Genomic DNA, 57,671 nt, shown 5'->3' on the forward strand with positions numbered 1-57,671 from the left:
GGCCCCTCACCGGGCCGGGTGATGAACAAAAAGCCGCCTCCGGGCGGCTTTTTGCTGCCATTTTTGTTGTAATCGCCGGGTAGCCACGACCGCCGGTGTCAGACCTGTCGCCGCAGGACCTTCCACCTTCTTGACCACTGGGGAGTAGATCGAGATGAAGCGTTACCTGACCACCCTGCCGTTGCTGGCCGTACTGGCCATCTCCAGCGCCCACGCCGACACCCTGCTGATCGACCGCAGCCGTGAAAAGCCCGCCATCGCCCTGCCCGTCCGCGGCCAGAGCATGCAGCAGGTCCAGGCCCGGTTCGGCGACCCGGGCGAGCGCCTGGAACCGCGCGGCGGGCAGAAGCGCCAGTGGCCGACGATCAACCGCTGGGTCTACCCGCAGTTCACCGTCTATTTCGAGAAGCAGAAGGTGATCGACGTGGTCGCCAACCGCGCCGACGCCAACGAGATCGGGCCGAAACCGCCGATCCGCTGACCCTTTTCCCTTTGCCCGCCAGCCGGCGGGCCATCGCATCGAGATCATGAACGACACGCTCCGCTTTCCGGCCGAATGGGAATCCCAGTCCGCCATCCTGATCGCCTGGCCCCACGCCGACACCGACTGGGCCGACCGCCTGGGTGACGTCGAGGACACCTACATCGCGCTCGTCGCGGCCATCACCCGCTTCCAGCCGGTGGTGATCATCGTCGCCGACGACGACCTGGAGGCGTACGCCGATGCGCGCCTGCGCTCGAACCGGATCGATACGGACCGCGTGCGGTTCATGACCGCCCAGTACGACGACACCTGGCTGCGCGATTCCGGCCCGATCACGCTCAAGCGCGCCGATGGTGGCTTCCGCCTGCTGGACTTCCGCTTCACCGGCTGGGGCGGCAAGTTCGACGCCAGCCTGGATGACCAGCTGGTCGGCGTGCTGCATGCCGCAGGCCTGTTCAACAATGCCGAGCTGCAGAGCATTCCGTTCGCCCTGGAAGGCGGCGGCATCGAGACCGACGGCGCCGGCACCCTGCTGACCACCTGGCAGTGCCTGCACGAGCGTCATCCGGACCGCAGCCGCGAATCGCTCAGCGCCGACCTGGCCACCTGGCTGGCCCAGGAGCGTGTACTGTGGCTGGACCATGGCTATCTGGAAGGCGACGACACCGACGCCCACATCGATACCCTGGCGCGCTTCGCTTCGACCGACAGCATCGTCTACCAGGCCTGCGATGACGCCAGCGATTCGCATTACGCCGAACTGCAGGCGATGGGCGCCGAACTGGCGGCGCTGCGTACCGCCGACGGCCAGCCGTACCGCCTGTTCCCGCTGCCGTGGGCGCAGCCGGTGATCGACGAAGGTCGCCGCCTGGCGGCGTCCTACGCGAATTACCTGATCCTCAACGGTGCGGTGCTGATGCCGGCCTACGGGGATGTTGCCGACGAGGCCGCGCGTGCGGTGCTGGCCGAGGCCTATCCGGACCGCGAGATCGTGCCGGTGCCGTGCCGCTCGCTGATCTGGCAGAACGGCAGCCTGCACTGCATCACGATGCAGCTGCCGGCGGGGTTGCTGGCTTAAGCGCCACGACCAACGGTCGTGGGCTACCGCTGTTTGCCAGACCACCGACGCACTGTCGAAGGGATGGCGGGTGTGGAGGTGCGGGACCGTCAGGGCGCCATGGATGGCGCCCACGAGCCCCCAGGGAAGGGTTTACGGCGCGTCCCGCACCTCCGCACCCGCCAGCCCAGCCGCCGCAGCCACGCGCTTGGGCTTGTCTCGATGCTGCTGCGGAGCCGGCCAGCGGCCGGCACTACCCGACGCGTGGGTGTCAGCCATTTAGCAGCCAGCACGCTGCGTGCACCCATCCGCGATAAACTGCGTTTTTCCCCTTGCAGGACCGTCTCCGGATGAGCTCACGCCACACCCTTTCCGTCGCCCTGATCCAGGAGCGCAACCACGGCGATGCCGAGGCCAATCTGGCCGTCATCGAAGCGCGCGTGGCTGAAGCGGCCGCGCAGGGTGCCAAGCTGATCCTGCTGCAGGAACTGCACAACGGTGCGTACTTCTGCCAGCACGAGTCGGTCGATGAGTTCGATCTGGCCGAGCCGATCCCCGGCCCGAGCACCGAGCGCCTGGGCGCATTGGCCAGGAAGCACAGCGTGGTGATCGTCGGCTCGCTGTTCGAGCGGCGCGCGGCCGGGCTGTATCACAACACCGCCGTGGTCTTTGAAAAAGACGGCACGCTGCTGGGCAAGTACCGCAAGATGCACATCCCGGATGATCCGGGCTTCTACGAGAAGTTCTACTTCACCCCGGGCGATCTGGGCTTCACCCCGATCGATACCTCGGTGGGTCGCCTGGGCGTGCTCGTGTGCTGGGACCAGTGGTATCCGGAAGCGGCCCGCCTGATGGCGCTGGCCGGCGCCGAGCTGCTGCTCTACCCCACCGCGATCGGTTGGGACCCGGATGACCAGCGCGACGAACAGGGCCGCCAGCGCGATGCGTGGGTGCTCAGTCACCGCGGTCATGCCGTGGCCAACGGCGTGCCGGTGCTGAGCTGCAACCGCGTCGGCCATGAAGCGTCGCCGCTGGGCGCGTCGGGCATCCAGTTCTGGGGCAACAGCCATGTGCTCGGCCCGCAGGGTGAGTTCATCGCCGAAGCCGGTGGCGAGCCGACCGTCCTGGTCTGCGATGTGGACCTGCAGCGCAGCGAACACGTCCGCCGCATCTGGCCGTTCCTGCGTGATCGCCGCATCGATGCCTACGGCGATCTGCTCAAGCGCTACATCGACTGACCGACCAGGACACCCCACCGTGACCGTGCAGCTGCGCGACGCCACCCATGCCGATATCGCGGCCATCACCGCGATCTATGCGGTGGAAGTGACCGACTTCGTCAACACCTACGAGTACGAGATTCCGGAGGCGGCGGAAATGCGCCGCCGCATGCAGGACATCGTCGGCCGCGGTTTTCCGTACATCGTGGCCGAGGTCGATGGCCAGGTGGCCGGTTATGCCTACGCCAATACCTACCGCGGCCGGATCGCCTACCAGTGGACCGTGGAGAACTCGGTCTACGTGGATGCCGCCTTCCAGGGCCGCGGCGTCGGCACCGCGCTGATGCAGGGCCTGATCGATGCCTGCGTCGCACGCGGTTACCGGCAGATGGTGGCCGTGATCGGCGAGCCGACCAACACCGCCTCCATCAAACTGCACGAGCGTTTCGGTTTCCATACCGTCGGCGTTTTCCGCGGCCTCGGCCGCAAGCATGGCCGCTGGCTGGATACCGTCCAGATGCAGCGCGCGCTCGGCGATGGTGCCGACAGCGCCCCTTCGAATGAATGATGCAATGACAGATACCCTGATCGAGGCCGGCGACACCCTGTTCGCCGGTCAACCCGTGCGCGTGGTCGAGCGCGATGGCGTGCGCTACACCCTGCTGGGCACCGCGCACGTCTCGCAGGCCAGCGTGGAAGCGGTGGAACGTGCAATTGAAAGTGGCCGCTTCGATGCGGTCGCGGTCGAACTGGACGCGCAGCGCCTGCAGGCACTGACCAACCCGGACGCCCTGGCCAAGCTGGACCTGGTCGAGGTGATCCGCAAGGGGCGCGTCGCCCTGTTCGCGGCCAACCTCGCCCTGGCCGCCTACCAGCGCCGCCTGGCCGAGCAGCTGGAGATCGAGCCCGGTGCCGAACTCAAGCGCGCGGTGGTGATGGCCAACGAACGCAACCTGCCGGTGCACCTGATCGACCGCGAGGTCGGCCTGACCTTCAAGCGCGCCTCGCAGCGGCTGGGCTTCTTCGGCAAGATCAAGCTGGTGATGGGCCTGGGCGCCGGCCTGTTCGCCTCCGAGGAAGTCGGCGAAGACGAGATCGAGAAGCTCAAGCAGGGCGACATGCTCGAAGCCAGCTTCGGCGAGTTCGCCAGCGAGAGCCCGGCCCTGTACGAAACCATCATCGGCGAGCGCGACCGCTACATGGCCACGCGCCTGCGCGAAGTGCATGACCCGGCCCAGCGCGAAGTGCTGGCGGTGGTCGGCGCCGGTCATCTGGCCGGTCTGGCCAGATACCTGGAAACCGACACCGATGCGCCGGGTCCGCTGCGCGAGTCGCTGGAAGGCGTGCCGAAGAAGCGCAACATTCCGTGGATCACGCTGGCGATCCTGGCCATCGTGCTGACCGGCATCGGCGTGGGCTTCTACCGCGGTGGCCTGGGGGTCGGCAGTGAACTGCTGGCGGTCTGGGCGATGTATACCGGCGGCCTGGCCGGCCTGGGCTGCCTGTTGGCCGGCAGCCACCCGTTGAGCATCCTGACCGCGATCGTGGTGGCACCGTTCAAGCCGTTCCGCTTGAGCATCCCGACCGGCGCGTTCTCGGCCCTGGTGGAAGCGCGCCTGCGCAAGCCGGCCTACGAGGATTTCCTGAAGCTGCGCGACGACGCGCAGAGCGTCAAGGGCTGGTACCGCAACCGGGTGACCCGCGTGGTGCTGACCTTCATGCTGACCAACCTGGGCAGCATGCTCGGGTTGTGGCTGACCGGGTTCCAGGTGTGGGGCAAAGTCGCGGGGTGATTCCCGCGCTGGCTGTGAATCGAAAGGCCACGCAATGCGTGGCCTTTTTTGTGCACGAATGGGGAACCGCAGGTAGTGCCGGGCTCCGTACCAGGGTGATGGCCGCCGTTTCCATTCGTAGATGGACGCCATACGTGGGTGCGTTCCGAAAAAAAAGGAGGCCCGCCCAACGGGCCTCCATGCACCCTCAAACCGATTCTGCGCCGGGCTCGACCACCGGGGCCTCGACGCCGCGGCCACGCGCGCGCCGGATGATCCGCGACACCGCCGTGCTCATGTCATCAAGCATCGCGTAGATGGTCGGCAGGAACAGCAGGCTGACCACCGTGGAGAACGCCAGGCCGCCGGCGATGGCGCGGGCCATCGGGTAGTACGGCGGGCCGTTGCCGAGCAGCTGGGTGTCGGTCATGGAGATCGGAATCATCGCCAGGATCGCGGTCCCCATCGTCATCATGATCGGGCGCAGGCGTTCGCGCGAGCCTTCCACCAGCGCCTGGGTCCGGCCCATCCCGCGGCGGCGCAGGTTGTTGATGTGCTCGATCATCACGATCCCGTTGTTCACCACCACGCCCATCAACACCAGGATGCCGATGAAGGACATGATCCCGAACGAGGTGCCGGTGATCCAGAACAGCCAGAACACCCCGAAGATCGAGAACAGCACGCCGCTCATGATCGCCGCCGGGAACAGCAACGACTCGAACACGGCTGCCATCACCACGTAGATCATCACCAGCGCGATCACCAGATTGAACATCATCTGCGCCATCGCTTCGTTGTCATCGCCGTAGTCGCCGCCGTCGAAGCTGAAGGTGTAGCCGGCCGGGAAGCTCATCGGCTTGAGCGTTTCCTCCATCGCCTTGCGCCCATCCGGCACGGTGACCTTCTCAGCCAGGTTGGCCTTGATGGTCAACGTGGTCTGCCGGTTGGTGCGGCCGATCTGCGTGGCCGACGGCTTGATCGCCACATCCACCAGGCTCAGCAGCGGCACGGAGCGACCGTCGCCGGTACGCACCGTATAGCTGGCCAGGTCTTCCGGGCTGCTCTGCTCGGCACCGGCAAAGCGCACCCAGACCGGCACTTCACTGTCACCGCGGCGGAACTCGCGCAGCGGCGCGCCCCGCAGGGCCAGGCCGACGAAGCTGGCCACCTGCTCGGCATTGAAGCCGAACGCGGCCGCGCGCTCGCGGTCAACGTGGATGGACAACTCGCTGCCCTTCTCGCCGTTGTCGATGCGCACGTCACGCAGCTCCTTGCGCTGGGCCAGCAGCGGCACCACTTCCTCGCCGATCTCCTGCAGCATCTTGGTCGAGTCACCCACCAGCTGCACCTGCACCTGGTTGTTGCCGCCGCCACCGCCGTCGCCGGAGTTGCCGACCACGTAATCGGCACGCGCCGAACGCGGCAGGCCCTTGCGCAGGGCTTCCTGCACGGCGGGCATGTTCTTGGCGTGCTCGGTATCGAAGGTCACGATCGTGCTGCTGCCTTCCTGCTCGCTGTACCAGGAGTACACCTGGGTGATGTGCAGCTCCTCGCGGTGATCGTCCAGGTAGCGCTCCACGCGGGCGACTTCCTCGGACATCTGGCCGAAGGTATAGGCGCCCTTCCAGTTGTAGCCGATGAACACCTCGTGGCCACCCTCGCCACCGAACATGTCGATCTTGGTCAGCTTCATCGGCACCAGGCTGATCAGGATCACCATCACGATGCCGAACACACTCCAGCCACGGTGTTCCAGCGTCCACTGCAGCAAGGTGGCGTAGCGGCGCTGCAGGCGGGCGATCACGCCACTGTCCGAATGCACCAGCTTGGGGGTCTGCATGCGCGCGGACAGCATCGGGATCAGGCTCACCGCGACCAGCCAGGAGGCCAGCAGCGAGACCGAGATCGTGATCGCGATCTGCGACATGAAGATGCTGATGTTGTTGGTCTCACCAAACAGGTTCGGCACGAACACGATGCAGTGGCACAGGGTGCCGGCGCTCAGCGCGATGGCCACGTTGCGGGTACCGATGATCGAGGCCAGCCGCGGCTGGTCCGGCATTCGCTCGCGTTCCTGGTAGATGCTCTCCACCACCACCACGGCGTTGTCCACCAGCATGCCGACCGCCAGCAGCAGGCCCATCATGGTCAGGATGTTGAGGGTCACGCCGGCGAAGTACATGAAGCCCAGGGTGATCACGAAACAGATCGGGATCGCCAGGGTCACCATCAGCGTGGAGGGCCAGTGGCGCAGGAAGAAGAACAGCACCGTGATCGACAGCAGCAGCCCCACCGCGCCGGCCTCGGCCAGCTCCAGCAGCGAGGAGGTCACCATCTTGCCCTGGTTGTCGATGACCTTGATCTGCACATCGCGCATGGAGGGCTGCTTGCGGATCGCCTCGACCTCGGCCAGGGCCGCGCGCGAAACCTCCACCAGGTTGGCGCTGCGCTCCTTGAAGATGTCCAGCCCCACCGCCGGGTTGCCATCCAGGCGACGGCCATAGTTCATGCGGGTGGGCTTGAGCCGGATCTCGGCGATGTCACCCAGGCGCAGGCCCTTGTTGTCGATGACCAGGTCGCGCAGTTCCTGCAGGTCGGTGATTTCACCCACCGGCTGGATGCGCACGCGCTGGCCGTTGTCGTCGATCTGTCCGGCCGAGATCGAGAAGTTCAGCGTACGCAGGCGGTCGCTGAGTTCGTTGATGCTCAGGTTATGCGCGGTCAACCGGTCCGGGCTGATCGCGATCTCGACCTCGTTCGGCGGGGCGCCGGAGATGTTGACCCGCGCCACGCCGGGGATGCGTTCGATCCGCCGCTTGAACTCGCGGTCGAGCATGTCGTACGCGCCGGTCAGGTCGGTGGCACTGGCCAGGCGCACCTTCAGCACCGGATCATCGCTGCTGGACCACTTGAACACGTTGTAGCGCTGCAGGTCGTCAGGCAGGTCGCTGCGGATCGCATCGATGCGCTCACGGGCATCAGAGGCCGCGATGGCGATGTCGCGGTCCCAGTCGGTGAACTCGATGAAGATGCTGGCGCCTTCGGAGGTGGCCGAGGAACGCATGCGCTTGATCCCGGTCATCGTAGCCAGTGCTTCTTCGGTCGGCCGGATGATGTTGCGCTCGACCTCCTCCGGGGTGGAGCCGGTGTAGGGCACCTGCACGAACAGGAACGGCGCGGAGATGTCCGGCAGCGCTTCCAGCGGCAGCCGGAACGAGGCGATCAGGCCCACCACCGCCAACGACACGAAACACATGATCGTGGTGATGGGCCGGCGGATGGAGAACTCGGCAATACTCATGCCGGCTCCTGTGCAGTGCCATGGCCGGCGTCGGCCAGCGGCGTCTTGAGGTGGCGGCCGCGCTCGCGGTAGTAGGCATCGCCGCGACGGTCGAGCAGGTCGTACACCACCGGGATCACCACCAGCGTCAGCAGGGTGGAGACCAGCAACCCGCCGATCACGGTGATCGCCATCGGCGCGCGCACTTCGGCGCCCTCGCCCATCGCCACCGCCAGCGGCAGGAAGCCGAACAGCGTGCACAGCGTGGTCATGATGATCGGCCGCAGGCGCGAACGCGCCCCTTCCACCAGTGCCTCACGCTTGGGCACGCCCGCCTCGCGCAGCTGGTTGACCTTGTCGATCAGGATGATCGCGTTCTTGGTCACCAGGCCCACCAGCAGGATCAAGCCGATGAACACCACCACCGAGATCGGCTTGCCGGTCAGCATCAGGGCCAGGATCGCGCCGACCAGCGCCAGCGGAATGGTGAACAGGATGACGAACGGATGCAGCAGCGATTCGAACTGCGAGGCCATCACCAGGTACACCAGGAAGATGGCCAGGCCGAAGGCGAAGATCAGCGAGCGCGCCGAATCGGCCAGCTCCTCACCCTGCCCGCCGATGTGCATGCCGACACCGGCCCCCAACGGCTGCTTGGCGACCATGTCCTGCACTTCGCGCACGGCGCCGCCCAGGTCGATGTCGCGCAGGTTGGCCGACACCACCGCCACGCGGGTCTGGTCGGCGCGATGGATCTCGCTCGGGCCGTTGGTGGCGATCACCTCGGCCACCGAATCCAGCGTCACCGGCCGGTTGCTGCCCGGATTGACGATCAGGCGGCGGATACTGTCCACGCTGGCCCGGTCACCTTCCTGGGCCCGCACCAGGACGTCGATCTTGCGGTCGCGGAAGCTGTAGCGCGTAGCCACGTCACCGCGCACCTTCTTGACCACCACATCGGCGATCTGCCGCGTGGTCAGGCCCAGGGCACCGGCGCGCTCCTGGTCGAAGCGGATCTGGATCTCCGGGAAGCCCTCTTCCACCGTGGATTTGACGTCGGCGTAGTGCGGGTTGTTACGCAGCATCGCGGCCAGTGCCTTGCCGGCCGTTTCCAGCGTGGCCATGTCCTGACCACGCAGTTCCACTTCCAGCGGTGTGGAGAAGCTGAACAGCGCCGGGCGGGCGAAATCGACCTGCACGCCAGGGTGCTGCTGCATCGATTCGCGCAGCCGCTCGGTGATCGCCGCTTCGGTGCGCGCGTTGCCGCCCCCGGCCATCACGACGGTCAACTTGCCGATGTTCTCGCCGCTTTCGGTCGGGCTGGCATCCAGACGGGTGCCGCTGCCACTGACGCCGTACAACGAGGCGATGCTGGCGTCCTTGGCGTGGGCCAGCTGCATCTCACGGACCAGCGCATCGGTCTGCTTCAGCGGCGTGCCCGCGGGGAGCTTGGCGGTCATTTCGAAACGGTCCTGCGCCAGCTGCGGGATCAGGTCGGCCCCGAGCATCGGTACCAGCGCCATCGTGCCTACGAAGGCCAGCGCGGCCAGGCCCAGCACCTTGCCCGGGTGATGCAGCGCGCCCGGCAGCAGCTTGAGGTAACCGCGCTCGGCACCGGCGTAGGGCTTCATCGCCACATCGCTGGCCTTGCGCATCACCGGCCCGACCACGGCCACCAGGCCGCGCCAGACGCGGATCACCGACCAGGCAATCCCGAAGCAGATCCAGCGCACCAGGGTGCCCACGCCGCGACGGCTGCCGGCGACCGGCTTCAGCCAGCGGCTGTCCGGCTGCCAGGGCTGGTGCGCCGGTTCTTCGGGGAAGGCCAGCGGCGGGCGGCCCTTGAGCGAGCTCAGCATCGGGATCAGGGTCATCGACACCAGCAGCGAGATCGCAATCGCGATCGCCACGGTCAGCGCCTGGTCGCGGAACAGCTGGCCGGCGATGCCATCGACGAACACCAGCGGCAGGAACACCGCGATGGTGGTCAGGGTCGAGGCGACCACGGCCATGCTCACTTCACGGGTGCCGGCGATGGCCGCCTGCAGGATGCTCAGGCCACGTTCGCGCGCCTTGGCGATGCTCTCCAGCACCACGATGGAGTCATCCACCACCAGGCCGGTGGCCAGGGCCAGACCGCCCAGCGACATCACGTTCAAGCTCAGGCCGAGCTGGCCCATGAAGAAGAACGTGGTGATGATCGAGACCGGCAGCGACAGGCTGATCACGAACGTGCTCCAGCCGTCGCGCAGGAACAGGAAGATGATCAGGATGGCGAGGATGCCGCCGATCACCGCGTCCTTCTTGACGTCGCTGATGGCGTGTTCGATGAAGCGTGACTGGTCTTCAATCGTGGTCAGTTCGGCATCGCCGGGCACCTGGCCCTTGATCTGCTCCAGGCGCGCGCGCAGCGCTTCGGCGGTCGAGACCGTGTTGGCATCGCCCTCTTTGTAGATCGCCAGCTCGACCGCTTCCTTGCCGCCCAGGCGGATGATCGCTTCGCGTTCCTTGTAGCCCTGGCGCACGGTGGCGACATCCTTCAGCCGCACCGGCACGCCGTTGGCGATGTTGGTGGAACTGCTGCTGGAGGCACTCTGCGCGGCAGAGGCAGCGGCCACGGCGGCATCCGAGCCGGTCGAGGCGGCGATCGCGAACATCTGCTGCATCGCTGCATCGGCAGCGCTGCCGTTGCTGCTCTGCGTGGTCACCAGCAGGTTGCGGATGTCCTCCAGATCGGCGAACTGGTTGACCGTGCGCACCAGGTAGCGCTGCGAGCCTTCCTCCAGGCGGCCACCGGAGATGTTGATGTTCTCTTCCTTGAGCCGCTTGATGACGTTGTCGATCGGCAGATTGAGCTGGGCCAGCTTCTGCTGGTCGATGTCGACCTGGATTTCATCCTCCAGACCGCCGCCCACCTTCACCGCGGCCACGCCGGTGACCGGCTCCAGCTTCTTCTTCAGGTCTTCATCGGCATAGCGGCGCAGCTCGGTGAGCTGGCGCACGGCCTCGGCATCGCTGGAAGGATCGGTTCTGGCCGAGATCACCAGGCGCATGATCGGCTCGGTGGACGGATTGAAGCGCAGCAGCACCGGAGATTTCGCCTCCAGCGGCAGGTTCAGCGCTTCCATCTTGTCGCGCACCTCCAGGCTGGCCTGGTCCATGTTGGTGCCCCAGGCGAACTCGAGCACGACATCGCTCTGCCCGGTACGCGAGATCGATTTGAGCTTGCGCAGGTTCTTGACCACGCCCACGGCCTCTTCGACCGGCTCGGTGATCAGCGTTTCGATTTCCGCCGGGGCCGCACCGGTGTACTCGGTGCGCACGGTCAGGGTCGGATAGCTCAGGTCGGGCAGCAAGTTGACCTTGAGATTTCCCAGCGCGATGAAGCCGAACAACATCAGGGTGACAGTGAACATCGCGATGGTGACGCGGCGGCGGGTGGCGAATTCCACCAGGCCGCCGCCGTGGGCACCGGGGCGATCGCCCTGGTGCGGATCATTGCCGTGGTCGTTGCCGGCCGCTGTCATTGACGGCTCTCCGCCTTGGCCGGTGCCGGCTTGGCAGCAGCGGTGGCGGCCGGCTTGGCGCCGATCACCTGCACCGCGGTGCCGTCGCGCAGGGCAACCTTGCCTGCAGTAACCACCTGATCGCCTGCGGCCAGACCCTCGCGGATCTCCACCCACGGGCCTTCGGCATAGCCGAGCTTGACCGGCACGCGCGCGGCCTTGCCATCGCGAACGCGGAACACCGCCGGCTCACCATCGTCGAGCAGCGCCAGGCGCGGCACCACCAAGGCGTCGGCGCGCTGGTCATAGTCGATCCGGATGCGACCGAACATGCCCGGCTGCAGGCCTTCAGCATCTTCGCCAAAGCCGCTGACCACGCGGAACGTGCCGCTGCCGGCATCGACCACCGGCGAGATGCGGTCCACCGTGCCCGGGAAGGTCTTGCCCGGCAGCGCATCGGCGAGCAGCGTCACCGGCTGGCCCGGACGCAGCGTGGCCAGCTCGCGCTCGGGCACGTTGAGCGTGGCTTCCAGGCGCGAGTTGTCGACGATGCGGAAGATCGGCGTGTTGATCTGCACGAAGTTGCCGGTCTTGATCGAGCGCGAGGCGATCACGCCCGAGATCGGCGCGATCACCGTGGTGTAGGACAGTTCCAGCGTGGCCAGCCGGTACTGCGCGCGGACGTTCTCCAGGTCGTACTTGATCTGGTCGACATCGGCGGCGCTGACCATCTGCTGGCCCACCAGTTTCTGGGCGCGCTGGTAGTTGTTCTCCAGCTTGCGCATCTGCGCTTCGCTCTGCGCCACGGCCAGGCGCGCACGGTCCGGATCCAGCCGCACCAGCGGCTGCCCGGCACGCACCTGCTGCCCCTCTTCGACCAGCACCGCCAGCGCGACGCCGGAGGTCTTGGCGACCACCTGCGACTCACCACGCGGCTCCAGTGCGGCCGTACCGGTGTAGCTGGCAGCGACGGCGCGACGGCTGGCCGCGACGGCTTCGACGGGGACCGCATCGACTTTCTTCTCGGCCTTGCCGTCCTTCTCGGCCGCGTTGGCTTCGGCCGGGCCGGCGCCACCGCAGCCGCTCAGCAGCAGGGTGGAGGTGATCAGCAGTGCAGCGGCACAGCGTCCGGTGCGGCCGAGCAGGAATGATTGTCGCGACATCGTCGTGTCCCTAAGGATGCGTGGGCAGGTGTGGTAGCAAAGTAATGCACCACGTCACGACCACACCATATCCCAAAGGTCATGGTGACCTGCGGGGCATGGCCTCCCCCGGCCCGGTTTCAGCTAGATGAAATGGCAGGCTATACTCGGCCCAGTTCCGTACCCCACGCCGGAACGACCAGACCCGTTTATCGGAAAAGGACATCATGCGCCCGCAGCCGCTCGCCGCTTGTCTCGTTCTGGCCGTCCTCCTGCCCCTCGGGGCCGCCGCACAGGCCGCAACACCCGCTCCTGCAGTCCCTGCCCCCGCCGCTCCGGCCGCCACCGCGCCGGCGCCTGCCGCCGTCACCGGCCGGTTCGACAATGGCCGGGTCCTGGCCTATACGTGCCAGGGGTGCCACGGCATCACCGGGTACAAGAACGCCTATCCCAGCTACAAAGTGCCCAAGATCGGCGGGCAGACCCGTGAGTACCTCAGCCAGGCGCTGACCGAGTACCGCCACGGCAAGCGCAAGCATCCGACGATGCAGGCGCAGTCGATGAGTTTCAGCGAACAGGAGATCGCCGATCTCGCTGTTTACCTGTCCACCGTCAAATAAGCGCGCTCATGTCGAAAGCCACGCCACTCCAGCGTTACGCCATCGCCCTGTCCGTTGCCCTGCTGATGACTGCGTGTTCGCAGTCTCAGGTGGAGAACAGCGCAGATTCCGCCGCCGATCCGGGCCACGCCAGTGGTGAACACGGGTCCGGCTCCTCCGCCGGCCTGCCGGCCGGCCGCATCGCCGCCGGTGAGGCGCGTGCCCAGGTCAAGGGCAAAGCCACCGGCCAGAGCTGCATCGATTGCCACGGCGCCGACGGCAACAAGCCGATCGACCCGACCTACCCGAAGCTGGGTGGGCAGTACGGGGATTACCTGGCGCACAGCCTGCAGGCCTACCGCGCGGGGGATCGCCAGCACGCGCTGATGACCCCGCAGGCGACCGACCTGAGCGACCAGGACATCGCCGACCTGGCCGCGTATTTCGGCTCACGCCCAACCCAGTTGCGGGATCTGCACGGCCTGAAATGACGACGGTAGCGCCGACCGTTGGTCGGCTGCCTTCCATCCGGCCCCACGAAGCCCTGACAGGTAGAGCCGACCGTTGGTCGGCTGCGCTTCGTTCGGGCGCCATGAACCTCTGACGCCAGCCGACCAACGGTCGGCTCTACAGGTGAGGCGACCAACGCTCGGCGTTACGCGTGCGGCGGACCAGCGGTCGGTGCCATACGTCCCGTACCGTCAAGCCGACCAACGGTCGGCTCTACATCGATCACCGGGTCAGGCGTCCAGTTCTTCCCAGCGCGCGTACGCGGCGTCCAGCTCAGCCTGGACCTTGGCAAGCTTCGCGCTGTGCGCGGCCATGTCGGCGGCGCTGCGCTGATAGAACGCCGGGTCGTTCATCGCGGCGGTGAGGCCTTCGACGTCCTTCTCCAGCGTTTCGATCTTCAGCGGCAGCTGTTCCAGCTCGCGCGCGTCCTTGTAGCTCAGCTTGCGCTTGGCCTCGGCCGGCGCGGCAGCGGCAGCCGCCGCAGCAACCGGCTTGGCCGCCACCACGGGCGCAGCGGCGGCCGCGGCGGCCACGCGTGCAGCGTGGCGCTGCCAATCGGTATAGCCGCCCACGTACTCGCCGACCACGCCGTCCCCTTCCATCACCATCGTGGAAGTGACCACGTTGTCCAGGAAGTCACGGTCATGGCTGACCAGCAGCAACGTGCCGGTGTAATCGCTCAGCAGCTCTTCCAGCAGCTCAAGCGTTTCCACGTCCAGGTCGTTGGTCGGTTCATCCATCACCAGCAGGTTGGACGGCTGCGCGAACAGCTTGGCCAGCAGCAGGCGGTTGCGCTCGCCACCGGACAGGCGGGTGATCGGTGCGCGGGCGCGCTCGGGCGAGAACAGGAAGTCCTGCAGGTAGGCGTGCACATGCTTACGCTTGCCGTTGAACTCGATGAAATCGCGGCCTTCGGCCACGTTCTCGATCGCGGTCCAGTCTTCGCGCAGCACGGCACGGTACTGGTCGAAATACGCGATCTGCAGGTTGGTGCCGGCACGCACTTCGCCGCTCTGCGCCTGCAGATCCCCCAGCAGCAGCTTGAGCAGCGTGGTCTTGCCGCTGCCGTTCGGCCCGATCAGGCCGATACGGTCGCCGCGCAGGATCACGGTGCTGAAGTCCTTGACCATCACACGCTCGCCGAAGGCGAACGAGATGTCCTTGACGTCGATGACCTTCTTGCCGGAGTTCTCCGCCTGCGCCGCTTCCATGCGCACGTTGCCGCCCAGTTCGCGGCGCTGCGAGCGATCGTTGCGCATCGCCTTGAGGCGGCGCACACGGCCTTCGTCGCGGGTGCGGCGGGCCTTGATGCCCTGGCGGATCCAGATTTCTTCCTGGGCCAGCAGTTTGTCGAAGCCCGCGTTTTCCTGCGCCTGCGCGTTCATGCGCTCTTCGCGGCGGCGCTCGTAGTTGGCCCAGTCGCCCGGCCAGCTGGTGACCTGGCCGCGGTCGATCTCGACGATGCGGGTGGCCAGTGCACGCAGGAAGCGACGGTCATGGGTGACAAACACCACGCTGCCGTTCCAGTTCTTGAGGAACATTTCGAGCCAGTCGATGGCTTCGATGTCCAAGTGGTTGGTCGGTTCGTCGAGCAGCAGCAGGTCCGGCGAGGACACCAGCGCGCGGCCCAGCAGCACGCGGCGCTTCATGCCGCCGGACAGGCGCGCGAATTCGGCATCGCCGTCCAGGTCGAGCTTGGTCAGGGTTTCGCTGACGCGCTGGTCCAGGCCCCAGCCGTTGGCGGCATCGATCTTGGCCTGCACGGCCGAGAGCGCATCGCCGTCGAAATCCTCGGCCATGCTCAGGTGATGGAACTCGGCCAGCCACTGGCCCAGCTCGCCCAGGCCATCGGCAACCACATCGAACACGCTGCCGGCGGCACCGTGCGGGACCTCCTGTTCCAGGCGGGTGATGCGCACCCCCTGCTGCACGCGGACTTCGCCGTCATCGGGCTTGTGATCGCCGGACAGCAGTTTGAGCAGGGTCGATTTGCCGGCGCCGTTGCGGCCGATCAGGGCGATACGCTCGCCCGGCTCGATCGACAGTTCGGCTTTTTCCAGCAACAGGGGGCCGCCGACACTGAAGTCGACGTTTTGCAGAGTAATCAGAGGCATCCGACCATTGTACGGGCTGGCGGTGCGTAGCGTCGCTTACTCCTGACCGAACACGCCCGCAGGCAGCCCCAGCAGCGCCCACAGCGCCGGGGGCACCCGCTTGCCCGGATGGCGGACCACCCACAACTGGCGCGACATCGGCGGCAGCGGGGTATCGACGATGACCAGCGTGCCCAGCGCGATCAGATCGGCTACGGCGTGCCGCGACAGGCATGCCAGGCCGAGCCCGGCGGCCGCCGCCTGTTTGATTGCTTCGGTGCTGCCCAGCTGCATCGCGCGGGCAAAGTGGTGCAGGTGTGGCAGCAGCGCCTGCTCGACCGCCTCGCGGGTGCCCGAGCCCGGCTCGCGCAGGAGCCAGCGGGTCTGCGCCAACGCTGCGATTTCCATGTGCGCCGGCGTGGTCCCCCGCGCCGCCACGATGACCAGGTCGTCGCGTTGCCACGGCAGCACCTGCAGGCCACTTTCGTGGCAGGGCCCTTCGATCAGGCCCAGATCCACCTCCAGGCGCTGGACCGCCGCGACGACGTCGGCGCTGTTGCCGATCCGCAGGTCCACCTGGGCCTGGGGGTTGTCGGCCAGCAGCGTGGCGACGCGGGACGGCAGCAGGTAGTTGCCGATCGTGGTGCTGGCCGCGAGCCGCAGCAGCAGGCGCTGCGCACCGGACGCGACCTGCCCGACCCCGGCCAGCCGCTCCAGATCGGCCGCGGCTACCAGCAGCGCGCGGGCGGGATCCAGCAGCGCCCGACCCTGCGGGCTGAGGATCAGCCGGCGCCCGATGCGGTCGAACAGCGGGCTGGCCAGCTGGCTTTCCAGTTCATTGAGCGCTGCGCTCGTGGCCGATTGCGACAAGGCCAGCTGCGCCCCTGCCGCGGCCGTGGTGCCGGCGTCGGCAATCGCCACGAAAACCTGCCATTGGCGGAGGGTGAGGTGCATGACATCCATTAACTCACCAAACAGGTCGATATGACAATAACAATGCGTTTTACAGGTTTATGCGCGGGGCGCAGGCTATCGCTGTGATCTGACTGGAGCTACCCGTGAACACCTCTGCTGCCGCCCTGCCCTCACCCACTACCGCCCAGCGCTGGCGCGGCCGCCTTCCCGGGCTGCTGCTGACGGGCGCCGTGGCTGCAGCGGCCATGGGACTGGCGCCGCTGCCGTGGCTGCAGAGGCACGGCATCAGCGCGCTGACCCTGGCCATCGTGCTCGGCATCGCGTTGGGCAACACGCTTTACCCACGGCTGGCGGCTTCGGCCGGTGCCGGCGTTGGCTTCTCCAAGCACTGGCTGCTGCGTGCGGGCATCGTGCTGTACGGCCTGCGCCTGACCTTCCAGGATATCGGCCAGGTCGGTGTCGGCGGGGTGCTGACCGATGCGCTGGTGCTGACCAGTACCTTCGCGCTGGCGTGGTGGGCCGGCACGCGCTGGTTCGGGCTCGACAGGGAGAGCGCCCTGCTGATCGGTGCCGGCAGCTCGATCTGCGGTGCGGCCGCGGTGATGGCGGCCGAGCCGGTGGTGCGCGGGCGCGCGGACCAGGTGACCGTGGCGGTCTCCACCGTGGTGGTGTTCGGCACGCTGGCGATGTTCCTGTACCCGGCGCTGTACCAGCTCAACCTTGCCCACGGGTGGATCCCGATGGACACCCAGGCCTACGGCGTGTTCATCGGCTCGACCGTGCACGAAGTCGCCCAGGTGGTCGCCGCCGGCCGCGCGGTCAGCGAGGGGGCTGCCAACACGGCCGTGATCGCCAAGATGGTGCGGGTGATGATGCTGGCCCCGTTCCTGATCGGGCTGTCGATGCTGCTCGCACGCGGTGGCGTGCCGGGTGCGTGCGGCCAGCGCGCGAAGATCGTGGTGCCGTGGTTCGCGTTCGGCTTCGTCGCGGTGGCCGGGCTCAACTCGCTGCAGATGCTGCCGGCCGCCATCGTCAGCGCGGCGATCGATCTGGACACCGTGCTGCTGGCCATGGCCATGGCCGCGCTTGGCCTGACCACGCATGTGTCGGCCCTGCGCAAGGCCGGGATGAGGCCGCTGCTGCTGGCGCTGTTGTTGTTTGGTTGGCTGCTGGCGGGCGGGCTGGGGATCAACCTGGGCGTCCACGCGCTGCTGGGCTGAGGCACGCCGGGCGGACTTCTGCGACACTATCGCATGTCTGAATTCTCCTCCCTGCCGCTGAAACCAGCGCTGCTGCCCGGCATCGATGCCATGGGCTATACCTCGCTCACCCCCGTGCAGGCCCAGAGCCTGCCGGCCATCCTCGAGCGCCGCGATGTCATCGCACAGGCCCCGACCGGCAGCGGCAAGACCGCGGCCTTCGGGCTGGGCCTGCTGCAGGCGCTGGACCCGTCGGTGACCCGCGCCCAGGCGCTGGTGCTGTGCCCGACCCGCGAACTGGCCGACCAGGTCGGCAAGCAGATCCGCAAGCTGGCGACCGGCATTCCGAACCTCAAACTGCTGGTGCTGACCGGCGGCATGCCGCTGGGCCCGCAGCTGGCCTCGCTGGAAGCGCACGATCCGCAGGTCGTGGTCGGCACCCCCGGGCGCATCCAGGAACTGGGCCGCAAGCGCGTGCTGCACCTGGGCGGCGTCACCACCCTGGTGCTGGATGAAGCCGACCGCATGCTCGACATGGGCTTTGAGGAGCCGATCCGCGAGATCGCCGGGCGCACCAGCAAGGATCGCCAGACGCTGTTGTTCTCGGCAACGTTCCCGGATGAGATCCGCGAGATCGCTCGCGTGCTGCTGCGCGACCCGGTGGAAGTGACCGTGGAAGGCGCCGACCATGCGCCGGCCATCCGCCACCTGTTCTGCGAGACCGAGCTGGCACTGAAGCAGAAGGCGCTGGCCGGCCTGCTGCTCAAGTACACGCCCGAATCGGCCGTGGTGTTCTGCAACACCCGCCGCGATGTCGACGATGTCGCCATTTCGCTGCAGCAGTTCGGCTTCTCCGCGCTGCCGCTGCACGGCGAGATGGAACAGCGCGACCGCGACGAAGTGCTGGTGCGCTTCGCCAACCGCAGCTGCAACGTGCTGGTCGCCAGCGACGTGGCCGCGCGCGGGCTGGATGTGCAGGACTTGGCGGCGGTGATCAATTACGAGCTGCCGACCGACATCGAAACGTATGAGCATCGCGTGGGCCGTACCGGCCGCGCCGGTGCGACCGGCCTGGCGATCAGCCTGGTGACGCATCGCGAGCGCAACCGCGCCGATGCGCTCGAAGCCGCACAGGGCAAGCCGCTGGACTGGCAGAAGACGCCGCTGGCCACCGCACGCCCGCCGGTGCTGCCGCAGGCGGCAATGACCACGCTGCGCATCGATGGTGGCAAGACCGACAAGCTGCGCCCGGGCGACATCCTGGGTGCGCTGACCGGCGATGCCGGGCTGGCCGCCAAGTACATCGGCAAGATCGATATCTATGCCACGCGCTCGTATGTCGCCATTGCGCGCGAGCAGGCCGGCCGGGCGATCGCCCAGCTGGAGGCCGGCAAGATCAAGGGCCGCCGGTTCCGCGTACGCAAGATGGATGTCTGAGCGCTGCGGCCGATCGCGGGTCGGCTGACCGCGTTAGGGTAGAGCCGACCGTTGGTCGGCTGATCGCTTCACGCATTGGGTAGAGCCGACCGTTGGTCGGCTGCACTTGCGTCGGGGCGTTTGAGGTGCCGGCCAGCGGCCGGCACTACCAGTGCCGGCGCGCCCGCGCGGATTTCCGGCTCAATAGACCAGGTTGGCCAGCAGCGGGACGTCACTCGTCCAGCGCTCGCGGCCGCCAAGCCCGGCCAGTTCCACGAGCACGGCCGCACCGACCACCTCGACCTGCAGCTGGCGGGCCAGCGACAACGCCGCCAGCAGCGTGCCGCCCGTGGCCAGCACATCATCGACCACCAGCACGCGGGCGCCGGCCGGCAAGGCATCGGCGTGTACTTCAATGCTGTCGGTCCGGTATTCCAGGGTGTAATCCTGGCGCAGCACCTTGCCCGGCAGCTTGCCCGGCTTGCGCACCGGCACGAAGCCCACGCCCAGCACCCGCGCCATGGCCGCGCCGAGGATGAAGCCGCGCGACTCGATCCCCATCACCGCCTGCAGGTTGGCATCGCGCCAGGGCGCGACCATCGCATCGATGGCGGCCGCGAAATCCGGGCCGTCGGCGAGCAGCGGCATGATGTCCCTGAACAGGATGCCCGGCTTGGGGAAATCGGCGATGTCGCGCAGGCGGCCGGCCCAGGCGGGCGTGGCGGAAGACTCGGTCATGGGGTTGGAAACGAACAGGGTGGCATAGGGTAAACGCTTCGGCGCGGGGCTGCCGGTCGCCGGCGCCTGGGCATTGCTGCGTTCCAGCAATGACATCGTCCGCTCACCTCGAATTCGCACACACGTGCGATAATCGCCCTAACTGGTTGTTCACCTCGCTTCCGCGATAAGCGGCGAAGCGACCCATGGTCCCCGCCACGCACGGCGCGCGCGGGCCTGACCGGTGCCGGTCGGCACCGGATTTCCTGTAGAGGTTCATGCAACGTGGACGAGAACACGAAACCGTCGGCCCTGGGCCGCACTCTGGTGGTCATTCTTGGCATCGTGGTGATGCTGTTCGGGCTCGCCCTGCTGGTGGGCGGCATCCGCCTGGTCCAGCTCGGCGGCAGCTGGTACTTCCTGCTGATGGGTGGCGGTTCGCTGCTGGCCGGCCTGCTGCTGGTCCTGCGACGTCCGCTCGGCGCGGCACTGTATGCGGTGGCCTTCATCGCCACCTTGGCGTGGGCCCTGGCCGATGCCGGGCTGGCGTTCTGGCCGCTGGTCTCGCGGCTGGTGATGCCTGCCGTACTGGCGATGCTGGTGGCGCTGGCCTGGCCGGCGCTCAAGCGCAGCCGCGGGCAGCCCGCCGGGCGCGGGGCCTATGCTGTCGCTGCCCTGCTGCTGGTCGGCCTGCTGGGCACCGCGGTCTCCGCCTTCCAGCCGCGTCCGGTCGTTACCGCGCAGGGCGCGCGCCCGGCCGTGGTGCCGGTCGCCAAGGGCAGCGAGCAGCGCGACTGGATGCACTGGGGCAACACCACGGCCGGCACCCGCTTCGCCGCGCTGGACCAGATCACACCGGCCAACGTGGCCCAGCTGCAGGTCGCCTGGACCGCACACACCGGCGATGTGCCGCAGAGCGATGGCTTCGGCGCCGAAGACCAGCTCACGCCACTGCAGATCGGGCAGACCCTGTACCTGTGCACGCCGCACAACCGGGTGATCGCGATGGATGTGGACAGCGGCCAGCAACGCTGGGCGTTCGATCCCAAGGCCACCGCACCGAACTGGCAGCGCTGCCGCGGACTGGGCTACTTCGATGCCAGCCTGCCCTTGAGTGGCGTACCCACCGTGGCGGCGGCTGCCCCGGCGGTGCCTGCGCCCGAAGCCCCGCAATCACCGGCGGCCGCCGTCGCCGGTAGCGCGCCGGCGATCTGCGAAAAGCGGATCCTGATGACCTCCATCGATGCGCGCCTGTTCGCGCTGGATGCGGCCACCGGCGCGCCGTGCACCGATTTCGGCGACAACGGCGTGGTCGACCTCAAGCAGGGCATGGGCGAGATCAAGCCCGGCTTCTACACCCTCACCGCCGCACCGCTGGTGGCCGGTGAGCTGGTGATCGTGGGCGGCCGCGTGGCCGACAACATCGAGGTCGGCGAGCCGTCCGGCGTGGTGCGCGCCTACAACGTGCGTACCGGTGCGCTGGCATGGGTCTGGGACCTTTCCAGGGAAACCCCGGAAGTGCCGCTGGATCCCTCGATCCATTACACCCGGGCCACCCCGAATGTGTGGACCTCGATGGCCTATGACCCGCAGCTGGGCCTGGTCTATCTGCCCACCGGCAACACCACGCCGGACCAGTGGGCCGGCGAGCGCACCCCGCAGGATGACAAGTACAGCTCGGCGGTGGTGGCGCTGGATGTAGCCACCGGTAAAGAGCGCTGGGTGTACCAGACCGTGCATCACGATCTGTGGGATTACGATCTGCCCGCACAGCCGACCCTGACCGACGTGCCCGATGGCAAGGGCGGCACCCTGCCCGCCCTGCTGCAGGTCACCAAGGCAGGGCAGGTGTTCATGCTCAACCGCGCCACCGGCCAGCCGATCACCGAGGTGCGCGACATCAAGGCGCCGCAGGGCAAGGCCGATGGCGAGCGTTATTCCCCGACCCAGCGGCTGTCGGTCGGCCTGCCGCAGATCGGTGCGCAGACCCTGACCGAATCGGACATGTGGGGCGCCACGCCGATCGATCAGATGCTGTGCCGCATCCAGTTCAAGGGCTTCCGTTACGAGGGCATGTTCACCCCGCCGGGCGAAGACCTCGCGCTGCAGTGGCCCGGTTCGCTGGGCGGCATGAACTGGGGCAGCGCATCGGTGGATCCGACCACTGGCTACCTGTTCGTCAACGACATGCGCCTGGGCCTGTGGACCAAGCTCATTCAGCGCGCGCAGATGACCGAAGGCGCCGGCGGCGTGGAAATGGGCGCTGCCTCGCAGACCGGCACGCCGTATGGCTCGCTGCGTGATCGCTTCCTGTCCAAGCTGGGCATCCCGTGCCAGCAACCGCCGTTCGGCACGATGTCGGCGATCAATCTGGCCACCCACGAGCTGGTCTGGCAGGTACCGGTCGGCACGGTCAAGGACACCGGGCCGATGGGCATCAAGATGCGCCTGCCGATTCCGATCGGCATGCCAACCCTGGGCGGCTCGCTGGCCACGCAATCGGGTCTGCTGTTCTTCGCGGGCACCCAGGATTACTACCTGCGCGCCTACGACAGCCGCACCGGCGAAGAAGTGTGGAAAGCCCGGATGCCGGTGGGCAGCCAAGGCACGCCGATCACGTATGTGTCGCCGAAGACCGGCCGCCAGTACGTGGTGATTTCGGCCGGTGGCGCACGCCAGTCGCCGGATCGTGGTGACTACGTGATCGCCTACGCGTTGCCGGCCACGCGCTGATTCGCGCGCGCCACGGTCCACCGACCGTGGCGCGGCGGCTTCGCTTCGCCGCGTGCAGCCCTTACCATGCACGATCACCGAGCACGAACCACCGCCATGTCTGCCGCACCTCCCAGCCGTCGTCCCAAGCGCGCCCCTGCCCCACCGCAGGATCGCGGGCTCAGCCACGAGCTGATGCAGCAGATCCAGGACAACCAGGGCGATCCGGATTTCATGACGTCCCTTGGCCGTGGCCTGGTCGTGCTGAGTGTTTTTTCGCAGCACCCGCGCGAAGTGACGATGTCGCAGATCAGCACCGAGACCGGTATATCGCGCGCGGCCGTGCGGCGCGTGCTGTACACGCTGGAGAAGCTGGGCTACGTGGGTGAGCAGGGCCGTGGCTTCGTGCTGCTGCCGCGCGTGCTCGGCATTGGCGGCGCCTACGTGGCCTCTTCGTCGATGACCGCTGCTGCCCAGCCCGTGCTGGATGCGCTCCGCGACGACCTGCATGAGTCGTGCTCGCTGGGCGTGCTCGACGGTGATGACGTGCTTTACGTGGCCCGCGCTGAAACAGTGCGGATCATGTCGATCGGCCTGCGCGCCGGCAGCCGCCTGCCGGCGTACTGCACCTCGATGGGCCGCGTGCTGCTCGCGGCATTGCCGCGCGACACGCTGGAAAGCTACCTGGAGCGCAATCCGTTGCGGCCCCGCACCGAGCGCACCGTCACGCGCATGGAGGACTTCCTGGAGATGCTCGATCGCGTGCGCCGCGATGGTGTTTCCCTGGTGGACCAGGAACTGGAGATCGGCCTGCGCTCGATCGCCGTACCGGTGCATGCGCGCAATGGCACTGTGGTGGGCGCGCTCAACATCGGCACCCAGGCCGGGCGCATCAGCCTGGGCGTCATGCAATCGCAGCTGCTGCCGCGGCTGCGCGAAGCGGCCCAGCGGCTGGGCAACCTGCTGCACTGAGGCGGGGTTGTCTGGCGTTGTGGGGTTGCCGGCCAGCGGCCGGCACTACCGGTGCGTCGGTAGCCGGCGATGGCAGCCGTGGGCAGCCATGGCGTTGTTGGGCGGCGATGGCGGCCGTGGGCGGCGATGCCGTCACCCGGTCTGTTCGCCCGCCTGCTCTTCGAGGATCGGCCTGGCCAGCGCGAAGGCGTGATTGGCGGCAGGTACGCCACAGTAGATCGCAGCCTGCAGCAAGGCTTCCTTGATCTCGTCCGGGGTGACGCCGTTGTTGCGGGCGGCGCGGATGTGCAGCTTGAACTCTTCGTCGTGGCCCAGCGCCACCATCATCACGATGGTCAACAGCGAGCGCGTATGCCGCGGCAGGCCCTCGCGCGTCCAGACCGTGCCCCACGCCGTGCGCGTGATGAAGGCCTGGAACTCCTCGGTGAAATCGGTGCGTGCCTGCAGCGAGCGCTCTACGTGCGCGTCACCGAGCACGGCGCGGCGTACGGTGAGGCCGGCTTCGTATCGTTCCTGTTCGTCCATTGTGGGCTGCTCGTTGTGAGGTGGGGGCGTGCCGACCATCGGTGGCCGGTCAGCGAAGATGGGCGGCGAGCGCTGCGGTGAACGCCTCGGCAGATTCGATGTTGCAGATGTGGCGCCCGGGCACAGTGATGGCGTGGCCATCGGCCACACCCTGCGCGATGGCGTCCAGATCCGCTGGCGGGCACACCGGATCATCGTCGCCGGCGATCGCCAGCGTCGGCACCTGGATGCGCCCCAGCTGATCGCGGAAGTCGGCCGTGGCCACGGCATGGCAGCAGCCGATGTAACCGCCCACGTCCGTGGCAACGAAGCGCTGCAGGATGTCCTCCACCACGGCCGGCTCCGCGTGCGCGAAGGCCGGGGTGAACCAGCGCTCGGCCGTTCCCTCGCGCAGCGGCAGCAGGCCGTCGCGTTGCACCTGGGCAATGCGTGTGTTCCAGCTTTCCAGCGTGCCGATCTTCGCGGCCGTGGCGGCCACGGTCAGCGTGTGCAGGCGCTCACCGGCATGCACGCCCAGCCATTGCCCGGTCAGGCCGCCGATGGAAAGCCCGCAGAAATGGCTGCGCTCCACACCCAGGCGGTCCCACAGCGCAACCACGTCCGCGCCCAGCCCGGCGACGCTGTACAGGCCCGGGGCGGCGCTGGACTGGCCATGCCCGCGGCGGTCATAGCGCAGGATACGGAACCGTGCCGACAACGCATCGACCTGCCGGTCCCACATGTGCAGGTCGGTGCCCAGCGAGTTGCAGAACGTCAACCACGGCGCATCGACCGCCCCATCGATGCGGTAATGCAGGCGGTGCGATTCCAGCTCAAGAAACGGCATGCAACACTCCAGAAAATGATTGGATCAACGCTGCGCCAGTACGCGGTCGATCCAGGTATCGGCCATCCCGCGCCAGCTGTCGGGTGCGAACAAAGCGTCCAGTTGCGTGGTCGACAACTGCGCGGTGACCTCGGGGATCTGCGCGAGCACGTCACGCAGGTGCTGGTGCTGCGCAAGCGCCTGGCGCGCGGCGTGTTCCACCAGCGCGTGTGCAGCAGACTTTCCCATTACTTCGGCCAGCGTCACCGCCACCGCCTCGGCATAGAGCAGGCCGCCGTGGCTGTCCAGGTGCTGCTGCATGCGTGCGCGGTCAAGCTGCAGGCCCCGCACCACTCCCGTTACCTGGGCCAGGCTGCCAGCGCACAGGCGCACGATCTCGGGCACGGTTTCCCACTCGGCATGCCACTGCCCAGCTGCGCGCTCGTGCGGCTGCGGCATCGCCACGAACAGCGTGGACAGCAGGCCCGGCACCCGGCTGGCCGCCGCGATCGCCGCCACGCAGCCGACCGGGTTGCGCTTGTGCGGCATGGCCGAAGAACCGCCCTTGCCCTCGCCGGCCGGCTCGAACGCCTCGGCCACTTCGGACTGCATCAGCAGCACGATATCGGTGGCGATCTTGCCCAGCGTGCCGGTCAACAAGGCGAACGCGCTGCCGAACTCGGCCACGCGATCGCGTGCGGTGTGCCAGGGCAAGGAAGGCACCGGCAACCCAAGCTCCTCGCCCAGCGCCTGGGCCACGTCCAGGCCGCGCGTCTGCAGCGATGCCAACGTGCCCGCGGCACCGCCGAACTGCAGCACCAGCGTATCGGCATGCAGGGCCTGCAGGCGACGCCGGCTGCGCTGCAGTGCATCGAGCCAGCCGGCGGCCTTCAGGCCGAAGGTCACCGGCACCGCCTGCTGCAGCAGCGTGCGGCCGGGCAAACCGGTACCGCGTTCGGCATCGGCCAATCCCGCCACGGCATCGCAGAGCAGCTGCAGGCGGTCCTGCACCCAGCCCAGTGCGGCGCGCAACTGCAGCACCGCGCCGGTGTCGATGATGTCCTGGCTGGTCGCGCCCCAATGCACCCACCGCGCTGCCTCGGCCCTGTCGCGTGCCACCTGCGCGGTCAACGCCTTGACCAGCGGAATGGCGGGATTGCCGGCCAGCGCCGTTGTACGGCCCAGCGCTGACACGTCATACAGCGCGGCCTGGCACGCCGCTTCGATCGGCCCCAACGCCGCGGCGGGGATCACCGCACAGCGCACCTGCGCCCGTGCGAGCGCGGCTTCAACATCGAGCATCGCCTGCAACCGCGCGGTGTCGGTGAACACCGCATCGACCTCCGGCGCACCGAACAGGCCACCGAGCAGGGAGTAGGAATCGCTCATCACGCGCCATCCATTCACAGTAGGAACCAGCTTACCCGCGCGCGGTCGGCGCGACGTGCAGGGCGGGCTCAGTAATCAAAGAAGACTGTTTCCAGCTCACCCTGCATGCGCACGTCCCAGTGGTACAGGCCATTGCCCTGGGCCTGTGCGATGAGGGTGGCGCGGCGCTCGGCCGGCACCAGGGCCAGGATCGGATCCTCGGCATTGCCGGGGGCGTCGCTGAAATACAGGCGCGCACTGGCCGCCCGCAGCAGGCCGCGCATGAACACCAGCACCATCAGGTGCGGCGCCTGCGCCTGGCCCTTTGGTCCTGCGACGCTGCCCGGGCGCACCGTGGTGAAGGCAAAGCGCCCCTGCTCATCGGTCGGCACTCGGCCCCAACCGTCGAATGCTGGATCGTGATCGGCATGCCGCGGGTCTTCCGGGTGCGCATAGATGCCCTGCGCATCGGCCTGCCAGATTTCCAGCACGGCATCGGACACGGGAACGCCCAGGCCATCGAACACCTGCCCCTGCACCTGCACGCGCTCACCCTGCGCCTGTGCCGGTGCGATATCGGTGCGGTACAGCGGTTCCAGGCCCAGGCGGTAGTACGGACCCACGGTTTGCCACGGAGTGGATTGGAAACTCATCTGCTTACTCCCACACGGTCATTTTGCGGCCGCGCAGGACGATATCGAAACGATAGCCCAGCGCGAATTCGTTCTCGGTGTTTTCCCAATCGAACGAGGACACCATGCGCGCGCGGGCCTTGTCATCGTCCACGCAGTTGTAGATCGGATCGAACGCCAGCAGCGGATCGCCGGGGAAGTACATCTGGGTGACCAGACGCTGCCCGATGCCCTCGCCATGCAGCGAGAAATGGATGTGCGCCGGGCGCCACGCGTTGAAGTGGTTGCGCCACGGGTACGCGCCCGGCTTGATGGTGGTGAAGCGGTAGCGGCCGTGATCATCGGTGAGCACCTGACCGGTACCGGTGAAGTTGGGGTCCAGCGGCGCGTCGTGCTGGTCGCCCTTGTGCAGGTAGCGGCCGGCGGCGTTGCACTGCCACACCTCGACCACGCGGTTGCGGACCGGGCGCCCGTTCTCATCCAGCACCCGGCCACTGACTACGATGCGCTCGCCCAGCGGCTGGCCCTTGAAGCCGGCGGTCAGGTCGGCCGCGTGCTTGCCCAGGGTGATGCGGTCCAGGGTGGGCCCGGTCACTTCGGACAACGTGGCCGGAATCCGGATCGGATCGCGGCCCGGGCCGCGCAGGCGCGTGGAGGCATACGGCAGATGGATGCGGTCCGGCTGGGTGCCGGGATACGGCCTGCGGTAACCGCGCAGGTCAGTGGGATCGCTCATGGCGTACTCCAGTTGGCGGGCGGCCGGAAGACCGCGGCTGTGGTGCTACGGCACGCTGCCACGCAGAGGCGACAGCGGCCGTGAAGCGGAAAAGTGGAAAACGGATTCAGACGCGCTCGATCGCCAGCGCCACGCCCTGGCCGACACCGATGCACATGGTGGCCAGGCCGCGTCGGCCACCGCTGGCCTCCAGCTGGCGCAGCAGTGTGAGTGCCAGCCGCGCGCCGCTCATGCCCAGCGGATGACCGAGCGCGATGGCGCCGCCGTTGGCATTGACGTGCGCGGCATCGTCGGCGAGCCCAAGCTCGCGCAGGCAGGCCAGCCCCTGCGAGGCGAAGGCCTCATTGAGCTCGATCGCATCGAAATCGCCGATGCCCAGGCCCAACCGGGCCAACAGGCGCCGCGTGGCCGGCACCGGACCCATGCCCATCATCGCCGGCTCCACGCCGGCGCTGGCAAACCCGAGGATGCGCGCGCGCGGCGTCAGCCCCAGCGCCTGTACCTGCGCACCGGAGGCCAACAGCAATGCGGCCGCACCATCGTTGATGCCCGAGGCATTGCCGGCCGTGACGGTGCCCGGCTGGCGGAACAGCGGCTTGAGCCTGGCCAGCGCCTCGATCGTGGTATCGGCACGCGGGTGTTCGTCGTGCGCCACGCGCACGCTTTCGCCGCGCTTGCGGCCCGGCGCATCGACCGCGACGATCTCGCCTTCGAAGAATCCGCGCTGCTGGGCCGCAGCGGTGCGCTGCTGGCTGCGCAGCGCGAAGGCATCCTGGTCCTCGCGCGAGATCGCGTAGCGCTCGGCGACATTTTCCGCGGTCTGGCCCATGGTTTCCACGCCGTGCAGCTCGCGCAGGCGCGGGTTGATGAAGCGCCAGCCCATGGTGGTGTCTTCCAGGGTCTGGTCACGCGCGAACGCGGCACCCGGCTTGCCCATCACCAGCGGCGCACGCGACATCGATTCGACCCCGCCGGCGATGGCCAACCCGAGTTCGCCAGCGGCGATGCCGCGGGCCACCGTGCCGATCGCATCCAGGCCCGAGCCGCACAACCGGTTGACGGTGCTGCCCGGCACGCTGACCGGCAGACCGGCCAACAACAGGCTCATCCGTGCCACGTTGCGGTTGTCCTCGCCGGCCTGGTTGGCACAGCCCAGGTACACCTCGTCGATCAGCGCCGGATCCAGCTGCGGGTGACGTGCCAGCAGCGCCTTGATCGGAAGCGCGCCCAGGTCATCGGCACGGATGCCGGACAGCGCACCGGCATAACGGCCGATCGGGGTGCGGATACCATCGACGATATAGGTTTCGTGCAGGCTCATGTCAGGCTCCTTCACGCATCTGCAGTGGCAGGCCGGTAAGCTCGCACAACTGCGCCAGCGTCACCCCGTCGACCATCTCCAGCACGGTCGCGCCGTCCTTGCCCAGGTCGAACACGGCGACATCGGTATAGACCCGCGAGACGCAGCGCAGCCCGGTCAGCGGGTAGCTGCATTCGGCCACCAGCTTGCTCTCCCCCTGCTTGGTGAGCAGGTCCATCATCACGAAGACCTGCTTGGCGCCAATCGCCAGATCCATCGCACCGCCTACCGCCGGAATCGCATCGGCCGCACCGGTGCTCCAGTTGGCCAGGTCGCCCTGCGCCGAGACCTGGAACGCACCGAGCACGCAGATATCCAGGTGGCCGCCGCGCATCATCGCGAACGAATCGGCATGGTGGAAATAGCAGCCACCGGTGAGCAGGGTGACCGGCTGCTTGCCGGCGTTGATCAGGTCCGGGTCCTCATCACCGGCGGCCGGTGCCGGGCCCATGCCCAGCAGCCCGTTCTCCGACTGCAGGAAGATCTCCTTGTCGGCCGGCAGGAAGTTGGCCACCGTGGTCGGCAGCCCGATGCCCAGATTCACGTAGGCACCTTCGGGGATGTCCCGCGCAACGCGGGCGGCCATCTGTTCGCGGCTGAGGCGGTTCATGCGCGCGCTCCTGCACCGGTGGACGCGGGAAGTTCGACCACCCGCTGCACGAAGATCCCCGGGGTCACCACCGCCTCGGGATCGAGTTCACCCAGCGGCACCACCGATTCTACCTGGACGATCGCACAGCGCGCGGCCATCGCCATCAGCGGGCCGAAATTGCGCGCGGTCTTGCGGTAGACCAGGTTGCCCCAGCGGTCGCCATGGTGCGCTTTGATCAACGCGAAGTCGGCATGCAGCGGATACTCGAGCACGTAATGGCGGCCGTCGATTTCGCGGGTTTCCTTGCCTTGTGCAAGCTCGGTGCCGTAACCGGTGGGGGTGAAGATCGCGCCCAGCCCCGAGCCGGCCGCATGGATGCGCGCGGCCAGGTTGCCCTGCGGCACCAGCTCCAGCTCGATCTCGCCGGCGCGGTAGGCCGCATCGAAATGCTGCGAATCGGACTGGCGTGGGAACGAACAGATGATGCGACGCACGCGCTTGTGCTGGATCAGTGCGGCCAGCCCGGTGTCGCCGTTGCCGGCGTTGTTGTTGATGATGGTCAGCCCGCGCGCGCCCTGCGCGATCAGGGCATCGATCAGCGCGTCGGGCATGCCGGCGGTACCGAAGCCGCCGATCATCACCGTTGCGCCGTCGTGGATATCGGCCACCGCTGCGTCAGCGCTGGCCACGGTCTTGTCGATCACTGCATTGCTCCTTGCCACGCGCTGCGATGCGCGGCCACCTGCGGGAAGACTCTGGAGGTGACCATGGTGCGCAGCGCACTGCGCACGGTCAATCCGATATTCGGCCATCTGGTTCGATAATCGCACATCATCGTCATGCGCCGCGGCGCTCAGGTACGCGTCTGGCCAACGCCGACGCGCAGGCCCAGGCAGGCCCACGCAGCCAGTGCCAGCGGCAGCGCGCACAGCACGTACAGCGCCGCCGGCGACCACCCTGCATCGACGAGCAGGCCAACACTCAGCGGCGAGAGAATCGCGCCGACACGACCGATGCCGATCGCCCAGCCAAGGCCGGTGGTGCGCACGTCCGCCGCGAACACCACCGGCGCGGCCGCATACAGCCCGGCCATCGCACCGAACAGCGCTGCGCCGATGACGAACGCGATCGGGAAGGCGATCTCCAGGCGGGTGTTGAAGGCGGCGAACAGCAGCATCGCCAGCATGGCCAGCACCAGGCTGGCGGCGGTCAGCCGCGACAGTGCCCAGCGCGAGGCGAGCCAGCCGAACAGGCTGCCACCCACGATGCCCCCGAGATTGAGCAGCACGCCGCCGGTGATGCCCTGCTGCGCCGAGACGCCGGCCGAGACCAGCAGTTTCGGGGTCCAGCTCAGGACGAAATAGAACGCGAACATGTGCAGGAAGAAGGCCAGCGCGATCAGTACCGCCACCCGGCGCAGGTCGCCCACGAACAGTGCGGCATAGCCTTTGCGTCCATCGGCACGCACCGGTGCCGGCGGCAGTGCCTGCAGCGCCGGCATGCGCATGCGCACCAGCAACGCATTGAGTCGCGGCAAGGCATCTTTCGGCCGCCGCGCGACCAGGAAGTCCAGCGATTCGGGCAGGCAGGCCAGCACCAGCGGAATGCACAGCAGCGACGCACCGGCGCCGATCAGGAACACGCTGTGCCAGCTGAAATGCTCCAGCATCCACGCCGCCAGCAGGCCGCCGAGGGTGGCCCCGATGGGATACCCGGTGGCCTGCATCGCCACGGCCGTGCTGCGCCATTTGGCGTTGGCATACTCGGCCGTGATCACCCCTACCCCGGCCAGCATGCCGCCGATGCCGATGCCGGTGAACACACGCAGTGCCGCAAGCTGCCAGGCATTGGCGGCCAGCGCCGATGCGGCCATGCCCACGGTCAGGATCACCAGGCAGAGCATGATCATCGGCCGGCGGCCCCAGCGGTCAGCCAGCGGCGCGAGCAGGAACGAGCCCAGTGCCATCCCGACCAGGCCCGCACTGAGCATGATGCCCAGCACCTTGCCCGACAGCCCCCAGTCGGCCGATACGTGCGGCGCGGTGAAGGCCATCACCATCACATCGAAGCCATCGAGCATGTTCAACAGCACGCAGATCGCGATGGCGGTCCACTGGAAGGGGCTCATCCGCTCGAGCACGAGCGGGGAAGCGGAGGCGGCGGCATGGCTCATACAAGGATCCTGCGACAACGTAATGCGGAGGGTGTCCGGCGGGGAGGTCTCAACGACCGGCCTGGCTGGAGGCATGGATGACCTGGAGCACCGACTGCAGCTGGTCGACCTCGACCTGGCCCGGGGCCGAAGGCGTGCCGATCATGCCGAAGGTCAGTGCCTGGCCGAAGGTCTCACCGGCCAGCCGGGAGACCACGCCGGTCCCGCCCATGGACATGGTCAGCAGCGGCTTGCTGCTGCGCTGGCGGACCTGCCAGGTGGCATCCAGCAGGGTGAGCACATCACCCGCGTCGTGCGGCATCACCGCGATCTTGAGCACGTCCGCACCCATCGCATCCTGCCGCAGCAGCCGCGCGATGATTTCCTCGCGGGCAGGCGTGGCGTGGAAGTCGTGGCTGGACATCACCACCTTCACCCCGGCCTTGTGTGCCTGCTCGACCAGGGCCGCGACCCGGGCCGGCTCGCGGAACATCTCCACGTCGATCAACTGGGCGAACTGGCCACGCAGCAGCGTGGTGTACAGCGCGGCATAGTCTGCATCGCTGATCGGCTTGCTTCCGCCTTCGGCCTGGGTGCGGAAGGTGACGATCATCGGCTTGCCGTCCAGCGTGCGCGCGATGCGCTTGCCGAGCGCGACCAGCGCCTTGCCGTCGGTGGCGATGTCCAGGTAATCGATGCGCCATTCGGCCAGGTCGGTGGCCGGGCTGGCCGCGATCGCCGCCGCCTGCTGCAGCGCCAGTTCGGCGGTGGCGCCGGTGATCGGCACGATGGTGCGCGGCGCGCCTTCACCGATGCGCAGCGCACCGACCTGCAACGGCGTCACCGCCGGTGGGGCGGCCTGCGCAACGGATGCCACGCCGCCCAGCACGGCGGCCAACAGATAGGGAGTGAGTACGCGCATCAGAAGGTGACCTTGGTCTGTACACCCAACGCCCAGGCGTTGTCGGTGCGGGTATAAGCGAACGTGCCGGGATTGACGATGTACTGCACGTCCGGGCGGATCATCAGCCAGGGCGTGACCTGGATGCTATAGGACAGCTCGAACAGTTCTTCTGCCTGGCTGAGCTGGTACAGCGGCGAATCGCCCGGCACGCCCATGCCGACGAGATCGGCGCGGCGCGCATCGACCAGGCGGCGGTTGATGTCCGCACCGACATAGCCCAGCGCGATGCTGTCCTGCGCGCGCGAGCCGATGCCCTGGTAGACACCGCCCAGCGCATACCAGCGCCGGATCTGCGCGGTATCGGTGTCGGACACCATGTACTGCGCGAACGCGGTCAGCCCGCGCTGCGGATCTCCTGCTTCGCGGGTCAGGCGCTGCTCGGCCAGCACGTAGGCACCGTGGCGCCCCGTGGTCGGCGAGGTATCCAGGCCACGCTGGTTGACCCGTGAGGTGTCGTAGTAGCCACCGAACTTGTACACGCCCGGATGGGCGCCGCCCTTGTCCGGCGTCCAGGTCACCTCCACCGGGAACAGCGAGCCGGTGGTACCCGAGACGAACGGACGGAAGGCATTGCGTTCGATGTTGCCGCCCAGATTGGGGTTGACCTGGAACCACCCGGTGCGCACGTTCAGCGCCGGGCTGACCTGCTGGGCCACTTCACCCCCCCAGCGAGCCGTGGGGTAGTTGTACCAGCCGCTGTTGCCGGACATCGCCAGCGGATGCGCACAGAACGCCGCATTGACGAAGTGGGTCAGCAGGCTGTGCAGGCCGAACTGGTTGCCCATCGCGTAGTAGCCCAGCTTGAAATACGACTGGCCGGCGTTGAAGGTCTGGTCGTAGCTGGCTTCGGTGAGGCGGGTGTACTGGCCACCGTAGGCCTCCTGGATCGGGAAGCGGTTGCCGACCAGATCGGCCGAGGTGCTGTTGCCGCGACGGTCGTTGAGGGTGACGTGGAACGCACCGCCGCTCCAGCCGGCCAGTGTGCCCATGTCCAGATCCACGCCCACGCGCACCTGCTGGGCATAGCGCGCGCCGGTTCGGCCATAACCGCCGTCGACCACGCCCATCGCCTCGCCGACATAGTCGCCGCGGAAGCGGATGCCACGTTCGTCCAGCGCGGTGCGGGTGCCACCCCAATCGCCGGTGAGGGTGGCGCCGTCGTAGCGGTTGGCGGACTGTGCGGCGGCCAGCGCCGGGCACAGCAGCGCCGTGGCGACCAGCGTGGACAGAGAGGTTCGGATCAGAGCAGCCATGGGTGTGTCTCGAAGAGGGAATCAGCGCAGCGACAGCGGCGCGCTGAGGGGCGAGGTCGCGCCCAGCGCGGAAGTCGCGGTGGCGGTCACGGTGGCGATGTCGGCCGTCTCGCCGGTGGTCGGCAGCGCCAGCGTGAAGCGGCCCTGCCCCTGCGCATCGGTGAGCGCCTCGACCGTGCCGAGCAGGCGTTCGGCTTCGCGACCGTCGGCGGCACGGTTGCCGAACACTTCCACCTGATAGCGCTGCCCGGCCACGCCGTGAAGCACACCTTGAACCGTGCGCGCGGCACCACTGCCCTGCACCGCCTGCAACGTCGGCGCGGCCTGGCCGAGATTGGGCGCCGGTTGGCACTCGGCCTGGCCCGGCGCGGTGCAGATGCGCGCGCGCTTGGCCGGATCATTCTCCACTCCCCGCCCGCGCGAACCGATGAAGCTGGCGTGCTCCAGCCCCGGCACACCGAACACGATCGCGCCACGCGGCTGGCCCGTGGCGCAGGCACCACCGGCTTCACAGCGCTCGATCTTCAGCCCGTTGCCGAATATCCGGTTGGCGCTGAACCGGTTCGGTGCGCTGACCGGCTGGGGTCGCACGGCAATGCCGATCCCGTTGCCGGTGATCGTGTTGCCGTCGACCACGTTTTCGCTGCCGGTGATGCTCAGCCCGATCGAGTTGCCGCTGAAGGTGTTGGCCGCGATGTAGTTGCGGTTGCCCCAGTTGATCTGCAGGCCATCGGAGTAATCGACGAAGCGGTTGCGTACCACTGTGTTGTCGTTGCCCCACAGGATCTCGATGCCCTGCGACGGTTCGGGATTGGCCGCCGTAGACTGGAACAGGTTGTCGGCCACCAGGTTCCAGGCGGCACCACGGGTCAGCTCCAGCCCATCGCCGTTGTCCACGAACTGATTGCGTACGATCCGGTTGTGCACCGTGGTGGTGGCCGTGGACTGCCCCTTGCCATCGTCGCCGGTGAGCATGATCCCGGCACCGCCCTTGTTGGCGACGATGCGGTTGTCATGGATCTCGTTGTGGCTGCTGCGGTTGATCAACACGCCGATGCAGAAGTTCCGGACTTCCAGCCCGGTCAGTTCCACGCCGCGGGTATCGCGCAGGACCAGCCCCGGCAACGTAGTGGTACGCACGTTGGTGCCGGACTGGCCAGGTTCGGCTCCCGTGCAGGCATCGGTGCCGGTACCGGTGACGTAGGCCGAGCCGTCGATGGCGACGTACTGGCCATCGCGTGCCCACGACGTACCGACGATCTGCACCGGCCCGACGATCTCCGGCAGCGGCGTGGCCGGACGGATCACGTAGGGGGCGTTGCCCACCGCGGCAATCTCGATCCGGTAGCGCCCCGGCGCCTGGTTGGCGGTACTGATCGCCCAGCGCAGCGAGCCCGGGTTGGCATCATCGGCATAGCGCTCCACCCGCAGCACCTCCAGTGACGTGCGCGCAGGCTCGGCCTGGAAGGCCTGCGCCAGCGATGGCAGCACGGCAAGCAGGGACAGGGAAACAGCAGACAGACGGCAACGCATGCGCATACTCCGCACAGGGAAAGGGACTCCGGCGGTCTTCCCCTGCACCTGGCTTCAGTACCGGTCCGGTACTGCCCTCGCCCGCCAGAGGTGGATCGCTTGGAACGGGATTGAAAGTAGGTTTATCGCACTGCACCATTCAAGTGCGTTTATCGACTATGTGTGCGATTATCGAACATGACCCATACGACCATTGTCGTAGACGCAGGCACGGCGACGCGCACGGCCCAGCATCAGCCAGGCGGCATCAAGGCAGAATTCACGGGTGGAAACGTCCGATGGCGGGCAGCAACCAGGGCAGCGCCCGTACTGCCCTATGAGCTGCAGGACAGCATCGAGCAGCCGGCCTTCTCACGGGCCCACTCGGGCCGCTTGCCCGCGAAGTGCTCCCGCCCGGGCTGTACCTCATACGGGCGTCGCAACACCTCCAGCAGCGTGTGCACACCGCTCGGATCGCCCTGCTCTGCCTGCTCGATCGCTTCCTGGGCCAGCCAGTTGCGCAGCACGTACACCGGGTTGGCGCGGCCCATCTGCTGCCGCCGCGCCTGCGCGCTCAGCCCATCGGCGCGCAGCCGCGCCGCGTACTGCTGCAGCCACGCCTGCAATGACGGCAGCACCGCTTCCCGGCGTGCCGGGCTGTAGAACGCGTCTTCCAGCACCGCCACCGACGGCGCGGCGGGATCGAGATCCATCAGGCCACGGAAGGCGATGGTCATGTCCATCTCCCCCTCGTGCAGGATCTCCAGCCACGCGGCCATCAGCGCCATATCGTCATCGCGGCAGGTGTCCAGGCCCAGCTTGGCGGCGATGTCGGCGCGCTCGCATTCGGCGTGCGCCTGCTGGAAACGCGCCAGCCCGTCATGCAGCGGGGTGACATCCTCGAACAGCGGTGCCAATGCCTGCGCGAGCCGGGTGAGATTCCAGTACGCCACCTGCGGCTGCGTGCCGAAGCGATACCGCCGGCCCTGCGCATCGGTGGTGTTGGGGGTCCACTCCGGATCGTAGTCCTCAACCCAGCCATACGGGCCGTAATCGATGGTGAGACCCAGAATCGACAGGTTGTCGGTGTTCATCACGCCGTGCACGAACCCCACGCGCATCCAGTGCGCGACCAGGACGGCGGTGCGTTCGCAGATCTCGGCGAACCAGCGTGCATGGCGCGCCTGGCCGGCGTCGGCCAGCGCAGGGAAATCACGCGCGATGCAGACATCGGCCAGTTGCCGCAACAACGGGGTGTCGCCGCGCGAGGCCGGCAGTTCGAACGTGCCGAAACGGATGAAGGACGGCGCGACGCGGCAGACGATCGCGCCGGGTTCGGCCTGCGGATGACCGTCATAGAACATGTCACGCACGACCGCATCGCCGGTGCCGACCAGGCTCAACGCGCGCGTGGTCGGCACGCCGAGGTGATGCATCGCCTCGCTGCACAGGAACTCGCGGATCGACGAGCGCAGCACCGCACGCCCATCGGCACCGCGCGAGTAAGGCGTGCGCCCGGCGCCCTTCAACTGCAGTTCCCAGTGCGCCCCTTCCGGGGTGAGCAGTTCGCCCAGCGAGATCGCACGGCCATCGCCGAGCTGCCCCGCCCAGTGGCCGAACTGATGCCCACCGTAGTTGGCCGCCCACGGTGCCATCCCGGCATACAGCGCATTGCCGCCGAACACCCGTGCGAAGTCCTCGCTCTGGATCAGGTCCTCGCCCATGCCCAGCAGCGCGGCCACGTCCGGCGAGTACGCCAGCAGCTGCGGGGCGGCGACCGGGGTCGGCATCACCGAGGACCACGCGGCCTGGCGCACCTCGCGCACGCGCGGGCCGGTTTCCGGATCGCCGGGCAGGTCACGGATGAAGCGGTTATCGAAACGCAGGGGCTGGGTGCTCATCCGCATGAAATGGGGGCAGTCGGGCTGCCCCGCAAGCTCAGCGTGAACCGCCGCCCAGGTTCAACGGACCGCCCCGCTCCACCGCACGCTGGTAGGCCGGGCGCTGTTCGATCCGGGTCAGGTAGGACTGCAGCCGCGGATAGGCGGCCATATCGCCCCCTCTCGCGGCGGCGGCCTGGATCGGGAAACTCATCTGGATGTCCGCTGCGGTGAAGCGCTCACCGGCAAACCACGGCGACTGGCCCAGCTCGCGCTCCATCCAGTCCATGTGCAGCTTCACCTGCGGCCCCACGAACCCCTTCAGCGCCTTGTCGGCGATGGAGCGTGCGATCGGCTTGGCGAAGAACGGCATCGGCGCATTGCGCAGCCGCGAAAACACCAGCGTCATCACCAGCGGCGGCATCGCCGAGCCTTCGGCGTAGTGCAGCCAGTAGCGATAACGCACGCGTTCGGGCGCCTGGGCCGGCATCGGCTCGGGCGAGAGCTGGCGGCCGCTGTCATAGCGGTCGGCCAGGTATTCCAGGATCGCGCCGGATTCAGCCAATACCAGTGCATCGTCCTGCAGCACCGGGGACTTGCCCAGCGGGTGCACGTCACGCAGCGCCTGCGGTGCCAGCCAGGTCTTGGGATCGCGCTGGTAGTTGACCACCTGATACGGCAGGCCCAGCTCTTCAAGCATCCACAGCACGCGCAGCGAGCGCGAGTGGTCCAGATGGTGCACCTTGATCATCGACGGTTCCGCAGGGGCAAAGCGGCATCCTAACCGGGTGGCTGACACGATGACGTCTTCAACATGCGCCGCGTCGACCATGGCCAGGCATCGCCCAATAAAAAACGCCGGAAGCTTTCGCTTCCGGCGTTCAAGGCGACCTTACGGTTGCGGGGGGTCGATTAGACCGCCTGCACCTGGTCAGCCTGCATACCCTTCTGGCCCTGCACGGCGACGAAGGTCACCTTCTGGCCTTCCTGCAGCGACTTGAAGCCGGTGCCCTGGATCGCGCGGAAATGCACGAAGAGGTCCGGGCCGCTTTCCGGGGTGATGAAGCCGAAGCCCTTGGCGTCGTTGAACCACTTCACGGTGCCCTGCTGACGATCAGACATGTACTAACTCCTGAAACAATAGTTGAAATAATCGCGGCCGCCGCGTATCGGAGCCGAGACTGAGTTGCAGGCGTTGGTAAAGCGGATCGATGAGCAGATCGTGAGATCAACTGCACCAGGCCACGATTCACGGTGACCCTAGCAAACACAGTGTGGGTGACGATACTCGTGTTTTACCGAAAAAGCGATAGCTGGTTTATTCAGCCATCCTCCCCTTCCCGCCTGACAGGACAAGGGGTCGGGCGATCCTACACGAAACCGGAGCCCCTATTCAGATTTTTCCTACCTTAAGATCAGCCAAATGACCGATGCCCCGACCCCTAAAGTTCATATCTGGGTGGACGCCGATGCCTGCCCGGCCGTCATCAAGGAGATCCTGTTCCGCGCCGCCGAGCGCGCCGGGATCGAGATGACCCTGGTCGCGAACCACTGGCTGCGCACTCCCCCGTCCCGTTTCATCCGATCGGTACAGGTGCCGCCAGGCCTGGATGTGGCTGACAGCGTGATCGTCGAGCGGGTCCAGCCGGGCGACCTGGTCGTCACGCAGGACATCCCCTTGGCCGCCCTCGTATTGGATAAAAAGGCCGTCGCGCTCAACCCGCGTGGCGAGCTGTACACGCCCGACAACATGGCCGAGCGCCTGTCCATGCGCAATTTCATGGAGGAACTGCGCGGCTCGGGCATCCAGACCGGCGGGCCGGCGCCCCTGCACGCGCGCGACAAACAGGCCTTCGCCGCGCAGCTGGATCGTTGGCTGGCCAAGCGTTCAGTGTGATGAACCGCCAGCTGGATGAAGGTCCGGCGTGGCCCAGGACCGGTATCGGTAGTGCCGGCCGCTGGCCGGCTCCTCCTCAACACCTGCTGACGACAGGATCTACCCATGGACCCTGGCAGCCGGCCAGCGGCCGGTCCTACAGGTGGAGCGACAGCCCGCTGGAGAACGTGCGCCGCTCTCCGTTAAACGGGTCATCGAACGCCAATTCCTTCGCCAGCAGCTGCAGCGGCACCCTCGCCGGCGCATCCGCGCGCAGCTCCGGGTACAGATCGTCCCCCAGGATCGGCGCGCCCAGCCCCGCCATGTGCACGCGCAACTGGTGCTTGCGGCCACTCACCGGGTGCAGCCGGTAACGCCAGACCGGTCCGGTGCACTCGATCACCTCGACACGGGTCCGGGCATTGGGCTCGCCGGTCACCTCGGCCATGCGGAAAAACGGCTCGCCCGGGACCAGCCGGGTCTGGCGCTCAAGCGGGAACGCCACCTGCGGCAGGGCCGGCGCCAGGGCTTCGTAGACCTTCTCGATGCGCCGCTCGCGGAACAGGCGCTGGTAGGCATCGCGGCTCGCCGGCCGGGTCGAGAACAGCACCAGCCCGGCGGTCAAGCGGTCCAGGCGGTGCAGCGGCACCAGGTCGGGGTTGCCGGTGCGCGCCACCAGCCGCGCCAGCAGGGTCTCGCGCACGTAGCCGCCCGCCGGGGTGACCGGCAGGAAGTGCGGCTTGTCGGCCACCAGCAGCTCCGCGTCCTGATGGACGATGGCCTCGGCGAAGGGAATCACCGGCTCATCGGGCACTTCACGGAAGTAGACGATCTCCAGCCCGACCTGCCAGGGATGATCCGGAGCGAGCGCCCTGCCCTGCGCATCCTGCACGCGCCCACGGGCGAAGCGGCCCACCCACTGCGCGCGGTCGATGCGCGGGAAGCGCGCACACAGCCCGTCCAGCAGGCTCGGCCAGTCGCCAGGCGGCAACTGCAGGCGACTGGGCGCGGGGGTGGCAAGGATCGGATCGGACGGACTCATGGCGAACCATTATCATGGCGCTCTTTGTTTCAGGTATCCCCATGGCCCTCACCGCCACCATCCGCAAGGCCGAACTGCAGATCAGCGACATGGACCGCGGCTACTACGCCAGCCATACGCTGACGCTGGCCCAGCATCCGTCCGAAACCGACGACCGCCTGATGGTGCGCCTGCTCACCTTCGCGCTGAACGCCGACGACCGGCTGGAGTTCGGCCGCGGCCTGAGCGTGGATGACGAACCGGACCTGTGGCGCCGCGATTACACCGGCGACATCGAACTGTGGATCGAGCTGGGCCAGCCGGACGAGTCGCGCCTGCGCAAGGCCGCCGGCCGCGCGCGCGCGGTGCAGCTGGTCACCTACGGCGGCCGCGCCGCCGACATCTGGTGGGACCGCAACGCCTCCGCGCTGAAGAAGCTCGCCACGCTGGAGGTGATGGACCTGCCGGGCGAGTTCGTCACCGAATGGGGCGCGCAGATCGAACGCACGATGCAGTGGGACGTGCAGATCCAGGACGGCGAAGTGCAGTTGACCTCCGACAAGGCCCAGCTCAGCGTCATCCCCACCTGGCGCAAGCAGAAGCCGCAGGCCTGAGCGCGCTGAGATGTCCGTGATCCGATGCGATGTACTGGTGATCGGCGCCGGCGCGGCCGGGCTGATGTGTGCGATGACCGCTGGCAGGCGCGGGCGCATGGTGCAGGTGATCGACCATGCCAACAAGGTCGGCAAGAAGATCCTGATGTCCGGCGGCGGGCGCTGCAACTTCACCAACACCGGCACCACGGCCGCCAACTTCCTGTCGGCCAACCCGCACTTCTGCAAATCCGCGCTGGCCCGTTACACCCCCTGGCACTTCATCGAGATGGTGGAGCGGCACGGCATCGCGTATCACGAAAAAGAACTGGGCCAGCTGTTCTGCGACATCTCCTCCAGGCAGATCGTGAAGATGCTGGTGGACGAATGCCAGGCCGCCGGGGTGCAGATCCGCACCGACTGCGGGGTGCAGAAGGTCGAGCGCGGCGCGGACGGTTTCCACGTGCACACCGCGCAGGGTCACTTCCACGCCGCCTCGCTGGTGGTCGCCACCGGTGGCTTGTCGATCCCGAGCATGGGCGCCACCGGCTTCGGCTATGAGCTGGCCCGCCAGTTCGGCCACGAGGTTCTGCCGACCCGGGCCGGGCTGGTGCCGCTGACCTTGAGCGGCAAGCACCAGGAGCGCTTCAACGAGCTCAGCGGCGTCGCCCTGCCGATCGAGGCACGCTGCAACGGGGTCGAGTTCCGCAATTCGATGCTGATCACCCACCGCGGCATCAGCGGCCCGGCGATCCTGCAGATCTCTTCGTACTGGCAGCCCGGCGATGAGCTGCGGCTGGACCTGCTGCCGGGCCAGGACGCGCTGGGCTGGCTGCGCCGGATGAAGGCCGAGCGCGGCGCCGCCGAGCTGCGCACGGTGCTGTCCGAGGTGCTGCCGCGGCGGCTCGCGCTGCGCCTGTGCGAGCACTGGCTGCCGGACCGGCTGGTGCGCCAGATCGATGAGCCGCAGCTGCGCGAGGCGGCCGATCTGCTGCAGAATTTCCCGCTGGTGGCCAGTGGCACCGAGGGCTACCGTACCGCCGAGGTGACGCTGGGCGGGGTCGACACCCGCAAGGTGTCCTCCAGTACCTTTGAATCGCAACTGGTTCCCGGCCTGCACTTCATCGGGGAGGTGCTGGACGTGACCGGCTGGCTGGGGGGCTACAACTTCCAGTGGGCCTGGGCCTGTGGCCATGCCGCGGGCAGCGTGGCCTGAGCCGGGACCCGCGTTCCGTGATCGGCTACGGTTTGCCGCATGGACGTAGTCACACGCATCGTGTATCAAGTTTGCAGTCCGGGGAGTACTGAATGCAGAACGCGAATGACATGACGGTCCGCCTGCTGATCGTGGACGACAGCGGCGAGAACGCCGAGACCATCGTCAGCACGCTGCGCAACAGCGGCATCGCGGTGCGCCCGACGCGCCCGCAGCACAGCGAGGAACTGGCCCACGTCCTGGGCACCCAGCCGATCGACCTGGTACTGGTCGCTGCCGCCCAGAGCATCCCGCTGCTGCAGGTCACCCAGCAGATCGCGGCCAGTGGCAAGGACATCCCCATGATCCTGCTGGCCGAGTCGATCAATGAGAACGAGTGGGTCGAGGCCGGTGCCAATGGCATCCGCGCCATCGCCCTGCGCCACCGCCCCGAGCACCTGCTGGCGGTGGTGCGCAATGAATGGACCGATCTGCACGCGCGCCGCGGGCTGCGCCGGATCGAGGCCCAGATGCGCGAGACCGAGCGCCGCTGCGACGCGCTGATCTCCTCCTCGCGCGACCCGATCGCCTATGTCCATGAAGGCATGCACATCCGCGCCAACGAGGCCTACCTGGAGATGTTCGGCTACGAGACCTTCGATGATGTGGAGGGCATCTCGCTGCTGGACATGGTCGCGCCGCAGCACGTGGACGGCTTCAAGCAGCTGCTCAAGTCGATGAGCAAGGGCGATGCACCGCCGCCGCAGTACCAGGTGGACGCACGCAACCAGGACGGGGCGGTGTTCCCGGCCACGATGGAGTTCACCCAGGCCAGCTACGAAGGCGAATCCTGCCTGCAGGTGGTGTTCCGCCGCCGCATGGAGTTCGACCCGGAGCTGGCGCGCGAGGTCGAGGACCTGCGCCAGCGCGACCAGGTCACTGGCCTGCTCAACCGACCGACCTTCATGCTGCATGTCGAAAATGCCGTGGCCCAGGCCGGCCGCAGCGAGGGCCGGTTCGGCCTGCTGCTGGTCGAGCCCGACCACTATGCGCGCCTGCTGCCCGAGATCGGGCTGGACTCGGCCGACGCGCTGATCGGTGCCCTTGCCCGCGTGCTGGCCCAATCCGTTGGCGACGCTGCCCAGGTGGCCCGCTTCGGTGAACACAGCTTCGCCGTGCTGACCGAAGCACCCTACGCGCAGACCGTCGCCTTGGCCGACCAGATCCGGGCCGCCTTCGCCGCGCAGGTGTTCAGCATCGGCGAGCGCTCGGCCACAGTCACCGTCAGTGTCGGCGGCGTGCAGGTCGGCGAAAAGATCGCCAGCATCGGCCAGGTGCTGGCCCGCGCCACCGAGTGCACGCAGGCAGCCCTGGAACTGGGCAACACCACCCGGGTGTTCGACCCGGCGGCGGTGGACCGCGTGGAAGAAGAGCGCATCCAGCACTGGGTGGCCCGCATCCGCCAGGCGCTGGACGGCGATGGCTTCCAGCTGCATTACCAGCCGGTGCTCAACCTGCAGGGCGAAGCGCTGGAGCTGTACGAGGCCTACCTGCGCCTGGAGCACAACGGCGAGCTGCTCAGCCCGACCGCGTTCCTGGGCATCGCCGAGGAGCACGGCCTGCTGGCCGACATCAACCGCTGGGTGGTCACCCACGCGATCGGCATGCTCGCCGCACGCAGGCGCGAAGGCCACGTCACCCACCTGATGGTCAAGATCACCCCGGAGTCGTTCAACGACCCGCAGATGATCGTCACCCTGCGCCGCGAGCTGCAGGCCCAGGGCGTGCCCGGCGAACAGCTGTGGCTGCATGCGCCGGAGGCAAAGGTGTTCACCCACCTGCGCAATGCGCAGCAGTTCCTGGCGGCGATCGCGCCGCTCGGCTGCCGGATCGGCCTGGAGCAATTCGGCTCGGGGCTGGACTCGTTCCAGCTGCTGGCCCATTTCCAGCCGCAGTTCCTCAAGCTGGACCGCGACTTCACCTGCGACCTCGCCAGCACCCGCGAACACAGCGGGAAGATCAGCGAGATCACCGCGCGGGCGCAGGCCGCCAACATCCGCACCATCGCCGAGTTCGTCGCCGATGCCAACTCGATGAGCCTGCTTTTCAGTGCCGGGGTGGACTACGTGCAGGGCGACTTCGTCGGCCCGGCCGGCCCGGTGATGGATTTCGATTTCAGCTGATTGGGAGCGTCACGACCAACGGTCGTGACCTACCCTCTTCCGCGCATCATTGGGGGCACCGCGCGTGCATCGATGGGGTCACCGCGCGTGCATCGATGGCCGCGCGGGTAGATGCCGACCGTTGGTCGGCATCCATCCTTCCGGTCAGGCCATCTCGACCAGGTTCGGGATCTTCACATCGGTCGCGACATCGGCATCGTAGTCCACACCTTCCACGCCGAACCCGAACAGACGCAGGAAATCGGCCTTGTAGCCGGCCAGATCGCTGATCTCGTAGAGGTTCTCGTTGGTCACCTGCGGCCACAGCGCAACCACTTCGCCCTGCACCTCCGGCGCCATTTCCTTGTAGTCCGCGCGCAGGCGGCCGGCGTCGTCGATCAGCTCGACCTTGCGGCCGCCATCGGTGACCAGGTCGTGGCGCAGGCGCTCGGTCGCGGTACCCGCGTCCTTGCCGCCGTAGAGGATGTCGTACAAGGTATCGAGCTGTTCGATGCAGCCCTCGTGGGTGCCCTTGGCCTTCATCACCTTGAACAGCAGCGACAGGTACAGCGGCATGGTCGGGATCGCCGAGCTGGCCTGGGTGACCACGGCCTTGAGCACCGATACGCGCGCATCGCCACCGATCGGCACCAGCTTCTGACGCAGGCCGACGACCTTCTCGTCCAGATCCTTCTTGGCCGCGCCGATGGAGCCGTTCCAGTAGATCGCCTGGGTGATTTCCTCACCGACGTAGGTGAAGGCCGTGGTGGTCGCGCCTTCGGCCAGCACACCGGCCTCGAGCAGCGCATCGATCCACATCTGCCAGTCTTCGCCGCCCATGACGGCGACGGTACCGGCGATCTCTTCCGGCGTGGCCGGCTCGATCGTCGTTTCCGTGATCACTTCCTTGTCGGTATCCAGGCCGCGCAGCGTGATCGGTGCGCCGATCGGCTTGAGCGTGGAGCTGATCACTTCACCGGTCCTGGGATGCTTGCGGCGCGGCGCGGCCAGGCTGTACACCACCTGGTCGACCTGGCCGAGATCCTGCTTGATCAGCTCGATGACCTTGGCCTTGACCTCGTCGGAGAAGGCATCGCCGTTGACGCTCTTGGCGTACAAACCAGCCTGCTCGGCGTACTTGTGGAACGCGGCGGTGTTGTACCAGCCGGCAGTGCCGGGCTTGGTCTCGGTACCCGGACGCTCGAAGAACACGCCCAGCGTGGCGGCATCACTGCCGAACGCCGCCGTGATGCGCGCAGCCAGGCCGTAGCCGGTGGAGGCACCGAGCACCAGCACCTTCTTCGGCCCGTTGGTGATCTTCGGCTTGGACTGGATGTACTCGATCTGCTGCTTGACGGCCGCATCGCAGCCGACGGGATGGGTGGTGACGCAGATGAAGCCGCGCACACGCGGTTTGATGACCATGTAAACCTCGAGGGGGACTGGCGCAGGGCGGACCGGCGCGATGAAAAGGGAGGTCGCGCGCCACCTGGGCGGCTGCGCGGAACGCAAGGGATCGTAGTGCGCAGCGCCGCGGAGTACAACCGACGGGGGTGTATGGGAGGTGACGGTCCCGCCTTGGCACGCTCTGCGGGCAGCCCCAAAAGAAAGGCCGCGCAATGCGCGGCCTTCCGGATGTTGCAGACCACCAGAAACCTTACGGACGACGCTCCAGCGCTTCCACGTCCTTGGCCTTCGGCAGCAGATCCTGCTTGGTCACCGCCAGTGCGCCCATCGTCAGCAGCGGGCAGGCGATGAAGATCGACGACAGCGTACCGATCACCGCACCGATCATCTGGCTCAGCGCCAGCCCTTCCAGCGAACCACCGCCGTACAGGTACAGCGCCAGCACCGACAGGAAGAACACCAGCGAAGTGATGATCGTGCGCGACAGCGTCTGATTGATCGAACGGTTCATCACTTCCAGCGGTTCCACACGCAGGCTGCGGAAGTTCTCACGCACACGGTCGAACACCACGATGGTGTCGTTGATCGAGAAGCCCATCACCGACAGCAGGCCGGCCAGCACGGTCAGATCGAACTCACGGCCACTCAGCGAGAAGTAACCCGCCACCACCAGCACGTCGAACAGCGTGGTGATGATCGCCACCATCGCGAACTTCCACTCAAAGCGGAAACCGATGTAGATCAGGAAGCCGATCAGCACGAACAGCGCCGCGTACAGGCCGTTCAGGGCCAGCTCTTTACCCACCTGCGGGCCGACGAACTCGGCGCCCACGATGGCGGCCTGGTTGCCCTCCATCGAGATCGCCTTCTGCACGGCTTCGGCGGTGCGGTTGTTGGCTTCACCGGCGTTCTCGCCTTCGGCCATTTCCTGCGGCTGCAGGCGGATCAGCAGGTTGCTGCCGCTGCCGAAGCTCTGCACCTGGGCACCGGCATAGCCGGCGCCTTCCAGATGCTCACGCACGGCATCGACGTCAGCCGGCTTGTCGAAGCGCACTTCGACCACGGTGCCGCCGGTGAAGTCCAGCGCGTAGTTGAAGCCCTTGAAGGCAATGCAGCCGATGGCGGCAATGAACACCAGGGCAGCCAGCGAGACAGCCACCCAACGGGTGCGCATGAAGTCGAACTTGGTGTCGTTCGGGATCAGATGCAACGGGAAAAGTTTCATGGTTTGTATTCGCTTCCCGTCAGATGGCCAGGGTCTTGAGCTTCTTGCGGCGGCTGTAAAGCAGCACGGCAAGGGCACGCGAGACGGTGATTGCAGTGAACATGGAGGCCAGGATGCCGACGATCATGGTCACGGCGAAGCCCTTCAGCGGGCCGGTACCGAACGCATACAACGCCACACCCGCCAGGATGCCGGTGAGGTTGGCGTCCAGGATGGTCCCGGAAGCCTTCTCGTAACCGGCCACGATGGCCGCCTTGGGCGGCATGCCGGCCCGCAGCTCTTCACGGATACGTTCGTTGATCAGCACGTTGGCGTCGACCGACAGGCCGATCGACAGCGCCAGGCCGGCGAAGCCGGGCAGCGTCATCGTCGCGCTGAACAGTGACATCACCGCCACCACGATCAGCAGGTTGAACAGCATCGCCACCGAGGTGATCACGCCGAACATCCGGTAGTACACGGTGAAGAAGATCAGCGTGAACAGGAACGCGAAGCCGACCGCGGTCACGCCGCGCTCGACGTTCTCCGCACCCAGGCTCGGGCCGACGATGCGTTCTTCAACAAAGTCCATCGGCGCGGCCAGCGAGCCGGATTTCAGCAGCTTGGCCAGGTTGTCCGCTTCGAGCTTGTCCAGGCCGGTGGTCTGGAAGTTCTTGCCGAACACGCCGTTGATGTTGGCGACCGAGATCACTTCTTCCTTGACGCGGAAGCTGCGCACTTCCTTGCCGTCGACCACGTTCACGGTCGGGATGCGCTCGGTGTAGACCACCGCCATCGGCTTGTTCACGTTGGCGCTGGTGAAGTCGAACATGCGCTGGCCGCCGACGTTGTTCAGCGTCACGCTCACTGCTGCCGAACCGTTCTGGTCGGTGGTGGCCTGCGCGGCGACCATCTGGTCACCGGTCACGATCACGCGCTTGTTGAGCAGGATCGGGCCGCGGTTGTCGCGTTGCTGGTAGACCTTGGCCTCCGGCGGGATGCGGCCGCTGGCGATCGCGTCCTGGGCGTTGCCTTCAACCACGGCGCGGTATTCCAGCGTCGCGGTGGCACCGATCATGCGCTTGGCTTCGGCGGTGTCCTGCACGCCGGGCAGCTGCACGACCACGCGGTCGGCACCCTGGCGCTGGATGATCGGCTCGGACACGCCCAACTGATTGACGCGGTTGCGCAGCGTGTTGACGTTCTGCTCGATGGCGCCATTGGCGATCGCGGTCAGCTCCGTCTCCGGCATGCTCACGGTGATGCGGTTGCCCGCCACCTCGTAGCCCAGCGTCGGCTGCGCCTTGACCATGACCTCGCGGGCACGCGCGGCCGCATCGGCACCGGCAGACGGGCTGATGGTGGCCACGATGGTGTTGTCGCCACGGCGCTCGACCGACTGGTAGGCGATGCGGGCATCGCGCAGGCTGGTGCGCACGTCTTCGGCGTAGGCGTCCAGACGCTTGTCCAGTGCCGCCTTCTGGTCGACCTGCAGCACGAAGTGGACGCCGCCCTGCAGATCCAGGCCCAGCACCATCGGCTTGGCGCCCAGGTCGCTCAGCCAGTCCGGCACGGTGGAAGCCAGGTTCAGGGCGACCACGTAGTCCTCGCCCATCTCGTCGCGCAGGGCGTCGTTGGCGGCGGTCTGCGCCTGCAGCGTCGGCAGGCGCACGATCAGGCTGTCGCCTTCCTTGGCCACCGACAGCGGCTCCACGCCGGCCTGCTTGAGGTCACCCAGCACACGGTCGCGCAGGGCGTCGTCGATCTGCCCGCCACGGTTGGCGGTGATCTGCACGGCAGGGTCCTTCTGGTAGATGTTGGGCAGCGCGTACAACGCACTGACCGCCAGCACGATCAGGATGAGGAAATACTTCCAGCGTGGAAATTCGAGCATTGCTTGGGTCCCGCGCGGTGCCCGTCCCGGCACCGCGGTTGAACGGAAAGGAGGTGGATCAGTTGGCCGACTTCAGCGTGCCGGTCGGCAGCACATTGCCCACGGCGCCCTTCTGCACGCGGATGCGCACGTTTTCGGCCACTTCGATGGTGATGAAGTTGTCGCCGATGTCGGTGACCACGCCGGCGATGCCGCCGTTGGTCAGCACTTCGTCACCGCGCTTGACCTTCTCCAGCATGGCCTTGTGTTCCTTCTGGCGCTTCATCTGCGGGCGGATCATCAGGAAGTACATGATCGCGATCAGGATGATCGGGAACAGCAGGGTGGTCAGACCCATGCCCTGCGGCTGGCCACCGGCGGCCTGGGCGTTGGCGGTGGGGATCAGGAAGGCGAGCAGGTTCATAGTGTGTCCTTGGGTTGGGAGGCGCCCCGCCCCCTTTGAGGGTCAGGGTGTCGCCGCGAAACGGGGGTCAGCCTCGAAGTATGCCATGGCCCCGGGAGTTCGTCCTTGGGCCGTTTGGCAGGGTCGGCGCGCCGGAGCGGCCGGCCGGGGTCACTTTACAGCGCGGGCGTGACCGCACCACGGGCCGCGTAGAAAGACTCGCGGAAGGCGGCAAAGGTTCCCGCCGCGATCGCCTCGCGCATGTCGGCCATCAACTTCTCGTAGTAATAGAGGTTGTGGATGGTGCCCAGCATGGGCGCCAGCATCTCGTTGCAGCGGTCCAGGTGGCGCAGGTAGGAACGCGTGTAACCGCTGGTGCAGGCGTGGCAGCCGCAGCCCGGCTCGATGGTGTCCATGTCGCGCTCGTAGCGGGCGTTGCGGATGCGCACGGTGCCGAACGAGGTGAAATAGTGGCCGTTGCGGGCGTTGCGGGTCGGCATCACGCAATCGAACATGTCCACGCCGCGGGCGACGCCTTCGACCAGATCTTCCGGGCGGCCCACGCCCATCAGGTAGCGCGGGCGGTCGGCCGGCAGGATCGGGTGCATGTGGTCGAGCATGGCGTTGCGCTCGTGCTCGGGCTCGCCCACGGCCAGGCCACCGATGGCGTACCCGTCAAAGCCGATCTGCTGCAGGCCTTCGGCCGAGCGGCTGCGCAGGTCGTGATGGACACCGCCCTGGACGATGCCGAACAGCGCTGCGTCATTGCCCAGTTCATCGTGCGCGTTGCGGCTGCGCTGGGCCCAGCGCAGGCTGAGCTCCATCGAGGTGCGCGCGACCGGCTCGGTGGCCGGGTACGGGGTGCACTCGTCGAAGATCATCACCACGTCCGAATCCAGCACCTTCTGGATGCGCATGCTCTCTTCCGGACCCAGGAACACACGGGCCCCGTCTGTCGGCGAGGAGAAGGTCACGCCCTGCTCGGTGATCTTGCGGCGGTGGGCCAGCGAGAACACCTGGAAACCGCCGGAGTCGGTCAGGATCGGGCCATTCCAGCGCGCGAAGCCGTGCAGGCCGCCGTGGTCGGCGATCACGTCCAGGCCCGGGCGCAGGTACAGATGGAAGGTATTGCCGAGGATGATCTCCGCACCCAGGGCGCGGATCTGCTCCGGCAGGATGCCCTTCACCGAGCCATAGGTGCCCACCGGCATGAAGGCCGGGGTTTCCACGGTCCCGCGCGGGAAGGTCAGGCGGCCGCGGCGGGCGCGACCGTCGGTGGTCTGGAGCTGGAACTGGAGTCGGGACATGGAGCGGTCATTCGGGCAGATAGTCTGCCATTGTCGCCGAAAACGGCCGCGCCTGCCCCGCCCCCGGTCATTCCCCCTGCGGGAACAGCAGCATCGCATCGCCATAGCTGAAGAAGCGGTACTTCTCCGCGATCGCCGCCTGATAGGCCTCGAATACGCGGTCCTTGCCGGCAAAGGCGGAAATCATCATCAGCAGCGTGCTTTCCGGCAGATGGAAGTTGGTCACCATCGCGTCCACGCTGCGGATCCGGTAGCCGGGGGTGATGAAGATCTGGGTTTCACCGGCGTACGGCAGCAGCTCGCCGTCGCGCATGGCGCTTTCCAGGGCCCGTACCACCGTGGTGCCGACGCCGATCACCCGGCCACCCGCGGCGCGGGTGCGGCGCACCTGCTGCACCAGTTCGGCGCCGACGTTCAGCCATTCGCGGTGCATCACGTGGTCGGTCAGATCGTCCACGCGGACCGGCTGGAAGGTGCCCGCGCCCACGTGCAGGGTCACATGACCGAACTCCACGCCCTTTTCCTTCAACGTGGCCAGCAGGGCCTCATCGAAGTGCAGGCCGGCGGTCGGGGCCGCCACCGCGCCGATCTCGCGGGCAAAGACCGTCTGGTAACGCTCGCGGTCGTCCACGCCCGGCTCGCGCTGGATATAGGGCGGCAACGGCAGCCGGCCGGCGTGCAGCAGCCACTGCTCCAGCGCCTCGGGCGCGTGGAACTGCAGCACGTAGAACTCGCCGTCGCGCCCCAGCACTTCGGCCTCGCCACCGGCATCCAGGGCAATGCGGCTGCCCGGCTTGGGCGACTTGCTGGCGCCGACCTGGGCCCGCGCCTGCTGGCCACCGAGCAGGCGCTCGATCAGGATTTCGACACGGCCCCCGCTGGCCTTCTGGCCGAACAGGCGCGCCGGGATCACCCGGGTATCGTTGAACACCATCAGGTCGCCTTCCCGCAGCAGCTCGGGCAGGTCGCGCACCTGGCGGTGGTCGAAGGCGGCCGGGGCCGGCGGCACCACCATCAGGCGGCTGGCCGAACGCTCGGCGAGCGGAGCCTGGGCAATCAGTTCAGGCGGCAGGTCGTAGTTGAAATCGGACTTCTTCAAGGGAGCGCACGGCAACGTGTAGGCAATGTCGGCCATTGTACGACTGGCTCCCGGTAGCAACCCAGCCTTGTGCGAACGTCGCGCAAAATGCTGCTTTGCAACAGTTTTTGGCGGGGTTATCGCGCGAAAAACCGCGTGCTAGCATCGAGCCGGAAGTCTGATGCACGAGCAGGAATGGCCGAAGCGCGCGCGAATAGACGCGCGTTTTGCTTTTCCGCCGTGCCGCCATCGTTTCAGGAGATCTGCAATGAGCTTCATCGAACGTCTTGCCCCACTCCGCGCCCAGCCGGGCACCCGCCTCACCACCGGCCTGGATGACGCCACCCTCGAACGCCTCGCCGCCGGCCACCCCGCGCTGGTCGCCGCCATCGACGCCGCCGCCACTGAGTTCGAGCGCGTGCGCGCCGATCTGGGCGACCTGCTGGCCCTGGACGAGCGCGCCCAGATCGATGCGATGCAGGACGGCTTCGTCAACTTCTATGCCGACGATGCCGTCACCCCGTACGTCGCCCTGGCCGCCCGTGGCGCATGGGTGGTCACACTGAAGGGCGCGGTGCTGTACGACGCCGGCGGCTACGGCATGCTCGGCTTTGGCCACACCCCCGAACCGGTGATGGACGCCATGGCGGCCCCGCAGGTGATGGCCAATGTGATGACCCCCAGCCTGTCCCAGCAGCGCTTCATCCAGGCCCTGCGCAAGGAGATCGGCCACCGCCGCGGCGGCTGCCCGTACAGCCACTTCATGTGCCTCAATTCCGGCTCCGAAGCGGTCGGCCTGGCCGCCCGCATCGCCGACGTCAACGCCAAGCTGCAGACCGATCCGGGGGCCCGCCACGCTGGCGCCAGGATCAAGCGCGTGGTGGTCAAGGGCAGCTTCCACGGCCGCACCGACCGCCCGGGCCTGTATTCCGATTCCAGCCGCAAGACCTACATGCAGCACCTGGCCAGCTACCGGGGCGAAGACAGCGTGATCGCGATCGCGCCGTACGACGAAGACGCACTCAAGCGCGTGTTTGCCGAGGCCGAGCAGAACCATTGGTTCATCGAGGCGATCTTCCTGGAGCCGGTGATGGGCGAAGGCGACCCGGGCCGTTCGGTACCGCCGTCGTTCTATGCGCTGGCCCGTGAGCTGACCCGCCAGCACGGCAGCCTGCTGCTGCTCGACTCGATCCAGGCCGGCCTGCGCGCGCACGGCGTGCTCTCGATCGTGGATTACCCGGGCTTCGAAGGCCTGGACGTGCCGGACATGGAGACCTATTCCAAGGCACTCAATGCGGCCCAGTTCCCGCTCTCGGTGCTGGCCGTGACCGAACACGCCGCGCAGCTGTACCGCAAGGGCATCTACGGCAACACCATGACCTCCAACCCGCGGGCACTGGACGTGGCCTGCGCCACGCTGTCACTGCTGACCCCGCAGGTGCGCGAGAACATCCGCGTGCGTGGCGAGGAAGCGGTGCGCAAGCTGGAACAGCTCAAGACCGAGCTGGGCGGGCTGATCACCAAGGTCCAGGGCACCGGCCTGCTGTTCTCCTGCGAGCTGGCCCCGCAGTTCAAGTGCTACGGCGCCGGCTCCACCGAGGAATGGCTGCGCAACCACGGCATCAACGTGATCCACGGCGGCGAGAACTCGCTGCGGTTCACCCCGCATTTCGGCATGGACGGCGAAGAGCTGGACCTGCTGGTCGGGCTGGTGGGCCGCGCATTGAAGGAAGGTCCGCGCCGCGAGCAGTCGCAGGCGGCCTGAGGCCGGCGGTACAGACAACGGCAGCCGACCGTTGGTCGGCCGCCACGAACCCGGTAGAGCCGACCGTTGGTCGGCCGCCACGAACCCGGTAGAGCCGACCGTTGGTCGGCTCCCACGAACCCGGCAGAGCGACCATTACCCAGCCCCATCCCCGGGCCCCGATTGGCCTCCACGCCCATAACGCGCGATAATCACCGCCCGCATCCGCGGAACGACACCCCGTCACGAGACCGGAACACTGGTCATCGGCGGGGCTTTTTCGTTTCCGCCGCGTCAGTTTCTGAACACAGGAAGATCCAATGAAGTCGATTTGCGTTTACTGTGGTTCCAACCCCGGCAGCAAGCCGGTCTACACCGAGCGCGCCATCGCGCTGGGTGACCGCATCGCCCGGGATGGCCTGCGCCTGGTTTACGGCGGCGGCAACGTCGGCCTGATGGGTACCGTGGCCAATGCCGTGCTTGCAGGCGGCGGCGAAGTCACCGGCGTGATCCCGCAGCAGCTGGCGGATTGGGAAGTAGCCCACCGCGGCCTGACCGAACTGGAAATCGTCGGTTCGATGCACGAGCGCAAGTCGCGCATGTTCGATCTGTCCGATGCGTTCGTGGCCCTGCCCGGTGGCTTCGGCACGATGGAAGAAATCTTCGAAATGCTGACCTGGCGCCAGCTGGGCATCGGCAACAAGCCCTGCGCGTTCCTGGATGTGGATGGCTTCTACGCCCCGCTGATCGGCATGATCGATCGCATGGTCGAAGAGCGCTTCCTGCACCCGGCCCAGCGCGCGGACCTGTGGTACGGCTCGGACATCGATGAAATGCTTGCCTGGATGCGCGCCTACGAGCCGGCGCAGGCCTCCAAGTGGATCGACGAGAAGCGGGCCAACGCGCTGCGTTGATCCCCGTGCTGCCGCGACGGTTCAGGCCGTCGCGGTGGTCGCCATCGGGGCCGGCCGGCCCAGCAGATAGCCCTGGCCGTAATCGCAGCCCAGCTGCAGCAACGTGTCGTGCTGGGCCTGGGTCTCGATCCCCTCGCCCACCGTCTCGATGCCAAGCGTGCGTGCCAGCGACAGCACGCCCTGCACCAGCGCGTGCGTGCTCTGCATGTCCTGCCCGTGCAGGCCGGCGATGAACGATTGATCGATCTTCAGCGTCGAGATCGGGAAGCGATGCAGGTAAGACAGCGCCGAGAAGCCGGTGCCGAAATCATCCAGCTGCACCAGCACGCCGCGCTCGCGCAGGGTCTGCAGGATGCGCAGCGTGCGCGGGCCGTCATCCAGCAGCGCCACCTCGGTGATCTCCAGCCGCAGCCGGTGCGGATCGGCGCCGGCCGCTTCGATCAGGCCAAACAGGCGCGTGCTGAAATCGGCCGAGCGGAAGTGCCGCGGCGACACATTGACGGACAGATACCCTCGGCCGCCACGCGCAAGCTGGGTGATCACCTGCTCGTACAGCAGCCAGTCCACCTGTTCGATCAGGCCACTTTCTTCCCCCAGGTCCAGGAAGGCGCTGGGCAGCAGCAACCCGCGGCGCTCGTGCTGCCAGCGCAACAGCGCTTCGTGGCCGACCAGCTCACCATCGCTGAGCCGCACGATCGGCTGATAGAACGGCATGAAATCGCGGTTGATGATGGCCCGGCGCAGGTCCGCCTCCAGGTCCAGGCTGCGCAGGGCCTGCTCGCGCATCGCCTCATCGAACACCGCACAGCGATCGTTGCCCTGTGCCTTGGCGCGGTACATCGCCGCATCCGCATCGCGCACCAGCTCTTCGCCGTTGCGGTAGCGGGGGTTCCACATGGCGATGCCGAGGCTGCCGGAGGGGAACAGTTCGCGCCCCTTCACCCACATCGATTCTTCCAGTGCCACCAGCATGCGCTGTGAAAACTCCAGCGCCGAAGCCAGGCCGTCGCCGCACTGGAGCAGGATCGCGAACTCATCCCCGCCCAGCCGGGCGACCACATCCTGTGCGGAGATCATCGAGACGATGCGCTTGGCCACCTCGACCAGCATCTGATCACCGGCGGCATGGCCGATGCTGTCATTGACCAGCTTGAACCGGTCCAGATCCAGGAACAGCACCGCAAAGCCCTGTCCCTCGCTGGCACGCGCACGTGCGATCGCATCTTCCAGCCGGTCCAGCAGATGCAGGCGATTGGGCAGTCCGGTCAGCGCATCATGCATGGCCTGATGGGTGAGGCGCTGCTCAGCGCGCAGGCGCTCGCCGATCTGGCCCAGCAGCTTGTCGTTGACGTCGGCCAGCTCGCGCGTGCGCTCGTCCACGCGTCTTTCCAGATCGGCATGCGCATTGCGCAACCGCTCCTGGTCGCGCTGGCGCGCCAGCCCGTTGCCGATGTTCTGCGCCACGAAGGTCAGCAGCCGCTGGTCGTGCACGGTGAACACCACCTCAGGCGAATAACTCTGCACCACGATCACGCCGACCACATCGTCATCGCTCAGCAACGGCACGCCCAGCCAGCAGTTCGAGCGCGCGCCGAACTCGCGCACCACCCCGCTCTCGCGCAGCGCATCGATGCGCTCGCGGGTGGCCAGCAGCGGCTGGCGGTTGCGCACGATGAACTCGGTCAAGCCTTCACTGAAGGGCCGCGGTGCGCGCGACGGGTTGTACTCGTCCACCGAGTAGACGAACTCCAGCCCGTCACCTTTTTCGTTGACCAGTGCGATATAGAAATTGCGCGCATCCAGCAGCGTGCCGACGACGCCATGCACCTGGCCGTAGTACTGCGACAGCGACTCGGCGCTCATCGCCAGCTCGGCGATGTTGAACAGCGCCATCTGCAGTTTCTCAGCGCGGCGGCGTTCGACCACCTCCTCCTGCAGGTTGCGGTTGGCGCGCTGCAGCTCGACCGTGCGGCGCTCCACCTGCCGCTCCAGCTGTACCTGCGCCTGGCGCCGGTCCATCGCGGTCAGGATGTGCTGGGCGACATAGCCCAGCAGCGTGCGGTCGGCCTCGCCATAGCGCGCGCGATGCTCGTAGCTCTGCACCACGATCGCACCGCATACGCGCCCGTCGCGCAGCATCGGCACGCCCAGCCAGTCCAGGCTCTCGGGCCCACGCTCGGGGTCGTGTTCGTCATCGAGGATGGCCAGCAGCTCGCGCGAGGGTCCGCTCAATGGCTCGCCATGCCGCAACAGCGCGAAGGTGAGGCTGCGCGGCATTTCGTGTTCTTCGTAGCTGCGGTCCGGGTCGGCGACGAAATCATCTTTCTGATCGGCGAAGTACAGGAAGCGGACCCGGTGGCGAACGTCGTCGTACTCAACGATGAAGCAGTTCTGCGCATACATCAGGGAATTGAGCACGCGGTGGAAGTGGCGCAGCATCTCGGCCATTTCCAGATCGGCACCGGCCAGATCGGCGATTTCATACAGTGCCTGCTGCAGGCGCTTGGAGTCTTCCAGCGAGGCGATCTCGCGCCGCTGCCGGGCCAGCAGCACGGTGCTCTGGAACAGGCAGCGCGCGGCCGTCCACCAGCTGTCCGGTGGCGGCGTATCGCCGGCCAGTGACACGTCCAGGGTCAGTTCCGAGCCGCCATGGTGCCAGCATTGCTGCAGGGCCAGCCGCGCCGATGCCGCCTGCTGCCGCGGAGCGGTGGGACCGGGCCCTGCCGCGCCGCCTTCCGGGTGGCCGTGGCGGCCCTCGCCCAGCACCGGGTCCGACCAGGCCAGGGCGACCGCTGCGCCCGCCGGCAACTGGGCGCACAACGCCGTGGCGACCGCGGCAGGAATCACCGCATCACCGTCGCGTTGCACTGAAGAGGTCACCATCTGGCTGGACACGTCGCTCATCTCTCGGGCGCCGGCTGCCCGGCGCCTCCCCTGTCCTGCGAGCATAACGCGCGGACCGGGGGGCAATGGAAGCGTCTCAACCCCGTCCGGCGCTGCTGGACGTTCTTGATCCTGTGCCCCAGGTCATCGCCATGCCAACCCGTTCCGCCGCCCGGCGCCCCATCGACTATGCGAACACCCCCGCAGCGCTTACTCTGTCGGCCGTGGACGCCCTTGCCCTGCCGACTGATGAAGCGCTGATGCTGGCCTGGGCCGGCGGCGACCTGCGTGCGTTCGAGGCGCTGTATGGCCGTCATCGCAGCCGTCTGTACAGCTTCCTGCTGCGCCAGCTGCGCGATGGCGCGTTGGCCGATGAGATGTTCCAGGATGTCTGGCAGCGGGTGATCGCCGCGCGGGCCGGCTGGCAGCCCGAGGCCGCCTTCACCACCTGGCTGTTCCGGATCGCCCACAACCGCCTCAATGACCACTGGCGTGCGGCCAGGCACCGGCCGTCGGCCCCGATCGACGCCGATGAGCGGGTCGCAGCGATCACCGATGCGCGCACCCCCGAATCCCAGCTGTCCGAATTCGAACAGCGCCGCCAACTGCAGCTGGCGATGGAGCAGTTGCCGCCC

At 67.4% G+C, this 57,671-nt stretch carries 47 protein-coding genes (1 of these 47 running past the window's edge); 18 read left to right on the forward strand and 29 right to left on the reverse strand.

Annotated elements, in window-relative coordinates:
* The first annotated feature begins 154 nt into the window (after positions 1-154).
* From PV764_RS02605 to PV764_RS02625, 5 genes are all read left to right on the forward strand, one after another.
* Complete coding sequence (locus tag PV764_RS02605) at positions 155-481, forward strand: hypothetical protein (protein ID WP_019183101.1); 327 nt, start codon at positions 155-157, stop codon at positions 479-481.
* A 46-nt stretch (positions 482-527) separates the two neighbouring features.
* A complete protein-coding gene (locus PV764_RS02610; RefSeq protein ID WP_421116141.1) occupies positions 528-1,562 on the forward strand; it encodes an agmatine deiminase family protein in 1,035 nt (344 codons plus the stop codon).
* Between the two features lie 329 nt (positions 1,563-1,891).
* Positions 1,892-2,779 (forward strand): carbon-nitrogen hydrolase, encoded by an 888-nt coding sequence (locus PV764_RS02615; RefSeq protein ID WP_019183103.1) that lies wholly within the window; start codon positions 1,892-1,894, stop codon positions 2,777-2,779.
* 19 nt (positions 2,780-2,798) lie between these two features.
* Positions 2,799-3,329: a GNAT family N-acetyltransferase gene (locus tag PV764_RS02620; protein ID WP_421116142.1), complete on the forward strand. Its 531-nt coding sequence runs from the start codon at positions 2,799-2,801 to the stop codon at positions 3,327-3,329.
* The gene (locus tag PV764_RS02625) at positions 3,322-4,554 is read left to right on the forward strand and encodes a TraB/GumN family protein (protein ID WP_421116143.1); all 1,233 of its coding nucleotides are present in this window, start codon (positions 3,322-3,324) and stop codon (positions 4,552-4,554) included. The genes PV764_RS02620 and PV764_RS02625 overlap by 8 nt, the downstream gene beginning before the upstream one ends.
* A gap of 187 nt (positions 4,555-4,741) precedes the next feature.
* Here the strand turns inward: PV764_RS02625 and PV764_RS02630 are convergent, their stop codons facing one another.
* The 3 genes from PV764_RS02630 to PV764_RS02640 are packed head-to-tail and all read right to left on the reverse strand — an operon-like array spanning position 4,742 to position 12,485.
* On the reverse strand, positions 4,742-7,837 hold the full coding sequence (locus PV764_RS02630) for an efflux RND transporter permease subunit (protein WP_019183106.1): 3,096 nt from the start codon (positions 7,835-7,837) through the stop codon (positions 4,742-4,744).
* Positions 7,834-11,343 carry an efflux RND transporter permease subunit gene (locus tag PV764_RS02635; protein WP_046273772.1) on the reverse strand — a complete coding sequence of 1,170 codons (3,510 nt, stop codon included), beginning with the start codon at positions 11,341-11,343 and terminating at the stop codon, positions 7,834-7,836. The genes PV764_RS02630 and PV764_RS02635 overlap by 4 nt, the downstream gene beginning before the upstream one ends.
* On the reverse strand, positions 11,340-12,485 hold the full coding sequence (locus tag PV764_RS02640; protein ID WP_046273773.1) for an efflux RND transporter periplasmic adaptor subunit: 1,146 nt from the start codon (positions 12,483-12,485) through the stop codon (positions 11,340-11,342). Before PV764_RS02640 ends, PV764_RS02635 begins: the two co-directional genes overlap by 4 nt.
* A 206-nt stretch (positions 12,486-12,691) precedes the next feature.
* On the opposite strand from PV764_RS02640, the gene PV764_RS02645 reads away from it, so the two are divergent.
* Together PV764_RS02645 and PV764_RS02650 are read left to right on the forward strand one after the other, a co-directional pair.
* Positions 12,692-13,084: a c-type cytochrome gene (locus PV764_RS02645; RefSeq protein WP_343312053.1), complete on the forward strand. Its 393-nt coding sequence runs from the start codon at positions 12,692-12,694 to the stop codon at positions 13,082-13,084.
* An 8-nt stretch (positions 13,085-13,092) separates the two neighbouring features.
* Entirely contained in the window at positions 13,093-13,554 is a 462-nt protein-coding gene (locus PV764_RS02650) for a c-type cytochrome (RefSeq protein WP_019183110.1), read from the forward strand.
* Between the two features lie 249 nt (positions 13,555-13,803).
* On the opposite strand, the gene PV764_RS02655 is transcribed toward PV764_RS02650, so the two are convergent.
* Positions 13,804-15,687, reverse strand: coding sequence for an ATP-binding cassette domain-containing protein (locus tag PV764_RS02655; protein ID WP_421116144.1), 1,884 nt, complete (start codon positions 15,685-15,687; stop codon positions 13,804-13,806).
* Between the two features lie 36 nt (positions 15,688-15,723).
* Complete coding sequence (locus PV764_RS02660; RefSeq protein ID WP_019183112.1) at positions 15,724-16,620, reverse strand: LysR family transcriptional regulator; 897 nt, start codon at positions 16,618-16,620, stop codon at positions 15,724-15,726.
* A gap of 104 nt (positions 16,621-16,724) precedes the next feature.
* Between PV764_RS02660 and PV764_RS02665 the strand changes: the two genes are divergently transcribed.
* Both PV764_RS02665 and dbpA read left to right on the forward strand, forming a co-directional pair.
* Positions 16,725-17,801 (forward strand): YeiH family protein, encoded by a 1,077-nt coding sequence (locus PV764_RS02665; RefSeq protein WP_421116145.1) that lies wholly within the window; start codon positions 16,725-16,727, stop codon positions 17,799-17,801.
* 33 nt (positions 17,802-17,834) lie between these two features.
* A complete protein-coding gene (dbpA, locus tag PV764_RS02670; protein WP_019183114.1) occupies positions 17,835-19,217 on the forward strand; it encodes an ATP-dependent RNA helicase DbpA in 1,383 nt (460 codons plus the stop codon).
* Between the two features lie 180 nt (positions 19,218-19,397).
* Here the strand turns inward: dbpA and PV764_RS02675 are convergent, their stop codons facing one another.
* On the reverse strand, positions 19,398-19,934 hold the full coding sequence (locus PV764_RS02675) for an adenine phosphoribosyltransferase (RefSeq protein ID WP_421116192.1): 537 nt from the start codon (positions 19,932-19,934) through the stop codon (positions 19,398-19,400).
* A gap of 264 nt (positions 19,935-20,198) precedes the next feature.
* Between PV764_RS02675 and PV764_RS02680 the strand changes: the two genes are divergently transcribed.
* Positions 20,199-22,646 (forward strand): membrane-bound PQQ-dependent dehydrogenase, glucose/quinate/shikimate family, encoded by a 2,448-nt coding sequence (locus PV764_RS02680; RefSeq protein WP_421116146.1) that lies wholly within the window; start codon positions 20,199-20,201, stop codon positions 22,644-22,646.
* A gap of 96 nt (positions 22,647-22,742) precedes the next feature.
* A complete protein-coding gene (locus PV764_RS02685; protein ID WP_026069769.1) occupies positions 22,743-23,597 on the forward strand; it encodes an IclR family transcriptional regulator domain-containing protein in 855 nt (284 codons plus the stop codon).
* Between the two features lie 132 nt (positions 23,598-23,729).
* On the opposite strand, the gene pcaC is transcribed toward PV764_RS02685, so the two are convergent.
* The 15 genes from pcaC to PV764_RS02760 all read right to left on the reverse strand — a co-directional run bounded on the left by pcaC (position 23,730) and on the right by PV764_RS02760 (position 38,498).
* A complete protein-coding gene (gene pcaC / locus PV764_RS02690; protein WP_343312057.1) occupies positions 23,730-24,122 on the reverse strand; it encodes a 4-carboxymuconolactone decarboxylase in 393 nt (130 codons plus the stop codon).
* 49 nt (positions 24,123-24,171) lie between these two features.
* Positions 24,172-24,948, reverse strand: coding sequence for a 3-oxoadipate enol-lactonase (gene pcaD / locus PV764_RS02695; RefSeq protein WP_421116147.1), 777 nt, complete (start codon positions 24,946-24,948; stop codon positions 24,172-24,174).
* A 24-nt stretch (positions 24,949-24,972) separates the two neighbouring features.
* The gene (locus tag PV764_RS02700; RefSeq protein WP_421116148.1) at positions 24,973-26,316 is read right to left on the reverse strand and encodes a 3-carboxy-cis,cis-muconate cycloisomerase; all 1,344 of its coding nucleotides are present in this window, start codon (positions 26,314-26,316) and stop codon (positions 24,973-24,975) included.
* 68 nt (positions 26,317-26,384) lie between these two features.
* Entirely contained in the window at positions 26,385-26,948 is a 564-nt protein-coding gene (pcaG, locus tag PV764_RS02705; RefSeq protein WP_026069770.1) for a protocatechuate 3,4-dioxygenase subunit alpha, read from the reverse strand.
* 4 nt (positions 26,949-26,952) lie between these two features.
* Positions 26,953-27,663 (reverse strand): protocatechuate 3,4-dioxygenase subunit beta, encoded by a 711-nt coding sequence (gene pcaH / locus PV764_RS02710; protein ID WP_399620780.1) that lies wholly within the window; start codon positions 27,661-27,663, stop codon positions 26,953-26,955.
* Between the two features lie 106 nt (positions 27,664-27,769).
* Positions 27,770-28,984, reverse strand: coding sequence for a 3-oxoadipyl-CoA thiolase (gene pcaF, locus PV764_RS02715; RefSeq protein ID WP_421116149.1), 1,215 nt, complete (start codon positions 28,982-28,984; stop codon positions 27,770-27,772).
* 1 nt (position 28,985) lies between these two features.
* A complete protein-coding gene (locus tag PV764_RS02720; RefSeq protein WP_421116150.1) occupies positions 28,986-29,633 on the reverse strand; it encodes a 3-oxoacid CoA-transferase subunit B in 648 nt (215 codons plus the stop codon).
* On the reverse strand, positions 29,630-30,319 hold the full coding sequence (locus PV764_RS02725) for a 3-oxoacid CoA-transferase subunit A (protein WP_046274344.1): 690 nt from the start codon (positions 30,317-30,319) through the stop codon (positions 29,630-29,632). Before PV764_RS02725 ends, PV764_RS02720 begins: the two co-directional genes overlap by 4 nt.
* A gap of 149 nt (positions 30,320-30,468) precedes the next feature.
* Positions 30,469-31,788, reverse strand: coding sequence for an MFS transporter (locus tag PV764_RS02730; RefSeq protein WP_019183127.1), 1,320 nt, complete (start codon positions 31,786-31,788; stop codon positions 30,469-30,471).
* A 49-nt stretch (positions 31,789-31,837) separates the two neighbouring features.
* Positions 31,838-32,689, reverse strand: coding sequence for a type I 3-dehydroquinate dehydratase (gene aroD / locus PV764_RS02735; RefSeq protein WP_343312062.1), 852 nt, complete (start codon positions 32,687-32,689; stop codon positions 31,838-31,840).
* Positions 32,689-33,984: a carbohydrate porin gene (locus PV764_RS02740; protein WP_070427184.1), complete on the reverse strand. Its 1,296-nt coding sequence runs from the start codon at positions 33,982-33,984 to the stop codon at positions 32,689-32,691. Before PV764_RS02740 ends, aroD begins: the two co-directional genes overlap by 1 nt.
* Before the next feature lie 21 nt (positions 33,985-34,005).
* The gene (locus PV764_RS02745) at positions 34,006-35,517 is read right to left on the reverse strand and encodes a right-handed parallel beta-helix repeat-containing protein (protein WP_026069772.1); all 1,512 of its coding nucleotides are present in this window, start codon (positions 35,515-35,517) and stop codon (positions 34,006-34,008) included.
* 314 nt (positions 35,518-35,831) lie between these two features.
* On the reverse strand, positions 35,832-37,397 hold the full coding sequence (locus PV764_RS02750; RefSeq protein WP_019183131.1) for a protein adenylyltransferase SelO: 1,566 nt from the start codon (positions 37,395-37,397) through the stop codon (positions 35,832-35,834).
* Between the two features lie 37 nt (positions 37,398-37,434).
* On the reverse strand, positions 37,435-38,127 hold the full coding sequence (locus tag PV764_RS02755; RefSeq protein ID WP_019183132.1) for a glutathione S-transferase family protein: 693 nt from the start codon (positions 38,125-38,127) through the stop codon (positions 37,435-37,437).
* A gap of 161 nt (positions 38,128-38,288) precedes the next feature.
* Complete coding sequence (locus PV764_RS02760) at positions 38,289-38,498, reverse strand: cold-shock protein (protein ID WP_017356920.1); 210 nt, start codon at positions 38,496-38,498, stop codon at positions 38,289-38,291.
* 301 nt (positions 38,499-38,799) lie between these two features.
* On the opposite strand from PV764_RS02760, the gene PV764_RS02765 reads away from it, so the two are divergent.
* Entirely contained in the window at positions 38,800-39,273 is a 474-nt protein-coding gene (locus PV764_RS02765; protein ID WP_070427181.1) for a YaiI/YqxD family protein, read from the forward strand.
* Between the two features lie 136 nt (positions 39,274-39,409).
* On the opposite strand, the gene PV764_RS02770 is transcribed toward PV764_RS02765, so the two are convergent.
* Positions 39,410-40,294 carry a pseudouridine synthase gene (locus tag PV764_RS02770; RefSeq protein ID WP_421116151.1) on the reverse strand — a complete coding sequence of 295 codons (885 nt, stop codon included), beginning with the start codon at positions 40,292-40,294 and terminating at the stop codon, positions 39,410-39,412.
* Between the two features lie 41 nt (positions 40,295-40,335).
* On the opposite strand from PV764_RS02770, the gene PV764_RS02775 reads away from it, so the two are divergent.
* From PV764_RS02775 to PV764_RS02785, 3 genes are all read left to right on the forward strand, one after another.
* Positions 40,336-40,887, forward strand: coding sequence for a YaeQ family protein (locus tag PV764_RS02775; RefSeq protein ID WP_019183135.1), 552 nt, complete (start codon positions 40,336-40,338; stop codon positions 40,885-40,887).
* Positions 40,888-40,897: 10 nt separating this feature from the next.
* On the forward strand, positions 40,898-42,082 hold the full coding sequence (locus PV764_RS02780; RefSeq protein ID WP_019183136.1) for an NAD(P)/FAD-dependent oxidoreductase: 1,185 nt from the start codon (positions 40,898-40,900) through the stop codon (positions 42,080-42,082).
* Between the two features lie 92 nt (positions 42,083-42,174).
* The gene (locus PV764_RS02785) at positions 42,175-44,244 is read left to right on the forward strand and encodes an EAL domain-containing response regulator (RefSeq protein WP_046274339.1); all 2,070 of its coding nucleotides are present in this window, start codon (positions 42,175-42,177) and stop codon (positions 44,242-44,244) included.
* Between the two features lie 144 nt (positions 44,245-44,388).
* Here the strand turns inward: PV764_RS02785 and fabV are convergent, their stop codons facing one another.
* The 6 genes from fabV to queA all read right to left on the reverse strand — a co-directional run bounded on the left by fabV (position 44,389) and on the right by queA (position 51,516).
* On the reverse strand, positions 44,389-45,648 hold the full coding sequence (gene fabV, locus PV764_RS02790) for an enoyl-ACP reductase FabV (RefSeq protein WP_421116152.1): 1,260 nt from the start codon (positions 45,646-45,648) through the stop codon (positions 44,389-44,391).
* Between the two features lie 232 nt (positions 45,649-45,880).
* Complete coding sequence (gene secF / locus PV764_RS02795) at positions 45,881-46,855, reverse strand: protein translocase subunit SecF (protein WP_019183139.1); 975 nt, start codon at positions 46,853-46,855, stop codon at positions 45,881-45,883.
* A 19-nt stretch (positions 46,856-46,874) separates the two neighbouring features.
* Entirely contained in the window at positions 46,875-48,728 is a 1,854-nt protein-coding gene (gene secD / locus PV764_RS02800; RefSeq protein WP_421116153.1) for a protein translocase subunit SecD, read from the reverse strand.
* Positions 48,729-48,786: 58 nt separating this feature from the next.
* Positions 48,787-49,131 carry a preprotein translocase subunit YajC gene (yajC, locus tag PV764_RS02805; protein ID WP_019183141.1) on the reverse strand — a complete coding sequence of 115 codons (345 nt, stop codon included), beginning with the start codon at positions 49,129-49,131 and terminating at the stop codon, positions 48,787-48,789.
* 155 nt (positions 49,132-49,286) lie between these two features.
* A complete protein-coding gene (gene tgt / locus PV764_RS02810) occupies positions 49,287-50,417 on the reverse strand; it encodes a tRNA guanosine(34) transglycosylase Tgt (protein WP_019183142.1) in 1,131 nt (376 codons plus the stop codon).
* Positions 50,418-50,484: 67 nt separating this feature from the next.
* A complete protein-coding gene (gene queA, locus PV764_RS02815) occupies positions 50,485-51,516 on the reverse strand; it encodes a tRNA preQ1(34) S-adenosylmethionine ribosyltransferase-isomerase QueA (RefSeq protein ID WP_421116193.1) in 1,032 nt (343 codons plus the stop codon).
* A 247-nt stretch (positions 51,517-51,763) separates the two neighbouring features.
* On the opposite strand from queA, the gene PV764_RS02820 reads away from it, so the two are divergent.
* Entirely contained in the window at positions 51,764-53,260 is a 1,497-nt protein-coding gene (locus PV764_RS02820; RefSeq protein WP_421116154.1) for an aminotransferase class III-fold pyridoxal phosphate-dependent enzyme, read from the forward strand.
* 299 nt (positions 53,261-53,559) lie between these two features.
* The gene (locus tag PV764_RS02825; protein ID WP_019183145.1) at positions 53,560-54,153 is read left to right on the forward strand and encodes a TIGR00730 family Rossman fold protein; all 594 of its coding nucleotides are present in this window, start codon (positions 53,560-53,562) and stop codon (positions 54,151-54,153) included.
* 21 nt (positions 54,154-54,174) lie between these two features.
* Here the strand turns inward: PV764_RS02825 and PV764_RS02830 are convergent, their stop codons facing one another.
* The gene (locus tag PV764_RS02830; RefSeq protein WP_343312069.1) at positions 54,175-57,057 is read right to left on the reverse strand and encodes an EAL domain-containing protein; all 2,883 of its coding nucleotides are present in this window, start codon (positions 57,055-57,057) and stop codon (positions 54,175-54,177) included.
* Positions 57,058-57,260: 203 nt separating this feature from the next.
* Here PV764_RS02830 and PV764_RS02835 point away from each other — a divergent pair, with 203 nt between their 5' ends.
* Positions 57,261-57,671, forward strand: partial view of an RNA polymerase sigma factor gene (locus tag PV764_RS02835; protein WP_026069777.1) — the 5' portion only. 144 nt of this gene lie beyond the right edge of the window; 411 of the gene's 555 nt are visible here — the first part of the coding sequence; it begins with the start codon at positions 57,261-57,263; its stop codon lies off the right edge, out of view.

It is taken from the genome of Stenotrophomonas sp. AS1, from assembly GCF_048957655.1.
GTDB classification, from domain to species: domain Bacteria; phylum Pseudomonadota; class Gammaproteobacteria; order Xanthomonadales; family Xanthomonadaceae; genus Stenotrophomonas; species Stenotrophomonas bentonitica_A.

Excerpts from the sequence above, each read along its gene's own strand:
- PV764_RS02605 (WP_019183101.1), top strand. The coding sequence starts at position 155 with ATGAAGCGTTACCTGACCACCCTGCCGTTGCTGGCCGTACTGGCCATC.
- PV764_RS02610 (WP_421116141.1), top strand. The coding sequence starts at position 528 with ATGAACGACACGCTCCGCTTTCCGGCCGAATGGGAATCCCAGTCCGCC.
- PV764_RS02615 (WP_019183103.1), top strand. The coding sequence starts at position 1,892 with ATGAGCTCACGCCACACCCTTTCCGTCGCCCTGATCCAGGAGCGCAAC.
- PV764_RS02625 (WP_421116143.1), top strand. The coding sequence starts at position 3,322 with ATGAATGATGCAATGACAGATACCCTGATCGAGGCCGGCGACACCCTG.
- PV764_RS02630 (WP_019183106.1), bottom strand. The coding sequence starts at position 7,837 with ATGAGTATTGCCGAGTTCTCCATCCGCCGGCCCATCACCACGATCATG.
- PV764_RS02635 (WP_046273772.1), bottom strand. The coding sequence starts at position 11,343 with ATGACAGCGGCCGGCAACGACCACGGCAATGATCCGCACCAGGGCGAT.
- PV764_RS02640 (WP_046273773.1), bottom strand. The coding sequence starts at position 12,485 with ATGTCGCGACAATCATTCCTGCTCGGCCGCACCGGACGCTGTGCCGCT.
- PV764_RS02645 (WP_343312053.1), top strand. The coding sequence starts at position 12,692 with ATGCGCCCGCAGCCGCTCGCCGCTTGTCTCGTTCTGGCCGTCCTCCTG.
- PV764_RS02650 (WP_019183110.1), top strand. The coding sequence starts at position 13,093 with ATGTCGAAAGCCACGCCACTCCAGCGTTACGCCATCGCCCTGTCCGTT.
- PV764_RS02655 (WP_421116144.1), bottom strand. The coding sequence starts at position 15,687 with ATGCCTCTGATTACTCTGCAAAACGTCGACTTCAGTGTCGGCGGCCCC.
- PV764_RS02660 (WP_019183112.1), bottom strand. The coding sequence starts at position 16,620 with ATGCACCTCACCCTCCGCCAATGGCAGGTTTTCGTGGCGATTGCCGAC.
- dbpA (WP_019183114.1), top strand. The coding sequence starts at position 17,835 with ATGTCTGAATTCTCCTCCCTGCCGCTGAAACCAGCGCTGCTGCCCGGC.
- PV764_RS02675 (WP_421116192.1), bottom strand. The coding sequence starts at position 19,934 with ATGACCGAGTCTTCCGCCACGCCCGCCTGGGCCGGCCGCCTGCGCGAC.
- PV764_RS02685 (WP_026069769.1), top strand. The coding sequence starts at position 22,743 with ATGTCTGCCGCACCTCCCAGCCGTCGTCCCAAGCGCGCCCCTGCCCCA.
- pcaC (WP_343312057.1), bottom strand. The coding sequence starts at position 24,122 with ATGGACGAACAGGAACGATACGAAGCCGGCCTCACCGTACGCCGCGCC.
- pcaD (WP_421116147.1), bottom strand. The coding sequence starts at position 24,948 with ATGCCGTTTCTTGAGCTGGAATCGCACCGCCTGCATTACCGCATCGAT.
- PV764_RS02700 (WP_421116148.1), bottom strand. The coding sequence starts at position 26,316 with ATGAGCGATTCCTACTCCCTGCTCGGTGGCCTGTTCGGTGCGCCGGAG.
- pcaG (WP_026069770.1), bottom strand. The coding sequence starts at position 26,948 with ATGAGTTTCCAATCCACTCCGTGGCAAACCGTGGGTCCGTACTACCGC.
- pcaH (WP_399620780.1), bottom strand. The coding sequence starts at position 27,663 with ATGAGCGATCCCACTGACCTGCGCGGTTACCGCAGGCCGTATCCCGGC.
- pcaF (WP_421116149.1), bottom strand. The coding sequence starts at position 28,984 with ATGAGCCTGCACGAAACCTATATCGTCGATGGTATCCGCACCCCGATC.
- PV764_RS02720 (WP_421116150.1), bottom strand. The coding sequence starts at position 29,633 with ATGAACCGCCTCAGCCGCGAACAGATGGCCGCCCGCGTTGCGCGGGAC.
- PV764_RS02730 (WP_019183127.1), bottom strand. The coding sequence starts at position 31,788 with ATGAGCCATGCCGCCGCCTCCGCTTCCCCGCTCGTGCTCGAGCGGATG.
- aroD (WP_343312062.1), bottom strand. The coding sequence starts at position 32,689 with ATGCGCGTACTCACTCCCTATCTGTTGGCCGCCGTGCTGGGCGGCGTG.
- PV764_RS02740 (WP_070427184.1), bottom strand. The coding sequence starts at position 33,984 with ATGGCTGCTCTGATCCGAACCTCTCTGTCCACGCTGGTCGCCACGGCG.
- PV764_RS02745 (WP_026069772.1), bottom strand. The coding sequence starts at position 35,517 with ATGCGTTGCCGTCTGTCTGCTGTTTCCCTGTCCCTGCTTGCCGTGCTG.
- PV764_RS02750 (WP_019183131.1), bottom strand. The coding sequence starts at position 37,397 with ATGAGCACCCAGCCCCTGCGTTTCGATAACCGCTTCATCCGTGACCTG.
- PV764_RS02755 (WP_019183132.1), bottom strand. The coding sequence starts at position 38,127 with ATGATCAAGGTGCACCATCTGGACCACTCGCGCTCGCTGCGCGTGCTG.
- PV764_RS02760 (WP_017356920.1), bottom strand. The coding sequence starts at position 38,498 with ATGTCTGATCGTCAGCAGGGCACCGTGAAGTGGTTCAACGACGCCAAG.
- PV764_RS02765 (WP_070427181.1), top strand. The coding sequence starts at position 38,800 with ATGACCGATGCCCCGACCCCTAAAGTTCATATCTGGGTGGACGCCGAT.
- PV764_RS02770 (WP_421116151.1), bottom strand. The coding sequence starts at position 40,294 with ATGAGTCCGTCCGATCCGATCCTTGCCACCCCCGCGCCCAGTCGCCTG.
- PV764_RS02775 (WP_019183135.1), top strand. The coding sequence starts at position 40,336 with ATGGCCCTCACCGCCACCATCCGCAAGGCCGAACTGCAGATCAGCGAC.
- PV764_RS02780 (WP_019183136.1), top strand. The coding sequence starts at position 40,898 with ATGTCCGTGATCCGATGCGATGTACTGGTGATCGGCGCCGGCGCGGCC.
- PV764_RS02785 (WP_046274339.1), top strand. The coding sequence starts at position 42,175 with ATGCAGAACGCGAATGACATGACGGTCCGCCTGCTGATCGTGGACGAC.
- fabV (WP_421116152.1), bottom strand. The coding sequence starts at position 45,648 with ATGGTCATCAAACCGCGTGTGCGCGGCTTCATCTGCGTCACCACCCAT.
- secF (WP_019183139.1), bottom strand. The coding sequence starts at position 46,855 with ATGAAACTTTTCCCGTTGCATCTGATCCCGAACGACACCAAGTTCGAC.
- secD (WP_421116153.1), bottom strand. The coding sequence starts at position 48,728 with ATGCTCGAATTTCCACGCTGGAAGTATTTCCTCATCCTGATCGTGCTG.
- yajC (WP_019183141.1), bottom strand. The coding sequence starts at position 49,131 with ATGAACCTGCTCGCCTTCCTGATCCCCACCGCCAACGCCCAGGCCGCC.
- tgt (WP_019183142.1), bottom strand. The coding sequence starts at position 50,417 with ATGTCCCGACTCCAGTTCCAGCTCCAGACCACCGACGGTCGCGCCCGC.
- PV764_RS02820 (WP_421116154.1), top strand. The coding sequence starts at position 51,764 with ATGAGCTTCATCGAACGTCTTGCCCCACTCCGCGCCCAGCCGGGCACC.
- PV764_RS02825 (WP_019183145.1), top strand. The coding sequence starts at position 53,560 with ATGAAGTCGATTTGCGTTTACTGTGGTTCCAACCCCGGCAGCAAGCCG.
- PV764_RS02830 (WP_343312069.1), bottom strand. The coding sequence starts at position 57,057 with ATGAGCGACGTGTCCAGCCAGATGGTGACCTCTTCAGTGCAACGCGAC.